Below are 44492 nucleotides of genomic sequence, written 5' to 3' on the forward strand. Positions count from 1 at the left end.
TTTAAAAAGTAAGAAGGTCATCGCGAACCTTCCATCCGGAGAAGATCCGGAACAGTTTGCCTTGCATCCTGAGGGTAAGGAGCTTTATATCGCCAATGAAAACAATGCAATGGTCACAGTTGTCGATACGCAAAAAAGAACGGTGTTAAAACAGATTCAAGTCGGATTGGAGCCTGAAGGTATGGCCGTGAGCCCTGATGGCAAACTCGCTATCGCAACAACGGAAACCTCCAATTTTCTCCACTGGATCGATACTAAAACCAAAAAAATCATTCACACAACGCTCGTCGACCAAAGACCGCGGTATATACAGTTCAGTAAAAACGGCGACAAAGTTTGGGCTTCTTCAGAGATAGGGGGGACGGTTATGGTCGTCGATACCGCTACAAAAAAAAGTATTGCCAGAATAGGCTTTGCCATTCCGGGCATTTTTAAAGATCAGATTCAGCCCGTCGGTATCCGACTTACCAGTGATGGCAAATACGCTTTTGTCGCCCTTGGGCCTGCAAACCATGTCGCCATTATTGATACCAAAACCTATAAAGTCATTAAATATCTCTTGGTCGGCAAACGCGTTTGGCAAATGGCCTTTGCGGAGAATGAACGTCAACTCTATACGACCAATGGGATTAGCGGGGATGTCTCCGTCATTGATGTAAATGACCTGAAAGTACTTAAAAGTATCAAAGTGGGCCGTTATCCTTGGGGTGTAGCGGTTATTCCGACAAATTAACATGAAAACAATTTTAGAGCTCGAAAACGTTTCGCACAAATACGATAAAGCAATGGTACTTGACAATGTTTCCTTTTCCATCGAAGAAGCCTCATTCTTTGTCCTTTTGGGTCTGAACGGTGCCGGTAAATCAACCATATTTTCTCTTCTAACCCGACTTTTGAGCCTTCAATCCGGATCGATAAAGATCAATGGATATTCAATACAAAATTACACTAAAGCACTTAAAGATATCGGTATCGTTTTTCAGGAACCGACACTGGATCTGGATTTGACCGTGCGACAGAATCTTTATTATTACGGCGCATTGAAAGGGTTGAGTTTTAAAGAGACGATTGACACCATCAAAGAAGAGCTGACGAATCTGGAACTGGATGAAAAATTGGACACAAAGGTCCAAAAATTAAACGGCGGGCACAGACGACGGATTGAAATCGTACGCTCACTCATCAATAAGCCAAAACTGCTTTTATTGGATGAAGCAACGGTGGGGCTGGATTTAAAAAGCCGCTTTGATATTCTGGATTATTTACGCCGAAAAGTTCAAAAGGGCGATATCTCCGTTCTATGGATTACCCATCTGTTTGATGAGGTGCAAAAGAGCGACAGTCTCGCGATCATCCACAAAGGGGAAATCCTCGCAACAGGAACGGCAGAGACGATTATCGCCGAGCACCAGCAAACGGATTTGACTCAAACATTCAGATATTTGACAAGGGAGTATCCCGATGCGTAAATATGTATATTGTGCCAAAGGGATCATTTACAAAGAGCTATTACGCTTTTTAAAAGAAAAAAGCCGATTTTTTTCGGCACTTGTTCGACCTTTGTTATGGCTTTTTATCTTTTCGGCCGGTTTTACTTCTGCACTCGGTTTGGCAATTACCCCTCCCTATGAATCTTACATAACGTATGAAACGTATATCGTTCCGGGTCTGGTAGGGATGATCTTGCTTTTCAATGGAATGCAAAGCTCTCTCACCATGATTATTGATAAAGAGATGGGAAGTATGAAAATATTACTGACGTCTTATATAAATCGGAATTTTTTGCTGTTTTGTAAAATGTTCGCTACGGCTATCGTCTCCACAATACAGGCAGTGACTTTTTTGATCGTCGCTTATTTGTATGGAGTGGAGTTAAGTGTCGCCGGTATTTTGCTTGCGATACCGGTTATTTTATTTACATCGATTATCCTCAATGCATTCGCTCTCTTTATATCATCCGTGATAAAACAACTGGAAAATTTTGCGGCTATCATGAACTTTGTTATTTTCCCGATGTTCTTTTTGAGCTCTGCACTTTATCCATTATGGAAGATAAAAGACTCTTCACTTTTCTTATACACCGTGTGTACATTTAACCCTTTTACGTATATTGTTGAATCCATCCGCTTTACACTCTATTTAAAATTCGATCCATCGGCCTTTTATATTATATTTTTCTATTTTATTGTGGCGTTGAGCCTCGCATTTATGGGGTATAAGTCAAAAAAGATTTTGAAAAAAAGTTGAAATTTTACATCGCTAAATTCAGGCTATTTTTCTTATGTATACTTTTGGCAATGACAGATTTTCCCAAATTTGTTGCTAAATTAAAATTGAAGGAGAAAGAATGACAAAGAGTAAAATGCTAACTTCAAAGATAGCAGTGACACTTGCTGCCTTTCTTATTGGTTGTGCTGCTCAAGGCACAGGTCTTGCGAATAAAGGTGGGGTGAAAGCTTCATTTGAACCGGTAACATATAATGATATTCTCAACGATGATAAAACTGTAGGGGATGTTGTAACGTACGGTTTAGGACAAAAGGGACAACGTTACTCAACGTTGAAACAAATCAATAAAAAAAGCATTAAAGATCTTGTTCCGGTATGGAATTTCAGCTTCGGCGGTGAAAAAATGCGCGGGCAGGAGTCTCAACCGTTGGTTAAAGACGGTGTTATGTATGTGACGGGATCGTATTCGCGTTTATACGCTCTGGATATCGCAACGGGACGGGAAATCTGGAATTACGAAGCAAAACTTCCGGATAATATTTTGCCGTGCTGTGACGTTATCAACAGAGGGGCGGCATTGATCGACAACCTCGTTATTTTCGGTACGCTTGACGCTAAACTTGTGGCACTTGATCGAGCTACAGGAAAAGTAGTATGGAAAAAAACCATTGCAGATTATAAAGACGGCTATTCATTTACGGCAGCACCGTTGATCGTTAAAGGTCTTGTTGTAACCGGTGTATCGGGTGGGGAATTCGGTATTGTCGGTAAAGTTGAAGCCCGTGATCCAAAAACCGGAGAGATTGTGTGGAGCAGACCAACGGTTGAAGGACACATGGGATACCTTAACGGTAAAGAAAATGGTATCAGCGGAACCTTAAACGCAACTTGGGAAGGCGATCAGTGGCAACACGGCGGTGCCGCACCATGGAACGGCGTAACATACGATCCTGACACGGATCTTATCTATGTACCGACAGGAAATCCATCTCCGTGGAATTCTCATGAACGTGCCGGAAACAACCTGTATTCTGCGTGCAGAATGGCAATCAACCCTGATACCGGTAAAATCGTCTGGTATTACCAAACCACTCCGAATGACGGATGGGATTTTGACGGTATGTCAGAACTTGTATTGTTTGACTACAAAGATGCTTCCGGAAAAACAGTCAAAGCCGGTGCAACTGCCGACAAAAACGGTTTCTTCTACGTTCTCAACCGTGAAAACGGTAAATTCATCAGTGCTTCTCCATTTGTTGATGGCATTACATGGGCAAAAGGGATTGATAAAGACGGGAAACCGATCGTAAATCCTGAAAACCGTCCAGGTGAACCTGTAAACGGCGAAAAAGGAAAAACGGTCTTTACCGTTCCGTCATTCCTAGGCGGTAAAAACTGGAATCCGATGGCGTACTCTCAACGTACAGGACTTTTCTATGTCCCTGCGAACGAATGGGGTATGGATATGTGGAATCAACCGGTTACTTACAAAAAAGGTGCCGCATATATGGGTGCCGGTTTCACGATCAAACCTGTACATGAAGATCATATTGGTGCACTCAAAGCGATCGATCCTAAAACCGGAAAAATCAAATGGAAACATGAAAATGTTGCACCATTATGGGGTGGAGTACTCGCAACTGCGGGCGGTGTCGTCTTTACCGGTACACCGGAGGGTGAACTTCTCGGTCTCGATGACGAAACAGGTAAAGTGCTTTACTCATTCCAAGTGGGTTCAGGAATCGTCGGGTCACCGATCACTTGGGAACAAGACGGCGAACAATACGTTGCTGTAGTATCTGGATGGGGCGGAGCCGTACCATTGTGGGGTGGAGAAGTTGCGAAATCAATCAAACACATTTCACAAGGCGGAATGGTTCACGTCTTCAAATTACATAAAAATAAATAAAGGAGTTTACAATGAAATGGGAAAAACCGTCATTTACGGATAACCGCTTCGGTTTTGAAGTAACCATGTACATCTGCCACGAGTAATCGTAGTAGCTCTAAGTGCACTCAACGTCAAATGCGTTGGGTGTTTCTAGTATGAATTGAGATTATGTCGCATAGTTTCAGTTAATAATAGCAAAGGATCGGATGTGAAAATTAAGATTTTAGGTTCCAGCGCCGGTGGAGGACTCCCCCAATTTAACTGCAATTGTGACAATTGCAAAGGGTATCGTGCGGGAAAACCATCTATTAGACGTCGAACACAATCTTCGATAACGATAAGTGAAGACGGAGAGAACTGGGTGCTGTTCAATACCTCGCCGGATATTTTGGAACAAATCCATAATTCGCCGTTTTTACACCCTCAGCAGCGCAGAGAAACCAAGATCAAAGCGATCGTTTTTATCGATGCCCAGATTGATCATACAACGGGACTTTTGATGCTTAGAGAAGGGTGTCCGCACGAAGTCTATTGTACCAAAGAGGTGCATGAAGAACTCAATACTTCATTCCCACTTTTCACGATGCTCACTCATTGGGACGGCGGCGGGACTCATTATCATGAGGTGGCGACGGACGGGACGAGCTTTGAGATCCCTGTAATGCCAAACTATAGCTTCAAAGCGGTTCCGCTGATCTCGAATGCTCCTCCGTATTCCAAATATCGGGATAAGCCCAGAGCAGGGGACAACATCGGGATGGTTGTGATCAACAAACAAACCGGAAAACGTCTTTTTTATCTTCCGGGACTCGGTGTGCTGCAACAGGCAATCATTGATGAGATGCGTATCGCTGATGTCTTATTGGTTGACGGAACTCTCTGGACGAATGATGAAATGATTCAAAACGGCTTCTCTAGCAAACTCGGGACGGATATGGGCCATGTCCCCTTAAGCGGGGAAGGAGGGCTTATTGAGACGTTAGATACACTGGAAAAACCGAGAAAGATATTAATTCATATCAATAATACCAATCCGATATTGGATGAAACAACCCAAGAATACCGTGAGCTGATACGCCACAACATTGAGATCTCCTATGACGGCATGCATATCGAGATTTAATACCACGTGCAAATTAAACTAAAGGGAAAAAATGAAGAGTCTACTCAGCAAAAAAGAATTTGAAGAAGCGCTAAGAGCAATGGGGAGCATGTACCATATCTACCATCCTTTCCACGTGCGAATGTATGAGGGCAAATGTACCAAAGAAGAGATTCAAGGATGGGTTGCAAACCGGTTTTATTATCAAACCATGATCCCGATCAAAGATGCGGCAATTATGTCCAATAATCCTCCGATTGAAGACAGACGCAAGTGGATCGACCGTATTAACGATCATGACAGTGTAGGGGGCGGAATCGAAGCATGGCTTGATCTCGGTACTGCCGTAGGGTTGGATAAAGAGGACCTTCTCAGTCACAAATATGTTTTGCCTTCTGTCCGATTTGCTGTCGATGCGTATGTCAACTTTGCCAAACATGCTCCATGGAAAGAGGCGGCAATGTCTTCATTGACCGAGATGTTTGCACCGGAAATCCATCAGCAGCGTCTAGACACGTGGCCAAAAAACTATCCCTGGATCGATCAAAACGGCCTGCGCTATTTTCAAAAAAGACTCACCGAAGCACGACGTGATGTACAGCACGGATTGGCACTGACGCTCGAAGAGTTCAATACCGTTGAACTTCAGGAAAAAGCGTTCTCTATACTGCAGTTCAAACTGGATATTTTGTGGACGATGGTGGATGCCCTTTATTTGGCGTATGAGCTTAAAAGACCGCCGTATTTTAATATTAAGGATTGTCATGCAACGCGAAAAATTTCTTGCAGTGAATGATCACTTTCAACTCCAGTACGAAGAGAAACAAAACTGCTATGTGTTGCTCTATCCGGAGGGGATGGTACAGTTGAGCTTCTCAGCGGGGGAGATCATGAGTTTATGCGACGGAACAAAATCCTGTGAGGACATTATCGGTGAATTGACACAGAAATTTTCGAATGACTCCATTGCAGCGGACATCGTTGAATTTCTTGATGAAGCAGTCTCCCGCGATTGGATCGTTTATCATGAAGCCTGATGCAAAAACACCCAAACCGCCGTTATGGATACTGTTGGAACTGACCCACAAATGCCCGCTAGAGTGTACGTATTGCTACAATCAGCTCGATTTTGCCAATACGAAAGATGCGATGTCCAAAAAGGACTGGTTCAGAGTCATGGAGGAAGCCCGTGCCATGGGTGCCGTACAGCTCGGTATTTCCGGCGGAGAGCCCCTGCTGAATAAAGATCTCCTCGAAATTGTCAAAAAAGCCAATGATCTGAAGTTTTATACGAATCTGATTACATCCGGTGTCGGAGCCGATATCGCTATCGTCCCCAAGCTCAAAGCGGCAGGGCTAAAAACGGTACAGCTGGGTATCCAGTCGTCCGATGAACACACTACGACTCTTATTACGAATAATAAAACCGCTTTCAAAGATAAAATGGCCTTTGCAAAAGCGTGCAAAGATAACGGTCTTCAGTTGATCGTTAACACCTGTATCACACGTCAGAACATCCATCAAATCGGAGATATTATCGAGATGGCGGAGCGGTTGGGGGCAAATTATCTGGAGATTGCTAATATCCAGTATTACGGATGGGCACTTGAAAACATCAATGCACTCCTTCCGACGAGAGAGCAGTTGGATGAGGCTAAAGCCGTTACGAACCACTACCGAGAAAACCGAAAAGATATGAAAGTCTTTTTTGTCGTACCGGATTATTTTGCCACACGTCCTAAGGCCTGTATGAACGGATGGGGTTCGACTTTTCTCACCATTAATCCGGATGGAATGGCACTTCCGTGCAACACGGCCAATACCCTTCCTCTCACTTTCCCAAACGTCAAAGAGTATTCGGTCGAAGAAATTTGGAACGATTCGGAGGCTTTTAACTTTTTTCGCGGTGATTCGTGGATGAAGGAGCCGTGCCGAACCTGTGATGAGAAGGAAAAAGATTTCGGCGGATGCCGATGTCAGGCGTATGCCCTGACCAAAGATATGCGTGAAGCGGATCCGGTTTGCAGCAAATCCGGTTTTCACCATGTGGTGACCTCCAAAGTAGAGGAGAGCCTCACCTCCGATCATCAACCGCTTTATCGGAACAAAATCAATTCGATGAATATTATCGCAAACAGATCGGCAACATCATGCAAATAGCACTTTCCAACAAACCGCCGAAAGAGAGCTTAGAGCTTTCCTTCGTTACGCATATGCCAGCGAATTCAAAACTCTTTAAAATGCTGGAAAAAGCCGGATTTAACCTCAAAGAGGGGACGACCTATTTGGATGTACATCACAATATCTTGTATGTGGCGAGTCGCTCACTGTGTTCAGAAGATCTCAAAATAAGTGCGGCAAAAGCGATCCAATCCATACAAAAAAGCAGTTTTATGACGCTTTTTATAGCACTCGAACAGTATCAAGACCAACTCGATGTTGCAGCGTTAGCCGAAGGGCTGATACTAGGCGATTACTATTTCAGTCAGTACAAACATGAGTCCCAAAAACATCAAGAGCGAAAACTGTTTATAGACTACAGCGGCAGTATGCATACCAAACATCATCTTGAAGAGATCCTTCATGAGGTGGATATGATATGCCGAAATGTCAATCTTGTCCGAGATATTGTTAATACGCCACCGCAGGACTATTACCCCTATATCATGGCACTTGATGCCAAGTATTTTGCAAAGAGAGACGGTCTGGAATGCAAGATTCTCGGTGAGCACTTAATGCAAGAGATGGGGATGCATGCACTGCTGAGTGTGGGGAGAGCATCGGTACATGAATCCCAACTCATTCACCTCACGTACCGCTCCGAACATCCAAAGGTCAAAATCGTCCTTTTAGGCAAAGGGCTTACTTATGACAGCGGAGGGTTAAGTCTTAAATCGTCGGACTCGATGGTCTCTATGAAGTGTGATAAAGCAGGCGGAAGTGCAGTGCTGGGTGTCATGTGTACTTTAAAGGCGCTGGGGTTAGAGTGCGAAGTCCATGGAATTATCGGTGCGGTAGAGAACATGATCGGGGGGAATGCCTATAAACCTGACGATGTACTACGGGCTAAAAACGGTATGACTATCGAAGTAAAAAATACCGATGCCGAAGGGCGGCTGGTTTTGGCAGATTGTTTGTGTTATGCTCAGGATGAGATTGAGGATTTCGATTATATTTTCGATTTTGCCACGTTGACGGGAGCCTCTATTGTTGCCTTGGGCGGACAAACGATAGCGGTCATGGGACATAATGATACACTCAAGGAGAAAATCAATACGGCGGCATCGCAAAGCGGCGAACTGGTCGGATTTTTACCGTACAACCGATACTTCGAACATGAGCTCGACAGCGAGATCGCGGATATGGTGAACACCGCTTCTACACGCAATGGCGGTGCGATCACCGCCAGCCTTTTTTTAGACCGATTTATCAAAGACGAAAACAAGAAAAAATGGCTCCATTTTGATATGGCGGGGCCGGCTTATAGTCAAAAAGCGTGGGGGTATAACCCTTATGGAGCAAGTGGTGCCGGAGTACGTCTGATCGTGCAATTTTTGAAAAATATTACACAAAAATCCCTCTGAAAGTTATAAAAAGTTCAAATAGATTATTTGCGATAAAGTATATCAATAATTTATACTAAAATCGTCAGGAATGTCTATAATTTATTAATATTTTTGATAGAATAGATACATGATAACACGCACATTTGAGTATAAAGATTTAGCACAGCAGCAATGGTTGGATGAGTATGAAAATCACCGCAAAATTTTAGTGCAAATATTTTGCGGTAACGGAAAAGAGACCCTTCAGGAATCCTCAGCATTCATTAAAAAAAAGCTCCCGCATAGTATTATCATCGGCACGACTACGGATGGGGAGATCAACAACACCCATATCTTGACCCACTCTACGATTATTTCTGTTTCTGTTTTTACCAAGACCGAAATCACCAGTGCTTCGGTGGACGGGATTGACTGTTTTCAAAACGGAGTCGATCTTGCAAAAAAATTGGTTAAACCGGATACAAAGCTGCTGATACTTTTTACCGACGGTTCTACCAGCAACGGAGAAGCGTTTTTAAAAGGTATCGAATCCGTCGACAATCAGGTGATGGTCTGCGGCGGCATGGCCGGAGATAACGGACAATTTACTCAAACGTATATCTGTGAAAATGAAACGATGCTCGAACACGGTGCTGTCGGCGTTGCACTGAATTCGGATAAGCTGAGTGTCTATAACAGCTATAAATTCGACTGGTCTCCCATCGGAATCGAACATACAATCGATGAGATCAGAGCCAATCGCGTTTATAAAATTTCCGGTATGCCGGCTGTCGATTTTTATGAAAAATATCTCGGTGGCGAAGTGGCCAAGGCTCTTCCGAAAACAGGGATAGAATTTCCGCTGATTATGGATAAAAACGGGTTTAAAGTCGCACGCGCTGTTATCGCCAAACATGATGACGGCAGTATGAGTTTTGCCGGAAATCTCAATGTCGGCGATAAAGTACGGTTGGGATTCGGAAACGCAGAACTCATCATTCAGCAATCCTTCGACAATTCGTATCAGGCACCTTGTAAAAATATGCAAAGCTATTTTGTCTATTCGTGTATGGCACGAAGAAGATACATGCCGAGTCTCATCAATATCGAGATGGAACCGTTTGTTAAAAACGCACCGACAGCAGGATTTTTCAGCTATGCCGAGTTTTACCATCATGATGGGCATAATGAGCTTCTTAACCAGACGTTTACTGTTATCGGCTTGTGTGAATCCGACTGCATAGAATGTGCTGCCATTGAAAATAAGGCGAAAGACAGCTCACTGGAAAAAGACGATTATGCGATTACCGTCGGTGCGCTTGCCCATCTAATCGCACAGTCGGCAGACGATTATGAACAGCAAAAAAAGCGGCTAGAAGAAGAACAGCACTATTCCCAAAGTCTCTTAAAATCGCAAGATTTGTTTATTAAATATGCGGTTCATGAAACCAATACGCCTCTGAGTATCATTATGGGGAATATCGAGCTTTACGAGGTGGAACACGGAAAAAACCCGTACCTTTGCAATATTGAAGCTGCGATGAAAAATGTCTGTACGATTTATGATGATTTGTCCTATTTACTCATCAATAAAACGATCGAATACCCTAAACATACGATTGATTTAGTGGATTATGTTCGCAGCCGGGTTGAATTTTTCAATATTGTGGCCAAAAAAGCGAATGTCAGTTTTATCTTTACGAGTCAGGAAGAAGAGTTCTTGATCTATTTCAATGAGTCCCAGCTTCAACGGATCATCGATAACAATCTGACCAATGCGATTAAATATACCAAAGAGAATGAGCCCATCTATATCGTGATCGTACATGATAAGAGTACGTGCAAAGTCATCTTTAAAAGCAAATCTTCCGAGATCGAAAATCCCAATAAAATTTTTGAACAGTTTTACAGGGAGAGCTCTCAGCAAGAGGGATTTGGGCTGGGACTCAATCTTGTAAAAGAGATTTGTAACAATGAAGATGTCGCTTTTCAGTTAAGTTCAACGAAAGAAGAGACCTCTTTTACCTATGAATTCAAGGAGGCGTACCTTTGAAAATCTTATTAGTCGAAGACGATATTATGCTGGGTGAGGCGATATCGAAATACATTCAGGCGACAGGACATGTTGTAGAGTTGGTGAAAGACGGGACTCAGGGTTTGCAGATGATTCATGACACCAATTATGACCTGCTGCTCTTAGATATCAATGTCCCCGGAATGGATGGATTGACACTGTTAGAGACGACCCATAATGAGAAAATACAGATTCCGACGATCTTTATCTCAGCGCTCATTGATATTGAAGAGATTTCAAGAGCCTTTAATTTAGGGTGCTACGATTATTTAAAAAAACCGTTCCATCTAAAAGAGTTGAGCCTCAGAATCGATAAAATATTGCAATCCAGACAAGTTCCGCAAGCACATAAAAGGCTCTCAAAATCGTATAGCTTTGATAGTGAGACGATGACACTTTTGTTCAACAACGAACCCCATATCCTCCCGAAAAGACAATTGCAGATTATAGAGCTTTTATCGCAGCACCGAAGCAGAATCGTCACCTATGATATGTTCAGAGATTATGTATGGAACGATGATATGATCGATAATGCCACCATCAGAGCGGAACTCAACAGAATCAAAAATGTTTTAAAAGAAGATATGATCATCAATATCCGATCGATCGGTTATATGGTCGAGCGACCAAAATAATCCGGGATCGGGAGGAGGGGGGATATTGGCTCTACCTCTCAGATATGATACGAATAGAGCGTTACGACCGCTTCCCAATCCTCATGGGTATCGATATCTTTTGAATAATTGTGAGTGAGTGGAATGTATTGATAGATGTTGGTTTCCAGCAAGACTTTGGCTCCTTTGTCCCCCTGCAATTTTAGGAGAGAGGGGAGATACTGCTTAGGAAAAACTGCGGGAACACCGGATTTTTTACCATAGTGCGAAGCTATGATCAATTCGGGATTTTCTTTGGATGTCTGGATCAATGCTTCATAGTGTGATTGCGGAATCAACGGCTGGTCGCAGAGCATGATTAAAACGCAATTGGACTCATCCAATGTCGATACTCCATACGCAATAGAGTTTCCCAACCCTTCTTTATAATTCGCATTAACGACTGTTTTGAGCGGTAAATCTTTGATTGAGTCACGGCATTGATCACTTTGATGCCCTAAAACGACCGTAACATGGGGTGTGAGTTCCAAAGCCTGAGTTGCTGCATGCCACAAAAGTGTATGACCGTTTAACTCTAAAAGCTGCTTAGGCTGGCCTAAACGGCTCGATGTTCCGGCAGCCATAACCAGAATATTGAGCTGATGGCTAGTTGGCATGAATCGCCACCTTTTTTTTCTCCCGAAGCGACATCGGTGTGGCTCGGTTTCGATTTGCCTCTATTTCTGCGCAGATGGACAAGGCGATCGATTCCGGTGACTCTCCTCCCAAATCCAATCCGATAGGGTTATGCAGTCTCGGATCCATGAAAACAGTCTCACTGAATTGACTGAAAGAGCTGATGATGCTTTTCGTTCTTTTTTGAGGACCCATCATACCGATATAGGAGACCTCTGAATCCAATAATGCGCTCAAATAGACGGCATCACTGGAAAAATTATGACTCATAACGACAGCGGCGTCGAAATGGCGTTCTAAGACTTCTGCAACGTCTTCGCAGTTATCGAGCAAATGGGTTTCATCGGCCGAGTGTACATGTGCAAGATTGGATGCTCGCGTATCGCAGATGGCGGTTTGCCAACCGAGTGTATTGGCGATCGAGAGCAACGGCTCACTGCCCGGTCCGGCTCCTAAGATCAATAACCGATAGGGAGAATGAATCTTTTGATAAATGAGTTGGGGGTTCGATTCTTCATCGAACACGATATCTTCTTGTTTTTCTTCTGACGAAAATCCATAAAATCCATGTATCTCTGTTGAACGTATCAGTGTTTTTTTGATCCCGGATAATGCAAAATCAAGTGCGATACCGATTGCCCCGTAGTTATCCTGGTAATAAAACGGCTCCATCCACAGTTTGATAAGACCGTTGCATCCGACCCCTTTGCCCCAACTGTCCAGGGTGTCATCTTTCATCCGCAAATCATGGACGACATATTTTCCTTCATGTTTAGAGAGGATATCTTTGGCACAATGGACAATATCTTCTTCAAAACATCCTCCGCTGACAACACCGATGAATTTTCCGTCGGAATTCACCAGCATCGTCGCACCGCTTTTACGATAAACGGAACCTTCCGTATCCAAAACGTTGATACAGACGATATCTTTTCTTTCGCTTTTCGCTTGTTGTATAAAATGGATAAAATCTTTATGAGCGAACATGGTAAACCTAACTTATTTTGATCGGCAGTGAATGGTATCGTTTTCCGGTCGCATCAAAAATGGCGTTAGCGACTGCCGGAAAGATAGGAGGAACTGCCGTCTCGCCTATACCGCCGATTTTTTCACCTGAATTGACGATACTGACTTGGATATCCGGAGCATCGGAAATTCGTGTAACCTGATAATCATAGAAATTATTTTGTACCGCTTCACCGTTTTGAATCGTAATTTCACTGTATTTTGTCGGTGCAAGACCGAAGTTGATCCCGCTGATCATCTGATTCTCAACATTGAGCGGATTAACGGCAAAGCCGCAATCGACGCTGCACCATACTTTTTCTACTTTAAAATCGTTTTTGGAAACTCTGACTTTTGCCACTTGTGCCACAATACTTCCGAATGATTTGACGAGTGCGACGCCGTAACCGACATTTTTCTCTTTTTTGCGATTTCCCCAATCGGAAATTCTTTTGACATCAACTAACAGTTTGATGCATCGCAAATCATCCAGCATACTGATTCTGTAGGCGATCGGGTCTACTCCTGCTTTATGTGCCGCTTCGTCGACAATACCTTCTACCATAGGTGCGGTTTGAGTATGTCCGACCGAACGCCACCATAGGGCAGGAATCGGAGAACTCGGTGAATGTGACTGCATGTCATGATTCATAATGCTGTAAGGATGATCGGTCAGGCCGTCCCATTGTGCCCAGTCTACGCCGTCTTTAAATAAAAATCCGAGTATCGTGTCTTTGACAACCGGTTGTCCGACGACTTTGGCTTCGAAAGCTGTGATATCTCCGAATTTATTAAGTGCCAGTCGGGCTTTATTTTTATACATAGGACGATAGTTCCCCATACGGATATCGTCCTCTCGTGTCCATAGAGTCATGATCGGCCATGGCTCATCTTTTGCGGTGTAGACTGCATCGTTGATATAGTCGGAATTAGCCGCACCACGGCGTCCGAAACCTCCGCCGAGAAAAGTATTGTGATACTCAACGGATTCCGGTTTGATCCCCAGGATATTGGCACAATCATCACGATAGGTGGTTTGCATTTGTCCTCCGGTCCACATTTTGGCACTATCACCCGTATGATGGATCGTACAGTTGAGCGGTTCCATAGGGGCATGGGCCAGAAACGGGAACTCATACTCAGCGGAGATGATAGAGTGCGCTTCTTTGAACGCTTTGTCGGTATTTCCGTCTTTACGCATTGAAGCACCCGGTTTTTTCAATAAATCACCGTATTCTTTTTGCAAGTCTGCCGTGCTGACATTGGCGAATGCACCTTTGTCCCATACAACATTGATAGAGTTTAATGCCTCTTTTGCCTGAAACCAATGGTCTGCTATGACGGCAATTCCACCGGGAATTTGTTTGATTTTGAGAATTCCGTTTCGTTTTAAGGCTTCTGATGGATCAAAACTGACGATTTTGGATCCGAAAACGGCTGGATGCAAGATTGCTGCGTATTTGAGGTTGTCCATACGTACATCGACACCGTATTCTGCTTTTCCTGTTACTTTGGCCCAGGCTTCCGAATGATGTCTTTTTGTAGGTTTTCCGATCAGCGTACACTCTTTTAAATCTTTTAATTTTGGGTTTTCAGGTACGTTCATCGTCTGGATATCCGATACCAACTCCCCATAGGTGAATTTTTCGCCTGTTTGGACGTTCATGGCATGTGCTTTAGCCGTTTTGACATTGGAGATATCTGTATTCCATCTTTGTGCGGCGGCAGTTTTTAGCATTGCATTGACTGCGGCACCGATTTTGCGCATTTCAAGATGTTTTGTACTCATGGAAGTCGAACCGGCTGTCAACATAAATGGCCCGAAGACGGAGTTATAGATCGGTTTGACCTCAGATGCTTTGAAATGGACGGCATCCCAATCCGCGTCCAGTTCATCGGCGATGGACATAGCCATGGCCGTGTAGGTTCCCTGACCCATCTCTGCCTGTCCCATTAAAAAGGTGATGGTATTATCCGGATCAATTTGGATAAATGCATTGGGCTGTAGTGCGATAATATCTTTTGAATCCTCCGATGCGCGTGCTGTAGAGGGTAAATAAAACCCTATGATAAAAGCGCTCGTAGCCAGTGTGGTGTTTTTAAGAAAAGTTCTTCGTGAGAGTCCCATGGTTAAGCTCCTGCATTTATTTTTTTAATCGCATTTTTGATACGGTTATAGGTACCGCATCGGCAAATATTGCCATTCATCTCGGCGATGATCTCTTCTTCGGTAGGGTTACTGTTGGCTTTGAGCAGCCCTGTCGCATTCATGATCTGTCCTGATTGGCAGTAGCCGCATTGTGGGACATCTTCTTCAACCCATGCTTCTTGTACTTTTTTAAGAAGGGGGTCGGTTGTATTGGCGATGGTCATGATCTCTTTGTCGCCGATCTCATCTAAAAACGTTGCACAGCTTCTTACCGCTTTTCCGCCTACCAAAACAGTACATGCCCCGCATTGTGCGACACCGCATCCATATTTGGTTCCGGTCAGGTTTAAGTGATCTCTGAGCACCCATAATAGAGGTGTTTTATCATCAACGGTGACTTCATACGTTGTGCCGTCAATTTTTAATTTAGTCGTCATGGTTATCCTTTTTCAAGCTTATCGTGAGAAAAGTATATAGAATGAAAATAGCTTAGATATAGCAATGAATTCAGAGCTTTTATCATCAAGATGTGGGGATACGCGAAAACAGCATAAGGCTGCCTGCAGCAGTAAGCTTCGTCTTTTGGACTAAGCGTTTGGACGAGAAGGAGAGAGTGACTAGACGAAAATTTTGAGTGTTGATAAAACCGCCAAGATACCTACGGCACCGGCGGACACACAGAGTATTAAGACCATACCCGCAAGCATGTCTTTCGTCCGTCCGATCTGCGGATGAAGTTCGGGATGCATATGATCAATCAGTACTTCTATCGCCGAATTGGCCATTTCAGCGGCAATTACAAGCCCCATGCATAGTATGATCAATGCCCACCACAGTGCTGATGGCTGTAACCAGATAAAAAACAGAAGAACCAAGACAGCCATGATCCAATGGCGTCGCATGTTGGCTTCTGTCCGTGTCGCAAAGAGAATTCCCTGCCAGGCAAACCCGAATTTTCGTTTTAACGGCTGATTTTTCATTGGTCACTCCTAAACTGTATATAGTGTTTTAGATTCATCCATTCATAGAGGCTAATCGCTATAATAAACCACAAACTGCCCAATAGTAAACCGGCTAAAACATCGCTGACATAATGTACACCGATAATAATCCGACTGCCTGAGAGCAGCAATACAAAACTCATCCCTGTAAAAGCAATCAAAACCTGTCCGTTCCAACCGGTTGTACGACGCCACCATAGGTAAAAGCATACGGCATAAAATGACATCGCAAGAGTCGAATGCGCACTCGGGAAAGAGGGAGAATGGATAACAAACAACGCTTCCATAGGACGTGGACGGGCAAACCCGTATTTGCCCAATGTTGCCATACTGATGCTGCCGATAAAGCTGATGAACAAGGGAAAAGCCCAATAGCGATTTCCCAAGACACTCAGCAATATAAGGGCAATCATCCATAACGGTACAATGATCGCGGGAGTTCCGAGCAAGGTGATTGTATGGAAAACAGAGACGACGGATTCGGTATGTGCCTCTACCATCGAAGCGGCGATCCAATGATCAAACTGTACGATAAAATCTTGTTCAACAACATCCTCTACAACACCTGTGAGCAACAAAGCAACGGCGAGAAAAACAGTAGCGGCTAGGGTTAAAGGGAGTCCGCTTAAGTGTTGATAGTCAAATCGTATTTTTAAGAGGTTAACAAGTCGCGGAAAAGGCAGATGAATATGTCTGAAATATCGCATGATTTTGTGTAAACGTCTCAGTATGGGTTTTGCAAATTTCCATACGAATAGCCAAAGCACTGCCCACCATGCAAGGAACCACCAGCCAATATGGGCCAATAAAAAAGTCCCTTTCGGTTGTACCCAAGCCCATAGCAACGCATCCATTTGCATTCTCCCTTGATTACACCTATTTGCTCAGGATTCTATTCAAAGAATAGGTTACTGAGTAATGATGCGCATCGTTTCCAGTGCGATTTCCAACTCCTCGTCGGTATGGGTCGCCAGAACTTTGATCTTGGAATCCGGGGTTGAAATTTCGAATGTCTTCGTACTCTCTTGTGTATTTTTGGCAGTATCGATTTCAATCCCCATATGATTGAGCCCGTGCAGAATTTTTTCACGGATCATAGCGGAGTGTTCCCCGATTCCTCCGGAGAAAATGATTCCATCCACACGTCCTAATACGGCAAAATAGCTCCCTAGATATTTTTTGGCATGATACGTGAACATATTGATCGCAAGCTGCGCTTTTTCATCACCGTGACGGGCCGCTTTGGCAACGTCTCGCATATCGCTCATGCCGCATAATCCTTTAAGCCCTGATTCTTTATTCAGCAAGGTATCGATTTCTTCGGGTCGCATTTGTGTGTGCTGTTCGAGATAAATGACAATCTCCGGATCAATATCACCGCTGCGTGTCCCCATGATAAGCCCTTCCAAAGGGGTGAACCCCATGGAAATATCGATACTTTTGCCGTTTTGGATTGCACATACGCTGTCACCGTTACCCAGATGAAAGGTGATAAGGTTCAGAGAGTGAATCGGACGTTTTAGATACTTTGCGGCAGCTTTGAGCAAGAAATGGTGCGATATGCCATGAAAACCGTAGCGGCGTATTTTATTGAGCGTGTAGAGCGTTTCAGGCAATGCGTATCGGTAGGCGTAGTCGGGAATGCTTTGATGAAACGAGGTATCAAAAACGGCAATCTGCGGGATATCGGGAAAAAGCCGCAGAACTGCTTTGATCCCGGCCAGATTGGCTCTATTGTGCAAGGGTGCGAGCGGGATAAGATCTTCGATCGCTTGGATCACCGTAGCATCAATACGGACCGGATCGGTATAGGTCTCACCTCCATGAACGACGCGGTGGCCTACGGCATCAATCGTCCCTATTTGGGAGAGAATTCCGGCAATGGTTTCATCATGATTTTCTACCCGCTCGATCAAAGCGGACTTGATGAGATTGTGAGAGTCGAACAGCGCGTATTTGACAGAAGAACTGCCGCTGTTGAGTACCAGTACTTTCATTGCAGCGCACCTGCTTGAATCGCCGTGATTGCAACGGTATTGACGATGTCTTCCACCAGGCATCCGCGGCTGAGGTCATTGATCGGTTTGTTAAGCCCTTGCAATACCGGACCGATTGCGATGGCACCGGAAGAGCGCTGGACCGCTTTATAGGTATTGTTACCCGTATTGAGATCCGGAAAAATAAAGACCGTGGCTTTGCCGGCTACATCGGAGTGGGGGAGTTTGATTGAGGCGACATGGCTGTCTATCGCTGCATCGTACTGGATCGGTCCTTCGATGAGGAGCGAGGGGTCGATTGTTTTGGCAATACGGGTAGCGGCTTTGACTTTTTCGACATCTTCACCGGTTCCGCTTTCTCCTGTGGAGTAGCTCAGCATCGCGACACGCGGTTCGATTCCGAACGCTTGAGCCGTTTTAGCAGATGAAACGGCGATTTGTGCGAGTTCATTTTCATCAGGGTTCTGATTGACCGCACAGTCTCCATAGACCAGTACCTGGGTTTCCAAACACATGAAAAAGACACTGGAAACGATGGAAATGCCGGGTGCGGTTTTTATGATCTGCAAGGCCGGACGAACCGTATCGGCGGTCGTATGGCTTGCACCGCTTACCATTCCATCTGCCAGCCCCTTATAGACGAGCATCGTTCCGAAGTAAGTGCCGTGAGACATTGCATCATGCGCCGCTTGCTGCTGCATCCCTTTATATTTTCGGATACGGTAAAGCTCGTCGGCAAAACTTTCACGCAGATCGGAGGTATTCGGATCGATTATCTGAGCATCGCTCAGGTCGAGTCCCAATACACCGGAACGATGGAGTATCTCCTCTCGATCCCCCAGTAAAATGATATTGGCAACCCCGCGGCGCAGGAGTATTTCACACGCGCGGAGGATGCGCTCATCTTCGCTTTCAGGGAGGACAATCGTTTTTTTATTGTTTCTGGCTTTTTCAAAAAGGGTGTATTGAAACATTGCCGGTGTCATGGAGTGTTGCGTCGGCGCATTGAGTTTGCTCAAAAGTGATTCTGCATCGATATGATCAAAAAACAGACCCATCGCCAGTGCGATTTTCGGGCTGGAATCGGGTGAGATTTTCACCTTGATCTCGTTGATTTTGACGACGCTTTGATAGGTGTCCCATGCGGTGGACAATATCGGAAGGGTAAAAGAATCGAGCCCCTTGAGAAGTTTTTCAATCGAGCCGGAGAGTTTCAGATTCCCTGTGAGAATGATTCCTGCGACATTGGGTATATTTTTGGAGTAAAGCCCTAATATCGTTGCTGTGATAATGTCGGAACGATCGGAGGGAACGACGATCAGAGCTTTTTCGCTAAGGCGTTCGAGATAATGTTCACTGCTCATCGCCGCGATAAGTTTGGTTGTTACGATACGGTTTAGATCTTCTTTTTTCCCGAAAAGAAGCTCACACTCCAGATAGTCGTGAATATCTTTGATCGTGATGCAATCGAGCTCATCGACTTCGGGCATAAAATACAGATCAGGGAGATGGTGCGAGTTGTTTTGAAGGTAATCAATCTCATTGGGCGCTATACGGTTGATCACATTCATAAAACATCGGACTTCATGCTCTTTTAGCGTTTCGAAATCAATCGTAATCTCGTTGAGAATTTCCTGGGCATTTTTGTTTGTTGCATTGACGATCAAAATGAAATCCGAATCAAGATTTTTGGACAATTCTACATTGAACTCGAATCCCAATCCGAACGGAAGAATCGCAGGATCGATCCCCTCGATCAATACAAATTCGTTTTTGCTTTTTAGATGTTCCAGATTGGCAATGATGAGTTCTATGGCATCAGATTGTTTCCCTTCCGCCAAGAGAGATTCAAAGTGATTTTTTTTGATACCGAAACTCTCTTCATACGTCTGTTCCAGAGAAAAATGCTCAATCATAAACCGTATATCATGATTGAGCAGGGGTGCATCTTCGACTACCGGTCTGTAAAATGCCACTTTATCGATTTTCGATTTTAGTAGCTGCATCAGTCCCATCGTAATGATAATACTCCCGGCATTATTTTGGCTGGAGGAGACAAAAAGAGTGTTGATGTTCATAGATACCCTTTCAAAATCCCGAAGGAATATTCAGTTAAAACAGTTTTGCTACCATGGACTGTGCTTCATTGAGGATCGTATTTAAATGATCCTGGCCGATGAAGCTTTCTGCATAGATTTTATAGATAGGCTCAGTCCCGGAAGGACGGAGGGCAAACCATCCGTTATGAGTGACAACCTTGAGCCCGCCGATGGAAGCGCCGTTGCCCGGAGCTTTGGTCAGAATCATCTCGATCGGTTCACCGGCAAGATAGCTTTCTTTTACATCTTCGGGAGAAAGTTTTTTCAAGATGGCGCGCTGCGCGGCATCCGCAGGTGCATCGATCCGCGAATAGATCGGATTTCCGAACTTTTGCGTCAACTCTTGGTAATGTTCACCGGGGTCGCGTTTGGTAACGGCAAGAATTTCTGCTGCGAGGAGGGCAAGGATGATCCCGTCTTTATCGGTACTCCAGACCCTTCCGTCTTTACGTAAAAAGCTAGCACCCGCGCTCTCTTCTCCTCCGAAAAAGATTTTTCCTTCGGTGAGTCCATCGACAAACCACTTAAATCCGACCGGAACTTCGATCACCTTTTTATCCAATGCGCCGGCAACCCGATCGATCATCGAACTGCTGACCAATGTTTTCCCGATCCCTAAATCTTTTTTCCACTCCGGACGATGCGTAGCCAGATAGTTGATCGCGACACTGAGATAGTGGTTCGGGTTCATCAACCCCATGCTTTTGGTGACGATCCCGTGGCGGTCAAAATCGGTGTCATTTCCGAATGCGATATCAAAATCCTCTTTCATCGCGACCAGACCCGCCATGGCATACGGGGACGAACAGTCCATACGCACTTTTCCGTCTTTATCACAATGCATAAATGAGAATGTAGAGTCGAGCGTGTTGTTGAAGACTTGCATATTCAGTCCGTAGCGCTCTTTAATCGCGGTGTAATAGGCCATTCCTGACCCTCCCATCGCATCGGCCCCGATGTGGATTCCGGATTTGGCGATCGCTTCCATATCAACGACATTTTGAAGGTCTTCGACGTAAGGAGTCATATAGTCGTATTCGACGATATTGTCAGCATTCAATGCCTCATCCAGAGGATATTTTTTGACGTCCGCCATTGCGTTTTCCATAATGGCGTTAGCGCGTGATTCGATCCAATCGGTAACATCACTGTCCGCCGGACCCCCATGCGGAGGATTGTATTTGAATCCGCCGTCCGTCGGAGGATTGTGCGAGGGTGTGATAACAATCCCGTCACACAGCGGCGCTCCCACTTGAGTATTATGGGTCAAAATAGCATGGGAAATGACCGGTGTCGGTGTATAGCCTCCTGCTTGGGCAATTCGAACCTGTACTCCGTTGGCACTCAGAACCTGCAATGCACTCATCTGTGCGGGGTAGGAGAGAGGATGGGTATCCATCCCCATAAATAAAATTCCTCGGATCCCTGCGTGTTCGCGATAATCACACACCGCTTGAGTGACCGCCAAAATATGCATTTCATTGAAACTGTTCAACAATGACGACCCGCGATGCCCGGAAGTTCCGAAACTGATTCTTTCCTCTTTGTCATGGACATTGGGCTTTTGCATGTAGTACTCGGTGATTAAACGGGGAACATTTACCAGTTCCGATTTAGGGACTTGTTTTCCGGCATTGGGATGGATGCTCATAAACTGCCTTTGGTGTTGATATTGGTATATTCTAACATTATTTTATGACATCTTAGAGAATTGGTATTGTAATAAGGGGGTGACTGGTAACGAATTTAGTAGAGAATAGGGCAGTTATCAAATTTTTTTATCCCATTCTAAAACTGACTTCTCTTCTGTCCACCTCTTTATCGTTTTTAATATCATAAATACCCTCAAAACTATAGGGAAACTGACCATTGAACTCGCCGATGCGGCTACCATCGACTGTTGTTTCGGCATAGTAGTAATCTTTGCCATTGATACGAAGTCTGGCATTGAGAAAGGGAATTTCGGATGTATCGTCAATATGAACAACGACAAAGACATGATGGCGGACGTAAACAAATCGATAATCGATCCCTCTTTCATTGAGCAATGATGCAAAGAGATTTGTTTTATCATCACAATCACCCCAGTTGGTTCGAATGACTTCCAGTGCATTGCGGCTGGTATAGTCCGTTCTGTAAGGGATATGGGTGACATAATCAAACAGTTTTTGAGCTTCGCATCCATCATTGCCATTGCATCCTTGTGTGAGTCTGTCGGCTAATGCAGTGAGCTCACCTTTATGGGCCAGATTGGTTTTTATCACCATTCCATTGAGTTCAATACTCCCTTTGTCAAAGGGAGTGACAATGTCATTTGAATGTTTAGGAACATATGGGCGAAGATCGCGCGTTTCAATAAACGTGATTTGCATCCCTGTATAGACAAAAAGAACCACAACGCTTCCAACGATTAAAAGGTTTATAAAACTGGCTTTGGATTTAACGGAAGCAGATTGAGCAGAATGCAAAGCGGCTGAACGGATGATCTCACGATAGAGGAATAGACCAAATAGCGTCAAAATGATGATCTTTATTCCGAGATTTTCCATGTCAGTTTATCCGAAAATGTTTATTTGATCGAAGGAGCCATATTTCAAGGCAGTTAGTGATTCCGGTTGCTATTGTATCCATAAGTGTTTGGCGCTCTGGAGCAGTATAGGAGAAAAATACCAAAGTGCTTCAAAAATAACGAACTGACTAAGTAAAATAACCCAAATTCGATATTGGAATTTACGTGTTTTATGACGAAACAGTTTTTGAGCGAAGAGGGCGCCTACGCTTCCTCCTGCTATTGCCAAGGCAAGGAGGGTTTTTTCACTGATGCGATTGCGATTTAAACGTGCAAGTAATTTATCAAAACCGAATATACCGAACGTAACAAGATTGAGAAGAAGAAATAAGAATAAAAATGGTTTCATGGTTGTTATTTTAACACGAAGTTATGACTTGATGAATTAACTTGAATTCCGGGGTATTTAATTACTATCTAAAGGTAGAATTAAATATATTCAGCTACTATTTCAATTACTACATATAGGTAGAATAAATGATGGGGGTTAAAATGACTGAACGTATTACTAAGAATATGGCCAGAAATATTTACTTTGGCGGAGGTCTTTTTGCCATTTTGGTATTTACAGGACTTACCTTTGATACCGTTAAGCAAGTTCCAAAATTAAGTCATGATGACAAAATTACGGAATCCGTGGCTCTTGGAAAAAGAGTATGGGAAAATAATAACTGCGTCGGTTGCCATACGATTATGGGAGAAGGTGCCTATTACGCACCAGAACTTGGAAACGCCTTTCAACGTTTAGGCGGAGGAGATGAAGAAGCATTTAAGACGTATCTCGCAGGATGGATGGCAGCACAGCCTATGGATACACCTAATAGAAGAAAAATGCCGCAGTTTCATTTAACACCGGAACAAGTGACTAACCTCGCAGACTTTTTGATTTGGACATCACGTGTCAACAATCAAGAGTGGCCGCCAAACATTAAAGGATAAGGAGAGCCTATGAAATATTCGTCTCAAATGGTCGCAAAACCATATTTTATTTTTGCACTCATTCTTCTCGCCGGAGAGATTGTTTTTGGTCTTAGTATGGGGGTTCAGTATCTTTATGGTGACTTTTTATTCCCAGCGATTCCGTTCAATGTGCTACGTATGGTTCATACGAACTTGCTGATCGTTCTTTTGTTGTTTGGATTTATGGGTGCGACGTATTACCTGATTCCGGAAGAGAGTGAACGAGAGTTGTGGAGCCCGATGTTGGCAAAAATCACGTTTTGGGTTTTTGCCGCGGCAGGTGTAGCTACAATTTTGGGTTATTTGTTGGTTCCGTATGCAACATTGTCAGACTCACTGGCAAACAGCTTTTGGCCGACTATGGGGCGTGAATTTTTGGAACAGCCGACGCTTACGAAAGTAGGTATTGTCGTTGTCGTACTATCGTATATTTTAAATGTGACGATGACGGTAATCAAAGGGCGTAAAACGACAATCTCGGTTATTTTATTGACGGGTCTTTTTGGATTGGCATTTTTCTTTTTGTTTGCCTTTTACGTACCGACAAATCTTGCAATGGATAAATTCTTCTGGTGGTTTGTAGTCCACTTGTGGGTAGAAGGGACATGGGAACTTATCTTGGGTGCTCTTTTGGCGTTTGTCCTAATTAAAACGACCGGTGTTGACCGCGAGCACATTGATAAATGGCTCTATTTGATTATTGCGATGACGCTTATCTCAGGTCTTGCAGGAACCGGGCACCACTTTTTCTATATCGGTACTCCTGGGTATTGGTTATGGATCGGATCAATCGCTTCTGCGGCAGAGCCTATTCCATTTTTTCTGATGATCCTATTCGCCTACAATATGGCTAAAAACCGTCGTATTCAGCATGACAACAAAATTGCTTTGACGTGGGCAAAAGGAACTGCCGTAATGGGATTTTTGGGAGCCGGAGTCTGGGGCTTTTTACACACACTCGCACCGGTAAATTTTTATACACACGGTACACAATTGACCGCAGCACACGGGCATCTCGCCTTTTTCGGTGCGTACGTCATGATCTGTTTCACGATGATCTCGTATGCCATGCCGATCCTTAGAGGACGGCCGCATGGAAACGGACCGAAATCGCAAAAAGTGGAGCTAATCAGTTTTTGGATGATGGTTATCGGTATGATCGGTCTGACGTTGGCATTAACGGCAGCGGGTATTATGCAAATCGAGATGCAACGTCTTCCCGATGCAGCTCATGCAATGGGTTTTATGGAAACACAAGCGGCGATTTCCAGTGTTTACGCGGTTCGTTTAGGATTTGGTGTAATGGTTCTCTTGGGACTATTGACCTATTTCTACAGTTTCTTTGTTAAAGAAGAGAAAGTAAGCGCATAATGGATGAAAAAGTCGGTAAGTTTTGGGATCACTATGTCACCAAAAAAGCATCTCGTCTTTTTAAAGATGAAGCGGTTCTTTTTGAGAACAACGCCAAAACGTTAAAAATCTTTTATCACCTCTTAGGAGGTGAAAAAGGAAAAGAACTTCATATTACCGACAAAAGATTCATTAACACTTCAAGAACACTGCTTGAAAAAATGTCAGGAACCGGTAAAACTTTTTTTCTTGCCTGGCAAGATGGAAAAGGGCTTTACCTTCCTGCCGCTTTGGCCTATTTTCCTTCGAAAGCACACAATGAGATGCACTATTATTGGTTAATCGCCATGTTGACAAAGGTAAATATCAAAAGTCAAAACATTGAGCATGAGAATACCATTGTGATTAATGATCTCATCAAAAAATACGCCGGGTTTCATGAATTTTATACGTATGCACAAAACTATTTAAGCAATCAGTATCCTGAATTATCTACGAATGAACCTTCACGCGAAGGCTCATCAGCGGATAATTATCCAAACCCTTTATGGATTTATCCCTCCCTGTCTTCCTCCAACAAGTTACTTGATACCAATGATGATGAAGAAATCCTAAGACAAAACGACGAACAGCGCAAGAGTGAAACGTTGCAGATGAAGAAAAAAAGCGAACAGATTGATGATAAAAAAGAGACCGATGGATTACTCCTCTTTTTGCCTGAATCGATTTTGAGTTTTATGGAACAAGTTCGGGTTGATCGGCAGGAGAATGACAGTTTTGATGAAGATGCCCTCTACAATGCAGAAGATTTAGACGAGATTACACTGGGACAAAAAGATGCCAACCTCTCGGCACGAATCAAAATGGATTTGGATATATCCGCGAACAGTATTGAAGAATATCCGCTTGGGAAAGGGCATTTTATCGATGAATGGGATTATAAAAAAGAGAGCTATCTCAAAAACTATGTGTGTATAAAACCTTTTATTTCGCTCCATACGGAGCCTATCGGATTACCGAAACGGCTACAAAAAATGATGCGGCGTATCCAAAGCGAACTTGATTTGATGGAACTGGATCGTATCAAACGGGATAATTTGCCGTATGGAGATGAGATCAATATCGATACATGGATCGACTACAAAGGTCATCAAAACCGCTCTAACCACCCCCAGCGATTTTTCCAAACGTTTGAACGAAAAACCAGAGATATGTCTACGCTGATTTTGGCGGATGTTTCCCTCTCAACGGAGGCAGGAATAACGCAAGAACTACGTGTGATAGATATGATCCAAGATTCTCTGATGGTGTTTGCCGAATCCCTTCATCGGTTGCAAGACCGGTTTGCGATTTATACGTTTTCATCGATCAAAAACACCAAAGTCAATTTTCATATCATCAAAAATTTCAAAGAAAAATACTCTGATGCGGTTCGTGGGCGGATTCATGCCATTAAGCCGGGATATTACACAAGGCTCGGTGCGGGAATACGGGAGAGTGCTAAGATTTTAGAGAAACAGCAGAGTCAAAACAAACTCCTGCTGATCCTCAGTGACGGAAAACCCAATGATGTGGATCGCTATGATGGAAGGTACGGTATCGAAGATACTAAAAAAGCGATTGAAGAGGTGAAACAAAAAGGGATTACCCCATTTTGCATCACGATCGACATCGATGCCAAAGAGTATCTTCCCTATCTGTTCGGAAGAAACTCGTATGCCGTTATCCGTGATGCCAAAAAACTCCCCAAAGTTTTACCCGAAATCTATATGAATTTGACCAAATAGGAGAAATAACACTATGTCCAAAATGTACTACTTGCCCCAAGGCAACGAAGTTGAGCTTTTTAAGGCCGCTGCAGGAATGAATCTTCCCATTTTAATCAAAGGTCCGACCGGATGCGGTAAAACGCGGTTTATCGAAGCGATGGGCGAAGAGTTGGATCGCGCGGTCTATACCGTAGTGTGTCATGATGATCTCAGTGCAGCGGATTTGGTAGGGCGACATCTAATCGATGAGAATGGAACCTACTGGCAAGACGGACCGTTGACAAAGGCAGTGCGCAACGGAGGGATCTGCTATCTGGACGAGATCATAGAGGCTCGAAAAGATACGACGGTCATTCTCCATTCATTGGCGGATTACCGTCGTGTGCTGCCGATTGACCGAACGGGGGAGGTAATCGAAGCTCATCCGGATTTTATGCTCGTCGTATCCTATAACCCCGGGTATCAAAATGTGTTAAAAGGGATGAAACCCAGTACGAAACAGCGGTTTATCTCACTCAGTTTTGATTATCCGAAAGCGGAGATTGAAACAAAAGTCATTCTCCAAGAGAGCGGTATTGATCCCGAAATAGCTGAAAAACTGGTCGCCATAGCCGGTGAAATCCGTCAGCTGAGCGACAGCGACATCCAAGAAGCGGTATCGACACGATTGCTCATCTATGCCGCAAAATTGATTGCAAAAGGGTTTGACCCCTATCAAGCGTGTATCCACTCCATTGTAGAATCTCTCAGCGATGAAGAGGATGTTTTAGAAGTGCTTGAGAAACTTATTTCGCTGCATTTTAAAAAAAGTTTGCATGTCTAAAGCTCTAACCTTAAAACGTTCCTATCTGCCTGGAGATTTTGCCATTTGGATCGTTATCTATGTCGAACTGTTGACGTTTGGACTGTTCTTTGTCGGATATGCTTTTTCACGAAGGCTTAATGTTCAAATGTTTAATGATTCACAGCTATTTTTGAATAAAACAGCGGGATTTATCGATACCCTTATTTTAATCACCAGCAGTTATTTTATTGTAAAAGCGATTCAACGTATTAAAAACTCGAAAGAAAATGATATCCATATTTCCTCCGATGTCGCTTCTAAATGGCTGTTAGCCACAATGGTATTCGGGGGAATTTTTTTGATCAATAAACTCTTGGAATTTTCCGCTATATTTTCCCAAGGGTTTAGCCTGAGTACCAATACGTTTTTTATGTTTTATCTTCTTCTTACGATGTTTCATTTCATGCATGTGCTTTTGGGAACCATCATTATCTTTACGATTCGCCAAAAAGTAAAAATCTTAGGATACAGTTCGACCGATTATACGGGTATGGAAACAGGAGCCGTGTATTGGCATTTGGTTGATTTGCTATGGATTGTCCTCTTCGCCCTCATCTATATCATGCGATAAAGGTTACCTATGAAAAAGACATTTGAAGTCGTTTTGTCGGTTCTGATATTGCTGTCAATTTTTGCTTATTTAGTGGGATATCTAAAACTAGTGAGTTCATCTCTTGTGGCTGTTTTACTCGTGAGTACGTTCTTAAAAGGACAATTGGTGATTGACTATTTTATGGGGCTAAAAGAGGTTAAGTTTAAATATAGAATTATTCCTACGCTTTGGCTCAGTGTTGTATTGTCTTTGGTTGCTGTAGCTTATTATTTGCCACTTGGTAAATTATAATTTTGTCTCTTTATTGTTGATAAGAGAGGCTAGGGTAGTCGTTGTCAACATAGTTTCAATAAGCTCTTTTGGCCGTGACCACTGATCGTGTAAAGCGCAGGGATTGGACGCGTCACATTTTTCAAATCCCAAAATACAGTGCTCCGACTCAAGCGGTTCCCCGATCGCTTCGAGAATATCGCATAAACGGATGGAATCGGCGCTTTTGGCAAGAGTTAATCCCCCCTCACGGCCGCGTGAAGCGCTGACCAGTCCTTTTTTTACCAGTTCGGTCATCATCTTTGTGAGATATTTATAGGGTAGGTTAAGCTCTTGATGCAAAACATTAACCGAGTGGGACGTGTCTGAGTAACGGTGTAGATACGATAACACTCGGATAGCGTATTCGGTAGTTTTTGAAAAATGCATCACTGTTCCTTAAATTTTTAAAACACTATTTTATTAGATTTTTCCTTAGTATAGTGTATTTGTCTACTTTGTGGTAGTATTATAGTGATTATTATTAAACAGGTGTAATATGCAGCGGATTCTTTTTTATTTAACCTTTAGTATCACTATGCATGCGTCAGTATTGAGCGTCGAAGATGCCGTTGCGATGGCATTAAAAAACCATCCTGACGCATATGCCGCATCGATGCGGTATGAGAGTGCCAAAGCTGATTCCCGCAGCATTCAAGCGGCGTTGCGTCCCCGCATAGATCTAAACGGTGAATATTTTCCGACAAAAACATTTGTAATGCCCGCAAACGGCGTTTTTTCGACACGCCAAAATGATGCGTTTCATGCCGATATCAGTGCATCATATACATTATGGGATTTTGGACGGACGAGAGATCGTTACCATGCATCTTTGAGCAGTGAAGAGGAATCCGGCGCCAATAAAGAGACGATTCAAAATGCTCTGATTGAGCAGGTATGGTTTCAGTATTACTCTTTGGGGTATATCGCTTCGGTGATTGATACCGCAGAACTATCGGTCCGTTTTTATCAGGCACAGCTCAATCAAGCAACAGGCATGCGTCAGGCGGGATTGAAAACATTAGCGGATGAATCACGGTTCAAAGCCTCATTAATGGAAGCTGAAGAGCGTCTTAGAGCTGCCCATGCCGCCTGGGATAAAACACAAAACGCCTTAGGACTTCTGATCGGAAGCAATGAGAAGTTTACTGTCGATAACAATGATTTGAAAAAGCGCGCTTTAGAGATACCATCGATAGCACAGAGTGAAAACCTCCGTGCGGATATGAGTGCTTCTAACCCTCAGCTCGCTGCGCTAAGAGCTAAGATAGAGCATTCTAAAGCTCTGTTTGATGCCCAAAATAAAGAATCTTACGGGACGGTATCGATTGTAGGTTCTTACGGATATGACAACTCTCTCTCCTCATATGACAGTTCTCAACTGGGGATTCGAGGGACTATTCCCCTCTATGATGGGAGAAAATTATCGGCGGATGCGGAAAAAAGCAAAATTGCTTTGGATATTGCACACAAAGAATATGAGAGCGCTGAAAAAGCTCTATGGCAAGAGTTATACAGTTCTTATCGTGATTTCAACCGTGCCGATGAGACAATCGCCGCCAAAGACGGAGTCATCGATGCAAACCAAAAGGCATTAGCGCTCTCGGAAGGTCGGTATGCACAAGGTTTGGCAACGTATGTGGATGTTTTGGAATCGCAAAATGCGTTAGATAATGCCCGTATCGAGTATGCGGAAGCAAATTTTCTGAAAATACAAGCTTGGGCGCACATACAGCGTTTATTGAATAAGGGGTGTGAAAATGATGTTTGCAAACATTAAGCCGGTATTGATCGGTATCGGTGCAGCGGTTATCCTCGGAGGCTTGGGTTATACCAAGGTATATCTTCCTAAAGTGACGTATGACTCGGTGTTAGCGAAAGAGGGGAATCTGACCGAAAATGTCAACGGAGTCGGAACACTGGAGGCCAAAGAGATTATACTTCTCGCTCCTAAAAGTACCTCAAAAATCGGGGCACTTTATGTCGACGAAGGGGATCATGTCAAGAGAGGGGCCGTATTGGCACGAATGGAACTCTCCGATTTGGCAGGAAATAAAATCGAAAGTGCGGCTCTTATCGATAAAAGCCACTCGCAAATGGGTTCTCAAAAAGCCCTTATCGATGATTTAACGGCCAAAAAAGAGTTGAGCGATGCAACCTTGAAGCGTTATCGAACTCTGATAAAGGGAGGCTTTGTGACACAGGCTGAGCTCGATGGTGCTGAGGCACAAGCTCGCAGTGCCAATGCCCTTTTGGTGAGTGCACAGGAGAATTTGGCGCAGTCGGTACATGAGGTACAAAGAGCAGAGGGATCGTTAAGCGCACTCAATGCCAAAATCAATGATCTCTCCCTCTCTTCTCCTATCGACGGAATTGTTGTTTCTCGCGAAGCGGAAGTCGGAAGTACGGTGGGGGCAGGCATGGCCATATTACGAATCGCAAATCCTAAGACAGTGTGGGTAAAAGCGTATATTGATGAGCGCCAAAGCGGGTTACTGCGAGTAGGGCAAAAGGGATTTGTTACCCTTCGTTCGACACATAAGCGCAAATGGCCGGCGGTTGTGAGCCGAATAGGTGTCGAGAGCGATCGAATAACGGAAGAACGTGTTGTTTATCTCACACTGCAGGAGACCCCTGAACCGCTATATCTTGCCGAACAAGCCGAAGTGGAGATTATTATCGCCAATTATTCTAATGCTCTGATTCTCCCTGCAGAAGCTATTGTCTATAATGAGGATAATTCAGGAGTTTGGATGTCGGATAACGGCAAAGCGGTGTTCCATCCGGTATATGTTCTTGGACATAACAGCGATGGCAATGTGGCCATTTCTGGACTGGAGAAAGGGAGCCGTGTCATTTTGATCGGAAACCGCCCCATGAAAACAGGAGACAAGGTTCGTCTATGATCAATTTGGCACAGCGTGATATTTCCCACTCTCTGGGAAAATTCATTACGACCGCATTAGGTGTAGGGATGCTCATCGGTGTTATGCTGATTATGCTCGGGGTATATCGCGGAATGGTGCATGACGCGATGATCGTCCCCAATGATCTGAAGGCCGATTTGTGGGTTGTCCAAAAAGATACATTGGGACCATTTGCTGAAAGCTCCCGTTTACATGAAGATCTAAAATACGCGTTGAGCGGATTTACAGGAGTTGAAAAGGTTTATCCACTCACATTTCAGAGTCTTCAGATCATTCAAAATAAAAAGCCGATACGGGTATATGCACTGGGGTATGAATCATTAAGCGGTTTTACCCCTTTTCGTCTCGTCGAGGGGAGGGCAATATCGATTGCTCATCAGGAAATCATTGTTGATATAAAAACCGGATTTAAACTCGGAGATTCCATCTCTTTAGGGCGCAATACCTATAGGGTTGTCGGTCTTACCAAAAAAGCAGTCTCATCAGGAGGGGACCCGATGATTTATCTGGATCTCTCTGAAGCGCAAGAACTACAGTTTTTATTTAGCAATGAACAAATCCGCAATGACCGTTTCAGAGGTGGAGAAGCATCAGCTACTGCTATGGTCAATACATTTGTCTTAAAGGTTAAAAAAGGATTTGATCCCATAGCTGTAGCGCAAGAAATAAAGCGGTGGAAACATCAGGAAGTCTATACCGAAGAAGAACAGGCCTCGATTCTCACGACGAATTTGATTGAACGTTCTGCGAAGCAGATAGGGATGTTTACCGTTATTTTACTCATTGTTTCTTCGGTGATTATCTCACTAATCATTTATACGATGACCATGGGAAAAATAAAAGAGATTGCTATTTTGAAACTGATCGGAGCTCCCAACAGTGTCATTACTAGAATGATTGGACAGCAGTCACTGCTTCTGGGGGGGATCGCTTTTATAGGCGGGAATATTTTTGCACATGCGAGTGCCGATATCTTTCCAAAGACGATTGTCCTTTTCTATTCGGATGCAGCCAAACTTTTTGTTGTGGTTATCATCATCAGTATACTAGCCTCTCTTTCCGGGATACGTTCGGCACTGAATGTTGATCCTGCCAGTGCGATCGGGGGATAAATGAAACGCTCTATTATACGGTTGGAACAGATTCATAAAACCTATGGAAATGGGGATAGTGCCGTTACAGCGATTAAAGAGGCCAATTTTGAAGTTTATTCGGGTGAAACGGTCGCATTGCTCGGTCCCAGCGGTTCCGGGAAAACTACATTGATTACGATGATCGGATGTATTACGGAACCCTCAGGCGGGAAGCTATTTTTGGATAATGAGCTGATATATGATCAAAAATGGCAGGTAAAGGATACTCGACGGATTCGTCGTGAAAATATCGGCTTTATTTTTCAATCGCACAATTTGATACCGTTTCTAAATGTCTTGGAAAATGTGACATTGGTTCCGCAAATGAATAAAATTACCAAAAACAAGGCCGATACGCATGCCAAAGAGCTCTTGGATTATTTAGGAGTAGGCGATAAACTAGAGAAAATGCCTTCACAGCTTTCAGGGGGGCAGAGTCAACGTGTGGCGATCGCCCGTTCGTTGGCAAATAATCCAAAAATAATTTTAGCGGACGAACCCACTGCGGCGTTGGACTCCGAACGGGCGCTGTCGGTTATGCAGCTGTTGAAAAAACTCTCTATCGAGCAGGATGTAGCGATTATTGTCGTTACCCATGATGAACGGATGCTGCCGTTGTTTGACCGGATTTTACGCGTTGAAGATGGACGTGTTTATGAAGAGACAAAAGAGAGATGAAGTAGTTTGAATAAAAATTCTATACATAATGTCAAAAAAAATCTACTTGACCGTTTTACAGAGAGTGTAATTCCTGGAATAGGTGCTTTTTTTGGGCTCTCTTTTATCGGGTTAATTGCTCAATCGGTTCATCAAATGCTCATTATAGCCCCATTTGGGGCGACTGCTGTTCTCCTTTACAGCGCACCGGAAAGCCAGTTTTCGAAGCCATGGAATGTTTTAGTGAGTTACTTGCTATCAACGATCATCGGTTTTTTGATTTTGCGTTACAGCAACGGTCAATGGCTTGCTATCGGCGGGGGATTTGGTATTGTCATTATACTGATGCATGTATTTAAAGCAATCCATCCGCCTGCAGGAGCCAATTTCTTAATCGTCACGCAAGGGCATATAACCTTTTATTTATTGTGGCCGCTTTTTATCGGTCTAATAACGTTGGTTATTATCGGGATTGGCTTGCATAAAATACGAAAAAAAATAACAATTCGATAGAGGAAACCGAAGTTATTTTTTACCAAAAACAAGAGTTTTTCCGTACCGTGCGCCCCAGACAATAAATAAAAGAATCCATCCGCACGCCGCCGCATCAAATAACCATGGATGAGAGCCTCCGAATGCCGTATCTACAGAGAGTGCCAAGCGCACGATAACAATCACCTGTGTCCACCAAAACAACGCGATGGCTACTTTACCCGCATCCGGCGACTGGCCGGAATGCCCGAGAGTGACGCGTGTACCGAAACCGATCAGTATGGTAGTTAAAAACCCTAACGCCAAGAGATGAATCTCTGCAAATAAGAAACTGACGTTGTAGATCATCTCGATAATTTGGAGTAATGAGCCGATAAAAAGTCCTATTGGGAGCCAGAAGAGGGCGAGATGAAGAATCCAAATGATTGCCGGTGAGTTAAACGGATGGAGTTTCCATCGCAAAAACTCGCGAAGCAGATAAAGAGATAGGAGCATACCGATAATCGCTTCTCCTACCGTGAAGTCAATGAGCGCGAAAAACGTTTTAATGATGAACGCACTGAATACTATTTCGACAAAATATTTCGTTTTAGGCTCCTGAGAATGGCTGAAAAATGGGATCATGCGCTGAGCGACAGAAAAGGTGAGGAACACAAAGAAGAAATTTACGATAATGGGCGGGATCAGAGCAAACCAGTTGTGAAAATTCCAAACTAGAGAGATGCCGAAGGCAATGATCCACAAAAGATGTGTTATAAGGGTAATACCATGTGCAACTAATATCCAAAAAGGGTCTTGTTTGACCGGTGATTGTCCGATTTTATAAATCCAATAAAGCGCAAAAATTGCCATAGAATGGGCGAATAACACGGCAACCATCGCAAATAGCGTTAACCACTCCGAAAACAGCGAACCTGCAAAAAAGAGTACAGCGCCTATTTGATAAAGCCAGACGATACGAATATAAGCCTCTTTCGGAATTGCCATCGTAGAACAAAAGCGAGGGAAGGTCGTAAATAGAAAACCGTGAAAAAATTGGGCGAAGACCAGGAATGCAAGGGAATAAAGATGGAACTGGTTTTCACTTATACTGAGAGTAATGATTCCTTTATGAGATAGTACAAAAAGTACCATTGATACAATGGCCCATAAAAGACCGAAAACAAAAAATGGCTGATGCGGCTGGGAGAGAAAATAGTTTTGTTTTTGAGGCAATGGAGCCGTCGAAAAAGTAGACATTGTAAATTCCTTATAAAGTATACGGGAGTATATCGAGTTAGGAAATATGAGGTATTGACGAAGGTCAAGAAATGATCCCCTCTATTGAGGAGGGGAAAAATATTTAAGAAACTTTTTTGTCTTCACAAAAATGGATTCGATCTTTATGCTCTTGTTTTTTGCCGATGTTGAAACTTTCAACCGGACGATGGTAGCCCATTACTCGAGTATAAACAACGCATTTTGTACGTTTAGACGAATGTGTATTTAAGATGGCATCTGTTTTCATAGTATCTCCTTATTTGATTAATTATGCACCCGGAAGATCCATTCTATGCTCAATGGAATAGGTAAAAGTTGGTGTTGTTAACCCGGTAATCTGGGTAACGTATTCTCCGGTTTTAGCGTTGAACACCAATATTCTGCCGCAGGTCCAATCCGAAACATACATATGCTCGCCATGTGCTGAAGGTTCTCCGTGGAGCAATCGAGGGGTGATGAGTTCACCCTTTTCATTTTTAACTGCGCCGATATCCCACTCTTTAATTACTTTTAGATTATTCGGATCGATGAGCTGAACCGTTCCCTCTTTAGTAGCTTGAATAATACGTCCGACCATCAAGGTCTCTTTATCTACAAGATCAATTTTGTTGTAATTGTCTTCACCGCCTATGACATTGTCCGCCCATAAAAACGGTGTATGCTCGTTAGTTCCGATAAAAAGTCCGCCGCCCGCTGTTTTAGTGTGTTTCAAGACATGCCATTGATTATCCCAAATCGTGACATCTCCTACGTTCATGTTGACTGTTGCATGAAGCTGTTTGCCCAGTTTTTCATTGTACCAGCTCGAGCCCTGTCCTGGATGCGGCTTGCTTCCCGGTCCTGTATAGACTTTGTCCGCCAATGTTTTGGTTTTAAAATCGACGATTCCCATCACATCACTTCCTTGTGAAGCGATCATATAGTAGCGACCTACCTCTTCACCTTCATTCAAAAAGGCATCGTGCAATATTCTACCGATTTTAGGAATATCGCCGACGATTGGGAAATCCGGTTTGCTGTAATCGACTATATAGACGTGGCCTGCATCTTTAAGAGCAAATGCAATATACGGACCGTACGGGGTATCGGCAATCGATGCAACACGTGAAGATTTGATGTTACCATCCATGTCTTCGACTTGATCAGTAGAGTAGACTTTCAGAGGTTTAAGTGTCATGGCATCCAAAAGTACTGCACCGCCTGGAACATAGTTTCCTGCCATCAAATAGCGACCGTCAGGAGTACACGCGAGTCCACGGCTGTCACTTCCAACACGTATTTTAGCGATGATCGGCTGCCCAGGTGCGTTTAGATCAAACATGTTTACCCATCCGTCACGGCTGATATTGTAGACATAACGAGGAATACGTTTATTTACAACTGTAACGTGGGTCGCAAAACCGGAGCTGTGTTTTGAGAGGACTTTATTGGTTGTACCGTCGATAAAACCAACTTTTGACGCATCACGTTCGGTAAAAACAACAATGTCCTGAACGCTTTTGACATCAGTCGGTTTTGGATATTTTTTATATAATTCTTCTCTGTTTTCGAGGACTTGATAGGTAGCAGCAACATCTTCAATGGTAAGTTTGGTTAACTGTTTTGCTTCGTATTTTAATAGGTATTGAACCATTTTATCGGCATCATCGCTGGTGAATTTGCTTTTAAATGAAGGCATTGCTGTACCGGCTCTACCGCTTAGGATTGTGTCTCTGAGGAAATAATCCCCTTTTTTCCCGATTGCTTTAGGATCAAGAGAACTCCCTACACCACCTTCATGATTGGGTCCATGACACCCCTGGCACTCTTTTTCAAACATTTGGGCTACATCCATTTTTGAATCTCCTGCCATGAGCGGAAGGGTCGCAAAAATAACGCCCGCAAGGGTTATACCAAGAATTTTTTTCATTCGTCACTCCTTGTACTTCTTAAATATGGATAATGCATACACTTTATTGATTTTACGATAAAGCTTTTAGATACCCATCTAAGTTAGTGTACTCGAAAAGGGTCCGTAGCTTCATTGATATAAATCAAATTTTGAAAACTTTCATGTAAAAAGCTCTTTTAATCCCTCCCGATTTAAAATGGTGAAATTTTTTCCTTCATCGCTGATCAAACCGAGAATTTTGATTTTTTTAAAAGAGCGTGAAAGTGTTTCAGGGGTAAGCCCCAAAATAGTTGCAATTTTATGTCGTCTGGTTGAATCAGAAATGTCTCCATTCTCATACAGGAATTTCGCCACTCGTGAAGTTGCGTCCAGTGCCAGTCGCGTTGTAATAATGTTTTCGAGGTATTTTAGTTTTTGTGTCAGGGATTTTATCAATTCAAAAGATATCGTAGGATTCTTCAAAAAATCACGCTCAAAAAGGGGATAGTCGATTTCAAATACATATCCTTCCGTTTGAAACTCGGCGGTTGCAGGAAACGGTATATGGTAGAGGTTCGCCATCTCTGCAACCAGTGATACAGGATAAAAATAGTGAAGAACAATTTCATTTTCTTTCATATCGGTTTTATAGGCTTTAATGATACCTTTAATCAGAATATAGAGTTTTTCAGAAGAAGCACCCTCATAAAACAGAGTTTGACCGCTTTGATAGTGCCGGAATTTGCCAATCGATGCCAACTGAGCCAAATCGTCTTTATTAAGGTGAGAAAAAAGAAAAATAGTTTTTAATTGATCCAACATTGTATGTTCCTTTTAACAGTTTTACTGAGATTTATATGTAATGAATCGGGTCAAATTTTTAGATTGATTTGGGCAAACCATGCCCGTGCTTCCCCTTTTTCATAACTGTAATACTCAGTATTCAAAAGGTTGGTGACAGCGAGATCAAGATCGATATTTTTATTGACCCTGTATCCAATTTTCGTGTTAAAAATACCTACCCCGTCGATAGAACCGTATACGTTTGAAGCGGTATCGCTGTTATCGGAATTGTTGTAGATTTTGGATTGGTAGTTGTAATTGATCAAAGCATAATAATGTTGATTATCATAACTGAGAGAAACATTGACCATGTTCTCAGGTATACCGGCAAAACGTTTACCGATTAAAGCAGGATCGATGGTATCTTCTAAAATTTTGGTATAGGTTTTAGTATAGTTGGTATTGAGTGTAAAATCGTATTTCAGTGGTTGAAAATATGCAAGTTCATACCCTTGGCTTCTGGCTTTACCAACGTTAATTCGTTCATAATAACTTTTACCGCCGATGAGAATCGGAGGTTTTGTCGAGATCATGTCTTCGATAATCGTATGAAACCAATAGGCTTTAAAAAGACCATTTTGCGGTGTTTTTTGTTCCACTCCAAAATCATATGATTGGCTTTGTTCAGGATTTAGATCTGGGTTCGCCATATAAACACGATTGATCGCGGCAATTTCATAAGTTCGGTAGAGATTGACCGGATCAGGCGCTCGGAAGGCTTTCCCCCAGGAAGTTTTGAGAGTCGTATCTTCGCTTGCTTGATAATTGAGTGATACTTTTGGAGAAAAATTGTGTGCGTGTTGGGTAGGGTAGTTTTGATTGAGTGTTGTATTGGAAGTATTCGCATCGGAAACATACCCATCGTACCCTTTCCATGATTCAAAACGTCCACCAATATTGGTGGAAAGTGTATTGGTGATATCACTTTGAATTTCAGCAAACCCAGCGATAATCCGTTCTTTCCCCCCTGAACTCGAAGTCATGAGTATTTTTGTATCCTCATCTCTCCAATCCGATAGCGTATTGGTGTCTGAAATCGACGTGTTACGTTTGTATTCTCCTCCTAAAAGCAGTAATGAATTTCCTATCGCTTTTTGCCACGTCGCGTGGAGCATAGTATTTTTTGCTTCCCTGGGGGTTACGGTGCCGCTTCCCCCGTTTTGTGTTGCCGTTGTCCCTGCCAATGTATACCAATCTTTCACCGACAACAGTGAATAGCGGATATCAAAGGTAGAGTCTGAAAAATTATGGAGGTAATCGATAGTGTAAAGATCACTGGTTAAATCGTTCTGGCCTTGTAAAAATTTACTTTCTTTTAAACCGGTAGAGGGAGAACCCGGATAGGAAAAAACCGTATTGCCCGATGAATCCTGCGTAATATACGATTGTGGATCAGAATAGCTAACATGATAATGTGATTGCCGATAGGAGGCGTTGATTGTGTCTTTGTTAGTCGGCGTGTAGACCAATTTGGTAGACAAATCGTATTTATTGACACCCCGGTTACCAGCATTGCCTACAATCCATTGCGTTGTACTTGGAACGGGGGAAGATGTTTCATGAATATAACCGCTATACCCTGTTTTTGGTTGGGTTACGGTTACAAAATCGGATCGGTATCCGTCTGTACCAAGCGCGCTATAACTTATTTTAAATTTTAATCCATCGGTAATTTTATCAGCTGCCGATACATATATCTTTGTTAAATTTGCTTGAGCTTCACCACCGCTGAATGCATCTCCATAGCCGATACTCGCCTTGTACTCAGGTGTATTTGGCATTCGGGTAATATAATTGATAACCCCGCCCATAGCACTACTGCCATATAGGCTCGAAAATGGTCCTCGGATCACTTCAACCCGTTCCAAGTCTTCAGGCAAAACAATATAGGGAGTTGAGGTGCTGCTCGTGTAGCTGGTGTTCATAGGTATCCCATCCAGCAATATCATTGTACGTGATTGATCCGGAACTCCGCGGAGCACTACGGTAGGATTCACATCCGATAGTCCTCTATGTTCTATTGCCGTAACCCCTTCTAGCCCTTTGACAACCTCTTTGAGATGATCTGCTGGCAACAAACCAATCGCTTCTTTTGAAATGACACTGACACTCCCGGGAGCATCTTGAAGAGTAGTTTCAGTTTGGGTTGCCGTTATGATGATCGGATCTAAAGTGATTCCATCAGCTATTAAATAAGTCGCGGAAAGTAATGAAAGCATGATGGTTTTTTTCATGTTTGCTCCTATTGTATAAGTAATTTTGGAATAGGAGTTCGTGCAAGCAGTATAGTGCTTTATCAGTGCTGACCTTAAGGAGGGTTTTTTTAATCTATACTGCTCGAACCAACCCCCACACGAGGGGGGAGGGTATTATTTACCGATATGGGCTGCCAAAGCTGTGATCTGTGCATCATTTAATGATGCTACTTGACCTTTCATAACCGCTTTGGATGCTGCACCGTAGCTTCCGTCTTTATAGCCTTTCAATGCGGCTGTAATTTGACTTTTAGTCATATCTTTGATAATTTTACTTTTGCCTAATGCCGCTTTTTCACCTTGTGCCCCATGACAGACTGCACATTTTTTAAAAAGATCTGCACCTTCATCCGCCATAGATGTACTCCATAGACCAAACAATACGCTTACCGCGATTAACACTTTTTTCATTGCAAACTCCTACAAAAAGAATACGTCATTGTAAAGCGTTTAAAGAAGAAAGTCTTTGATATAGGTCAATTGCGCAGTGTGACATAACGTTCTAGCAATGGGTAGTCGATAAGATGTCGGGAAGAGGGGAGAGTGCCCAGTGTTGGGACGCCGTCACGAAAAAGCTGTACATAAAACGGACGCGTGTAGCCTTCTTGCAAAAGATTCTCAGCCATACTGATGATGTGTGCTTCACTAAGCAGATCAGGATGATAGGTAGTTCGTACTTCAAAATCAACGGCATATCTTTGGAGCAGGCGAAAGCTCTCCCAAAATCTGGATTCGCTCCCGCCGCCACAGATTCGGCTCATTTCAGAAGAGGGGGCTTTGTAATCGAGTGCAACGTAATCCAAAAGAGATTCATCCAGTAGTACTTGAATGACATCAGGACGCATGGCGTTGGTATCAAGTTTGATTTTATAACCGAGTGCTTTGATAGAACGGCAAAAAGGGACGAGATTGGGATAGAGGGTGGCTTCTCCACCACTCAGGACGACTCCTTCGAGCAGGCCTTGCCGTTTAGTCAAGAAAGAGAGAGCTGTTTCTTCATCAATCTTTGCAGTACCTAGAACGATATCGGGGTTATAGCAATAGGTACAGCGAAGATTGCACCCTGCAAACCACAAAATGGCGGCAGGTATATCAGGGAAATCTAGAAGGGTAAACGGCGTCAAATCATAAAGGGCTTTCATCGGACATCACGCTGACTCTTTGAGAAGGATTTCGGTATCGCATTTAGGGCAGTATTCGTGTTCGCCGTTGAGATACCCGTGTACGGGACAGACTGAGAAAGTCGGAGTCACGGTGATATAAGGAAGACGGAAATTGGTAATGACATTTTTAACCATGCGACGGCAGGCTTCGCCTGAGCTCAAACGCTCGCCCATATAAAGATGCAAAACCGTACCGCCCGTATAGCGGCATTGCAACTCGTCTTGCAGCGTAAGTGCTTCGAACGGATCGGAGGTGAGATCGACGGGGAGCTGAGAACTGTTCGTATAATAAATATTTTCCCCTTCGCCAGCTTGGAGGATATCGGGGTAACGTTTGATGTCTTCTTTAGCAAAACGATAGGTTGTCCCTTCTGCAGGGGTGGCTTCGAGGTTGTAGAGATTGCCGCTTTTTTCCTGAAATGCGCGCATTTTTTCACGCATATGATCGAGAATAGAGAGGGCAAACTCCGTTCCCCATTGCGTTGCTATCGTTTCAGTATCATTGGTCATGTTGCGAATCATTTCGTTCATTCCGTTGACGCCGATGGTAGAGAAATGGTTATGAAACCCTTTCAAATAGCGTGCGGTATAGGGATAAAGCCCTCGTTTGAACATATCTTGGACAAAAACCCGCTTTTTTTCCAGTGTGGAATAGGCGATATCGATAAGTTTATCGAGTTCTTCTAAAAGCTGTGTCTGGTTATTTTTGTATAAATACCCCAAGCGTGCCATATTGATGGTAACGACACCGATGCTTCCCGTCATCTCGGCGCTTCCGAATAGACCGCCGCCGCGTTTGAGCAGTTCGCGCAAATCAAGCTGCAGTCTGCAGCACATGCTTCGAACATGTCCGGGCTTGTAGGCATGAGGATTTTCAATCGGATTTCCGTTTTCGTCACGTAGATATTGGCTGCCGATAAAATTTTGGAAATAGCTGGAACCTATTTTGGCGGTATTTTCAAACAGCACATCGGTATTTGGGCCGTACCAGTCGAAATCTTCCGTGATATTGACGGTTGGGATCGGAAACGTAAACGGTGCGCCGGTCGCATCCCCTTCGCTCATTACTTCATAAAAGGCTCGGTTGATCTGATCCATTTCAGACTGAAAATCCGAATAGGTGAGATCGTCCAATGATCTTTTATCCCGTTCAAACAGTTTACGCTGATGATGGGCGGTAAACGGGAAATCGTGAAACAGATGAAGATCATTGCATGTCGGAAACTGTTGTGCCAGATCATCCGGTACTGTCCAATCCAGTGTGATATTGGTAAAGGGTGATTGTCCCCAACGTGCCGGGACATTGAGGTTATAAACAAATCCACGGATTGCTTTTTTGATTTCAATAAATGAGAGCTCATCGGCAAAAACATAGGGAGCCAAATAGGTGTCAAAAGAACTAAATGCCTGTGCACCTGCCCACTCGGACTGCAAAATTCCTAAAAAATTGGCCATTTGTCCGAGAGCTTCTCTAAAATGGCGCGGAGGAGTGCTCTCAACTCGTCCACGAACGCCGTTGAACCCTTCATTAAGCAGTGCTCTGAGGCTCCATCCGGCGCAATATCCTGTTAAACAGTCAAGATCATGGATGTGGATGTCACCGTTACGATGAGCTGCACCTTCATGTGGAGCATAGACTTTATCGAGCCAAAAATTAGCGATGACTTTGCCCGCGAGGTTATTCACCAATCCGGCATTGGAATAGCCTGTATTGGCATTCGCATTGACACGCCAATCGGATTTGTGAATGTATTCTTCGACGCTTTGGGTGGAGTTGACATAGGTAGTGTCATTTCCTAACCCTAAAATGTGTTCACGCTGCATTTTGTGCAGAAAACGATAGGTAATAAAGGATTTCATAACTTCAAAATAACCCGCATGATAGAGGGTACGTTCGATAATATCTTGAATGGCTTCTACTTCGAAAACATTGTCATATAAAACGGTAAACAAAACTTCGGTACTAACATGATCATCCACCGCGACAAAAACGCTTTCGAACGCTTTTTCGATTGCGTCCCTGATTTTAAAGGGGTAAAACGGTTCTGTGGAACCGTCCCGTTTAACTACATGTGTGATTGGATCCATAGGCGTATCTTCCTTTTACGTTAAGTCTTACTTTTGAATGAAACATTTTAATTGATTCGGTAATAAATGTCTTTGACCTTTGTCAATTGTTGTCGGGTAAGAACTGGAATGCGTTCGAATCTCCCTCGATATTAATTACCTATTCTACAAACTTCAAAAACTTAATTTCTCTTTTACAAGGTACATACACATAAAAAAATTATATTTATTTAATGAATTATCAACTACAGTGTAGTATTGGTTCGTCAAGGAAGGTTTATATGCGTAAAAAAATATTAATCAGCATTGTTGCGGCATTGACTTTAACCATGAATGCTTGGGCAATTGAATATAGTTTAAAAGACAATATGCTCAAACTTAACAGTTATATGATACAGATGCAGGCCGCATTTATAGAAGGTAATAAAGACAAAGCTGTAAGAACAGCAAATGCCCTGAATGGAGAAGCTAAAATACTTTTTGGTGATGAAAATCTTATGGCAACTTTACTTCCAAAAGGTAAAGAAAATAAAGTCCGCATTGCGTTGATGTCATCTCGAACGATCGATGATGATGTTGTAATAATCAATGCAAGTATGAATACTGGGCATTGGGAAACTGCACAAAATGCATATTTAGATATTCAAAAAACATGTATGCGCTGTCACACCCTTATACGCGACTGATAACAGCAGACTATTTCAGCCCGAACTCTTTACCAGTCAGAATGAAGCATTGTCTGTATTACTGTTGGTGATTTATGGATATTTTGCTTAGACAAAGAGAGAAATAATTAGCGAGAGAACGAAAAAAGTGTCTATTTTAGGGGGTTTATAGTTTTTTGTGGTGATTGTTTAGAAGAGATGATTTTTATTTTCATGCCCCGTAGGGCATGAAAAAAGATTAGAATTTATAATCGATTTGCAACCAGATTTTGCTGACGTCAGCGGTATATCCGGTGACATCACCGCCTTTGTAAAAAGCGGCTTTGGCAAGTCCATTAAGCCCTTTGACTCCCGGAACGGCATTGGTGTAGAGCATATCCCATTCGCTTCCGAGATCGTTTTTTCCGCCCATGGTTACATCAGTT

The 44492-nt window shown here is 43.3% G+C and carries 44 protein-coding genes and 1 pseudogene (1 of these 45 only partly in view); 24 read left to right on the forward strand and 21 right to left on the reverse strand.

Annotated features, from left to right (window positions below):
• The 12 genes from PHE37_RS08010 to PHE37_RS08065 form a co-directional block, all read left to right on the forward strand.
• Window positions 1-733 carry the 3' portion of a PQQ-dependent catabolism-associated beta-propeller protein gene (locus tag PHE37_RS08010; RefSeq protein ID WP_299996363.1) on the forward strand. It extends 230 nt beyond the left edge of the window, so 733 of the gene's 963 nt are visible here — the last part of the coding sequence; the start codon falls outside the window, past its left edge; its stop codon occupies window positions 731-733.
• Window position 734: 1 nt separating this feature from the next.
• On the forward strand, window positions 735-1469 hold the full coding sequence (locus PHE37_RS08015; protein WP_299996365.1) for an ATP-binding cassette domain-containing protein: 735 nt from the start codon (window positions 735-737) through the stop codon (window positions 1467-1469).
• Window positions 1462-2247 (forward strand): ABC transporter permease, encoded by a 786-nt coding sequence (locus PHE37_RS08020; protein WP_299996368.1) that lies wholly within the window; start codon window positions 1462-1464, stop codon window positions 2245-2247. The genes PHE37_RS08015 and PHE37_RS08020 overlap by 8 nt, the downstream gene beginning before the upstream one ends.
• Window positions 2248-2347: 100 nt before the next feature.
• Window positions 2348-4138, forward strand: coding sequence for a PQQ-dependent methanol/ethanol family dehydrogenase (locus tag PHE37_RS08025; RefSeq protein ID WP_299996371.1), 1791 nt, complete (start codon window positions 2348-2350; stop codon window positions 4136-4138).
• A gap of 11 nt (window positions 4139-4149) precedes the next feature.
• Window positions 4150-4224 (forward strand): pyrroloquinoline quinone precursor peptide PqqA, encoded by a 75-nt coding sequence (gene pqqA / locus PHE37_RS08030; RefSeq protein WP_015653473.1) that lies wholly within the window; start codon window positions 4150-4152, stop codon window positions 4222-4224.
• Between the two features lie 104 nt (window positions 4225-4328).
• Complete coding sequence (gene pqqB, locus PHE37_RS08035; protein ID WP_299996374.1) at window positions 4329-5243, forward strand: pyrroloquinoline quinone biosynthesis protein PqqB; 915 nt, start codon at window positions 4329-4331, stop codon at window positions 5241-5243.
• 31 nt (window positions 5244-5274) lie between these two features.
• On the forward strand, window positions 5275-6018 hold the full coding sequence (gene pqqC / locus PHE37_RS08040) for a pyrroloquinoline-quinone synthase PqqC (protein ID WP_299996377.1): 744 nt from the start codon (window positions 5275-5277) through the stop codon (window positions 6016-6018).
• Window positions 5987-6259, forward strand: a complete 273-nt coding sequence (pqqD, locus tag PHE37_RS08045; protein ID WP_299996380.1) for a pyrroloquinoline quinone biosynthesis peptide chaperone PqqD — start codon at window positions 5987-5989, stop codon at window positions 6257-6259. Before pqqC ends, pqqD begins: the two co-directional genes overlap by 32 nt.
• Window positions 6249-7382 (forward strand): pyrroloquinoline quinone biosynthesis protein PqqE, encoded by a 1134-nt coding sequence (pqqE, locus tag PHE37_RS08050; RefSeq protein WP_300008394.1) that lies wholly within the window; start codon window positions 6249-6251, stop codon window positions 7380-7382. The genes pqqD and pqqE overlap by 11 nt, the downstream gene beginning before the upstream one ends.
• Complete coding sequence (locus tag PHE37_RS08055; protein WP_299995357.1) at window positions 7373-8806, forward strand: leucyl aminopeptidase; 1434 nt, start codon at window positions 7373-7375, stop codon at window positions 8804-8806. Before pqqE ends, PHE37_RS08055 begins: the two co-directional genes overlap by 10 nt.
• Before the next feature lie 109 nt (window positions 8807-8915).
• Window positions 8916-10820, forward strand: coding sequence for an FIST N-terminal domain-containing protein (locus PHE37_RS08060; protein WP_299995355.1), 1905 nt, complete (start codon window positions 8916-8918; stop codon window positions 10818-10820).
• Window positions 10817-11476: a response regulator transcription factor gene (locus PHE37_RS08065; protein ID WP_299995353.1), complete on the forward strand. Its 660-nt coding sequence runs from the start codon at window positions 10817-10819 to the stop codon at window positions 11474-11476. Before PHE37_RS08060 ends, PHE37_RS08065 begins: the two co-directional genes overlap by 4 nt.
• A 38-nt stretch (window positions 11477-11514) precedes the next feature.
• On the opposite strand, the gene PHE37_RS08070 is transcribed toward PHE37_RS08065, so the two are convergent.
• The 11 genes from PHE37_RS08070 to PHE37_RS08120 all read right to left on the reverse strand — a co-directional run bounded on the left by PHE37_RS08070 (window position 11515) and on the right by PHE37_RS08120 (window position 23299).
• Window positions 11515-12111, reverse strand: a complete 597-nt coding sequence (locus tag PHE37_RS08070) for a nucleotidyltransferase family protein (RefSeq protein WP_299995351.1) — start codon at window positions 12109-12111, stop codon at window positions 11515-11517.
• Window positions 12101-13117 carry an XdhC/CoxI family protein gene (locus PHE37_RS08075; protein ID WP_299995350.1) on the reverse strand — a complete coding sequence of 339 codons (1017 nt, stop codon included), beginning with the start codon at window positions 13115-13117 and terminating at the stop codon, window positions 12101-12103. The genes PHE37_RS08070 and PHE37_RS08075 overlap by 11 nt, the downstream gene beginning before the upstream one ends.
• Window positions 13118-13124: 7 nt before the next feature.
• On the reverse strand, window positions 13125-15263 hold the full coding sequence (locus PHE37_RS08080; protein WP_299995348.1) for a molybdopterin cofactor-binding domain-containing protein: 2139 nt from the start codon (window positions 15261-15263) through the stop codon (window positions 13125-13127).
• Between the two features lie 2 nt (window positions 15264-15265).
• Window positions 15266-15721 carry a (2Fe-2S)-binding protein gene (locus PHE37_RS08085; RefSeq protein WP_299995347.1) on the reverse strand — a complete coding sequence of 152 codons (456 nt, stop codon included), beginning with the start codon at window positions 15719-15721 and terminating at the stop codon, window positions 15266-15268.
• A 180-nt stretch (window positions 15722-15901) separates the two neighbouring features.
• Complete coding sequence (locus PHE37_RS08090) at window positions 15902-16264, reverse strand: diacylglycerol kinase (RefSeq protein ID WP_299995345.1); 363 nt, start codon at window positions 16262-16264, stop codon at window positions 15902-15904.
• The gene (locus PHE37_RS08095) at window positions 16261-17139 is read right to left on the reverse strand and encodes a phosphatase PAP2 family protein (protein ID WP_299995343.1); all 879 of its coding nucleotides are present in this window, start codon (window positions 17137-17139) and stop codon (window positions 16261-16263) included. Before PHE37_RS08095 ends, PHE37_RS08090 begins: the two co-directional genes overlap by 4 nt.
• Window positions 17140-17193: 54 nt before the next feature.
• A complete protein-coding gene (locus PHE37_RS08100) occupies window positions 17194-18282 on the reverse strand; it encodes an acetate kinase (protein ID WP_299995341.1) in 1089 nt (362 codons plus the stop codon).
• Window positions 18279-20360: a phosphate acetyltransferase gene (gene pta / locus PHE37_RS08105; protein ID WP_299995340.1), complete on the reverse strand. Its 2082-nt coding sequence runs from the start codon at window positions 20358-20360 to the stop codon at window positions 18279-18281. Before pta ends, PHE37_RS08100 begins: the two co-directional genes overlap by 4 nt.
• A gap of 34 nt (window positions 20361-20394) precedes the next feature.
• Window positions 20395-22032 carry a phosphoglucomutase (alpha-D-glucose-1,6-bisphosphate-dependent) gene (gene pgm / locus PHE37_RS08110; RefSeq protein WP_299995338.1) on the reverse strand — a complete coding sequence of 546 codons (1638 nt, stop codon included), beginning with the start codon at window positions 22030-22032 and terminating at the stop codon, window positions 20395-20397.
• A gap of 127 nt (window positions 22033-22159) precedes the next feature.
• Window positions 22160-22930, reverse strand: coding sequence for a transglutaminase-like domain-containing protein (locus PHE37_RS08115; RefSeq protein WP_299995337.1), 771 nt, complete (start codon window positions 22928-22930; stop codon window positions 22160-22162).
• Between the two features lie 69 nt (window positions 22931-22999).
• Window positions 23000-23299: a DUF1294 domain-containing protein gene (locus PHE37_RS08120; protein WP_299995336.1), complete on the reverse strand. Its 300-nt coding sequence runs from the start codon at window positions 23297-23299 to the stop codon at window positions 23000-23002.
• 143 nt (window positions 23300-23442) lie between these two features.
• Between PHE37_RS08120 and PHE37_RS08125 the strand changes: the two genes are divergently transcribed.
• From PHE37_RS08125 to PHE37_RS08150, 6 genes are read left to right on the forward strand one after another with little or no spacing between them, the layout of a single operon-like run.
• Window positions 23443-23889 (forward strand): cytochrome c, encoded by a 447-nt coding sequence (locus tag PHE37_RS08125; RefSeq protein WP_299995334.1) that lies wholly within the window; start codon window positions 23443-23445, stop codon window positions 23887-23889.
• A gap of 9 nt (window positions 23890-23898) precedes the next feature.
• Entirely contained in the window at window positions 23899-25281 is a 1383-nt protein-coding gene (locus tag PHE37_RS08130) for a cbb3-type cytochrome c oxidase subunit I (protein WP_300008396.1), read from the forward strand.
• Complete coding sequence (locus tag PHE37_RS08135) at window positions 25281-27047, forward strand: VWA domain-containing protein (RefSeq protein WP_299995331.1); 1767 nt, start codon at window positions 25281-25283, stop codon at window positions 27045-27047. The genes PHE37_RS08130 and PHE37_RS08135 overlap by 1 nt, the downstream gene beginning before the upstream one ends.
• Window positions 27048-27060: 13 nt before the next feature.
• Window positions 27061-27852, forward strand: a complete 792-nt coding sequence (locus PHE37_RS08140; RefSeq protein WP_300008398.1) for a CbbQ/NirQ/NorQ/GpvN family protein — start codon at window positions 27061-27063, stop codon at window positions 27850-27852.
• A complete protein-coding gene (locus tag PHE37_RS08145; RefSeq protein ID WP_300008400.1) occupies window positions 27845-28444 on the forward strand; it encodes a cytochrome c oxidase subunit 3 in 600 nt (199 codons plus the stop codon). Before PHE37_RS08140 ends, PHE37_RS08145 begins: the two co-directional genes overlap by 8 nt.
• A 9-nt stretch (window positions 28445-28453) precedes the next feature.
• Complete coding sequence (locus PHE37_RS08150; RefSeq protein WP_300008402.1) at window positions 28454-28717, forward strand: cytochrome C oxidase subunit IV family protein; 264 nt, start codon at window positions 28454-28456, stop codon at window positions 28715-28717.
• On the opposite strand, the gene PHE37_RS08155 is transcribed toward PHE37_RS08150, so the two are convergent.
• Window positions 28712-29125 carry an Rrf2 family transcriptional regulator gene (locus PHE37_RS08155; RefSeq protein WP_300008404.1) on the reverse strand — a complete coding sequence of 138 codons (414 nt, stop codon included), beginning with the start codon at window positions 29123-29125 and terminating at the stop codon, window positions 28712-28714. The two genes, PHE37_RS08150 and PHE37_RS08155, sit on opposite strands and share 6 nt — an antisense overlap.
• Before the next feature lie 109 nt (window positions 29126-29234).
• On the opposite strand from PHE37_RS08155, the gene PHE37_RS08160 reads away from it, so the two are divergent.
• The 5 genes from PHE37_RS08160 to PHE37_RS08180 are packed head-to-tail and all read left to right on the forward strand — an operon-like array spanning window position 29235 to window position 33965.
• Complete coding sequence (locus PHE37_RS08160) at window positions 29235-30515, forward strand: TolC family protein (RefSeq protein ID WP_300008406.1); 1281 nt, start codon at window positions 29235-29237, stop codon at window positions 30513-30515.
• Window positions 30496-31641, forward strand: coding sequence for an efflux RND transporter periplasmic adaptor subunit (locus PHE37_RS08165; protein WP_300008408.1), 1146 nt, complete (start codon window positions 30496-30498; stop codon window positions 31639-31641). The genes PHE37_RS08160 and PHE37_RS08165 overlap by 20 nt, the downstream gene beginning before the upstream one ends.
• On the forward strand, window positions 31638-32774 hold the full coding sequence (locus PHE37_RS08170; RefSeq protein ID WP_300008410.1) for an ABC transporter permease: 1137 nt from the start codon (window positions 31638-31640) through the stop codon (window positions 32772-32774). The genes PHE37_RS08165 and PHE37_RS08170 overlap by 4 nt, the downstream gene beginning before the upstream one ends.
• Window positions 32775-33473 (forward strand): ABC transporter ATP-binding protein, encoded by a 699-nt coding sequence (locus PHE37_RS08175; protein WP_300008412.1) that lies wholly within the window; start codon window positions 32775-32777, stop codon window positions 33471-33473.
• Window positions 33474-33479: 6 nt separating this feature from the next.
• Window positions 33480-33965: an HPP family protein gene (locus PHE37_RS08180; protein WP_300008414.1), complete on the forward strand. Its 486-nt coding sequence runs from the start codon at window positions 33480-33482 to the stop codon at window positions 33963-33965.
• Between the two features lie 12 nt (window positions 33966-33977).
• Here the strand turns inward: PHE37_RS08180 and PHE37_RS08185 are convergent, their stop codons facing one another.
• The 8 genes from PHE37_RS08185 to PHE37_RS08220 all read right to left on the reverse strand — a co-directional run bounded on the left by PHE37_RS08185 (window position 33978) and on the right by PHE37_RS08220 (window position 43423).
• The gene (locus tag PHE37_RS08185) at window positions 33978-35183 is read right to left on the reverse strand and encodes an NnrS family protein (RefSeq protein ID WP_300008416.1); all 1206 of its coding nucleotides are present in this window, start codon (window positions 35181-35183) and stop codon (window positions 33978-33980) included.
• Window positions 35184-35286: 103 nt separating this feature from the next.
• Window positions 35287-35451 (reverse strand): anaerobic ribonucleoside-triphosphate reductase, encoded by a 165-nt coding sequence (gene nrdD / locus PHE37_RS08190; protein WP_299997037.1) that lies wholly within the window; start codon window positions 35449-35451, stop codon window positions 35287-35289.
• Window positions 35452-35472: 21 nt separating this feature from the next.
• A complete protein-coding gene (locus PHE37_RS08195; RefSeq protein WP_300008418.1) occupies window positions 35473-37113 on the reverse strand; it encodes a cytochrome D1 domain-containing protein in 1641 nt (546 codons plus the stop codon).
• A gap of 141 nt (window positions 37114-37254) precedes the next feature.
• The gene (locus PHE37_RS08200) at window positions 37255-37896 is read right to left on the reverse strand and encodes a Crp/Fnr family transcriptional regulator (RefSeq protein WP_299997031.1); all 642 of its coding nucleotides are present in this window, start codon (window positions 37894-37896) and stop codon (window positions 37255-37257) included.
• A 50-nt stretch (window positions 37897-37946) separates the two neighbouring features.
• On the reverse strand, window positions 37947-40151 hold the full coding sequence (locus tag PHE37_RS08205) for a TonB-dependent receptor (RefSeq protein ID WP_299997028.1): 2205 nt from the start codon (window positions 40149-40151) through the stop codon (window positions 37947-37949).
• A 135-nt stretch (window positions 40152-40286) separates the two neighbouring features.
• The gene (locus PHE37_RS08210; RefSeq protein WP_299997025.1) at window positions 40287-40583 is read right to left on the reverse strand and encodes a c-type cytochrome; all 297 of its coding nucleotides are present in this window, start codon (window positions 40581-40583) and stop codon (window positions 40287-40289) included.
• A 65-nt stretch (window positions 40584-40648) separates the two neighbouring features.
• Complete coding sequence (locus PHE37_RS08215) at window positions 40649-41314, reverse strand: anaerobic ribonucleoside-triphosphate reductase activating protein (RefSeq protein ID WP_299997022.1); 666 nt, start codon at window positions 41312-41314, stop codon at window positions 40649-40651.
• 6 nt (window positions 41315-41320) lie between these two features.
• Complete coding sequence (locus tag PHE37_RS08220; protein ID WP_299997019.1) at window positions 41321-43423, reverse strand: ribonucleoside triphosphate reductase; 2103 nt, start codon at window positions 43421-43423, stop codon at window positions 41321-41323.
• Between the two features lie 260 nt (window positions 43424-43683).
• Here PHE37_RS08220 and PHE37_RS08225 point away from each other — a divergent pair, with 260 nt between their 5' ends.
• Window positions 43684-44088 carry a hypothetical protein gene (locus tag PHE37_RS08225; RefSeq protein WP_299997016.1) on the forward strand — a complete coding sequence of 135 codons (405 nt, stop codon included), beginning with the start codon at window positions 43684-43686 and terminating at the stop codon, window positions 44086-44088.
• Window positions 44089-44305: 217 nt separating this feature from the next.
• On the opposite strand, the pseudogene PHE37_RS08230 reads toward PHE37_RS08225, so the two are convergent.
• Window positions 44306-44492: pseudogene (locus PHE37_RS08230) on the reverse strand (hypothetical protein); the annotation flags it as partial.

It is taken from the genome of Sulfuricurvum sp., assembly GCF_028681615.1.
In the GTDB taxonomy this organism is placed as follows: Bacteria; Campylobacterota; Campylobacteria; order Campylobacterales; family Sulfurimonadaceae; genus Sulfuricurvum.

Coding starts and splice junctions, on each gene's coding strand:
- PHE37_RS08015 (WP_299996365.1), top strand. CDS start 735: ATGAAAACAATTTTAGAGCTCGAAAACGTTTCGCACAAATACGATAAA.
- PHE37_RS08020 (WP_299996368.1), top strand. CDS start 1,462: ATGCGTAAATATGTATATTGTGCCAAAGGGATCATTTACAAAGAGCTA.
- PHE37_RS08025 (WP_299996371.1), top strand. CDS start 2,348: ATGACAAAGAGTAAAATGCTAACTTCAAAGATAGCAGTGACACTTGCT.
- pqqC (WP_299996377.1), top strand. CDS start 5,275: ATGAAGAGTCTACTCAGCAAAAAAGAATTTGAAGAAGCGCTAAGAGCA.
- pqqD (WP_299996380.1), top strand. CDS start 5,987: ATGCAACGCGAAAAATTTCTTGCAGTGAATGATCACTTTCAACTCCAG.
- pqqE (WP_300008394.1), top strand. CDS start 6,249: ATGAAGCCTGATGCAAAAACACCCAAACCGCCGTTATGGATACTGTTG.
- PHE37_RS08055 (WP_299995357.1), top strand. CDS start 7,373: ATGCAAATAGCACTTTCCAACAAACCGCCGAAAGAGAGCTTAGAGCTT.
- PHE37_RS08060 (WP_299995355.1), top strand. CDS start 8,916: ATGATAACACGCACATTTGAGTATAAAGATTTAGCACAGCAGCAATGG.
- PHE37_RS08070 (WP_299995351.1), bottom strand. CDS start 12,111: ATGCCAACTAGCCATCAGCTCAATATTCTGGTTATGGCTGCCGGAACA.
- PHE37_RS08075 (WP_299995350.1), bottom strand. CDS start 13,117: ATGTTCGCTCATAAAGATTTTATCCATTTTATACAACAAGCGAAAAGC.
- PHE37_RS08080 (WP_299995348.1), bottom strand. CDS start 15,263: ATGGGACTCTCACGAAGAACTTTTCTTAAAAACACCACACTGGCTACG.
- PHE37_RS08085 (WP_299995347.1), bottom strand. CDS start 15,721: ATGACGACTAAATTAAAAATTGACGGCACAACGTATGAAGTCACCGTT.
- PHE37_RS08090 (WP_299995345.1), bottom strand. CDS start 16,264: ATGAAAAATCAGCCGTTAAAACGAAAATTCGGGTTTGCCTGGCAGGGA.
- PHE37_RS08095 (WP_299995343.1), bottom strand. CDS start 17,139: ATGGATGCGTTGCTATGGGCTTGGGTACAACCGAAAGGGACTTTTTTA.
- PHE37_RS08100 (WP_299995341.1), bottom strand. CDS start 18,282: ATGAAAGTACTGGTACTCAACAGCGGCAGTTCTTCTGTCAAATACGCG.
- pta (WP_299995340.1), bottom strand. CDS start 20,360: ATGAACATCAACACTCTTTTTGTCTCCTCCAGCCAAAATAATGCCGGG.
- pgm (WP_299995338.1), bottom strand. CDS start 22,032: ATGAGCATCCATCCCAATGCCGGAAAACAAGTCCCTAAATCGGAACTG.
- PHE37_RS08115 (WP_299995337.1), bottom strand. CDS start 22,930: ATGGAAAATCTCGGAATAAAGATCATCATTTTGACGCTATTTGGTCTA.
- PHE37_RS08120 (WP_299995336.1), bottom strand. CDS start 23,299: ATGAAACCATTTTTATTCTTATTTCTTCTTCTCAATCTTGTTACGTTC.
- PHE37_RS08125 (WP_299995334.1), top strand. CDS start 23,443: ATGACTGAACGTATTACTAAGAATATGGCCAGAAATATTTACTTTGGC.
- PHE37_RS08130 (WP_300008396.1), top strand. CDS start 23,899: ATGAAATATTCGTCTCAAATGGTCGCAAAACCATATTTTATTTTTGCA.
- PHE37_RS08135 (WP_299995331.1), top strand. CDS start 25,281: ATGGATGAAAAAGTCGGTAAGTTTTGGGATCACTATGTCACCAAAAAA.
- PHE37_RS08140 (WP_300008398.1), top strand. CDS start 27,061: ATGTCCAAAATGTACTACTTGCCCCAAGGCAACGAAGTTGAGCTTTTT.
- PHE37_RS08145 (WP_300008400.1), top strand. CDS start 27,845: ATGTCTAAAGCTCTAACCTTAAAACGTTCCTATCTGCCTGGAGATTTT.
- PHE37_RS08150 (WP_300008402.1), top strand. CDS start 28,454: ATGAAAAAGACATTTGAAGTCGTTTTGTCGGTTCTGATATTGCTGTCA.
- PHE37_RS08155 (WP_300008404.1), bottom strand. CDS start 29,125: ATGCATTTTTCAAAAACTACCGAATACGCTATCCGAGTGTTATCGTAT.
- PHE37_RS08160 (WP_300008406.1), top strand. CDS start 29,235: ATGCAGCGGATTCTTTTTTATTTAACCTTTAGTATCACTATGCATGCG.
- PHE37_RS08165 (WP_300008408.1), top strand. CDS start 30,496: ATGATGTTTGCAAACATTAAGCCGGTATTGATCGGTATCGGTGCAGCG.
- PHE37_RS08170 (WP_300008410.1), top strand. CDS start 31,638: ATGATCAATTTGGCACAGCGTGATATTTCCCACTCTCTGGGAAAATTC.
- PHE37_RS08175 (WP_300008412.1), top strand. CDS start 32,775: ATGAAACGCTCTATTATACGGTTGGAACAGATTCATAAAACCTATGGA.
- PHE37_RS08185 (WP_300008416.1), bottom strand. CDS start 35,183: ATGTCTACTTTTTCGACGGCTCCATTGCCTCAAAAACAAAACTATTTT.
- nrdD (WP_299997037.1), bottom strand. CDS start 35,451: ATGAAAACAGATGCCATCTTAAATACACATTCGTCTAAACGTACAAAA.
- PHE37_RS08195 (WP_300008418.1), bottom strand. CDS start 37,113: ATGAAAAAAATTCTTGGTATAACCCTTGCGGGCGTTATTTTTGCGACC.
- PHE37_RS08200 (WP_299997031.1), bottom strand. CDS start 37,896: ATGTTGGATCAATTAAAAACTATTTTTCTTTTTTCTCACCTTAATAAA.
- PHE37_RS08205 (WP_299997028.1), bottom strand. CDS start 40,151: ATGAAAAAAACCATCATGCTTTCATTACTTTCCGCGACTTATTTAATA.
- PHE37_RS08210 (WP_299997025.1), bottom strand. CDS start 40,583: ATGAAAAAAGTGTTAATCGCGGTAAGCGTATTGTTTGGTCTATGGAGT.
- PHE37_RS08215 (WP_299997022.1), bottom strand. CDS start 41,314: ATGAAAGCCCTTTATGATTTGACGCCGTTTACCCTTCTAGATTTCCCT.
- PHE37_RS08220 (WP_299997019.1), bottom strand. CDS start 43,423: ATGGATCCAATCACACATGTAGTTAAACGGGACGGTTCCACAGAACCG.
- PHE37_RS08225 (WP_299997016.1), top strand. CDS start 43,684: ATGCGTAAAAAAATATTAATCAGCATTGTTGCGGCATTGACTTTAACC.